We start from the raw sequence: 55,896 nt of genomic DNA on the forward strand, positions 1-55,896 counted from the left end.
GGGGTGTCATTCAGCATTGATGTTGCCTGACCCGCCGCTTTCGCGAGCAAGCCCGCTCCCACATGGGCGGTGCAAGCCTCACAGGCTTCGTGTTTCCAAGGGTATTTCCCATGTCCCAAGACCGTCGCTACAGCTTCGAGTTCTTCCCGACCAAGACCGATGCTGGGCATGAAAAGCTGCTCAACGTTGCCCGTCAGTTGGCAACGTACAATCCCGATTTCTTCTCCTGCACCTATGGCGCTGGTGGTTCGACCCGTGATCGCACCCTCAACACCGTTCTGCAGCTGGAAAGCGAAGTCAAAGTACCGGCCGCACCGCACCTGTCGTGCGTCGGCGACAGCAAGGACGACCTGCGCGGCCTGCTGAACGAATACAAGGCTGCTGGTATCAAGCGCATCGTTGCCCTGCGCGGCGACCTGCCGTCCGGCATGGGCATGACCAGCGGCGAGCTGCGTCACGCCAATGAATTGGTTGAATTCATTCGTGAAGAAACCGGCGATCATTTCCACATCGAAGTTGCCGCTTACCCGGAGATGCATCCGCAAGCGCGCAACTACGAAGACGATCTCGCCAACTTCGTGCGCAAGGCCCGCGCCGGCGCCGACAGCGCGATCACCCAGTACTTCTTCAACGCCGACAGCTACTTCTACTTCGTAGACCGTTTGCAGGCACTGGGCGTGGATATTCCGGTGGTACCGGGGATCATGCCGATCACCAACTACAGCAAACTCGCGCGCTTCTCCGATGCCTGCGGTGCGGAAATTCCGCGCTGGATCCGCAAGCAACTGGAAGCCTACGGCGATGACAGCCAAAGCATTCAGCGCTTCGGCGAGCAAGTCGTCAGCGAAATGTGCGAACGCCTGCTGCAGGGTGGCGCACCGGGGCTGCACTTCTATTCCATGAACCAGGCTGAACCTAGTCTGGCGATCTGGAATAACTTGAAGTTACCGCGCTAAGCACTAAAAGAAAGATCAAAAGATCGCAGCCTTCGGCAGCTCCTACAGGGGTGTCGTCGCTGCGATCTTTTGCTTTTAAATGCCCGAAACAGAGCTTGTGCAGGCACTTTCTGGCTCTTTCGCGTTTCTCGTCGTAATCTCAAGTCATGCCTTTGATCGCGCAACTATTCACGGTACTGGTTTTTGCTTGCCTGAGCTTTGCCGCTCGGGGCGAGAAGTTGCGTATTGTCACCGAGCCGTGGGCCCCTTACGTGTATGAGGAGGACGGCAAGAACCTCGGGCTGGACTACGAAACCACCGCCATCGTGTTCAAGCGTTTGGGAATCGAAGTCGAATGGCAGTTCCTGCCGTGGAAACGCTGCCTGTCGATGCTCGAGACCGGCCAGGCTGACGGCGCGCTGGATATCTTTCACAGCGACGAGCGCGACGCCACCCTGCTCTATCCGAGTGAACCGTTGTCGGACGTCGAGTTCGTGATGTTCTATGCCAACGACCGGCCACACCCCTTCAGCAAGCTCGAAGAACTCAAAGGCCTGACGATCGGCACTTCGCCGGGCTATCTGTACAGCGCCGATTTCAGCCAGTCGCCACTGTTCACCCGCGAGCCGGCACCGACCCACGAGGCCAACTTCGGCAAACTGCTGCGCGGACGCATCGACTTGCTGATCACCGATCGCCGCGTCGGTCAGCATTTGCTCGATCAGCTGAATATCCGCGATCAGATCAGCGAAAACCCGACGATCATCAGCCGTCAGAGCCAATATCTGGCCGTTCGACGCAATGCCGGGATGGATCTGCTGGTGCAGCGCTTTGGCGCTGAACTCAAACGATTCAAGCGTGAACCTGCCTACGCCGAGCTCAGCGCACGCTACGGCGCTGCCCCTACAGGCACGGCGCTGCCGGGCAATGCATCGGCCAGCCATAAAACCGTTGAGCAGCAGGAAAGCAGCGCGCAGTGATTGCTCTGTTATACTCCGGCGTTCCCGCCAGGCTCACGCCCGGACGCCCGGAACCGTAACAGGCCTCTCGACCCGCTACAGCGCAGCTTTCAGCCCGCGCGAGCGCTCCTGACGTGCCTTCGGAACCGCAGCAGGACCGGACGGGATTGCGTCCTCTTAAACGTGATTCGCGCCAGGCAAGACTCCCATTGGGCCAAGCCCTAACTAAAACAGGATTACTCATGTCCTTTGCTTCCCTCGGTCTCTCCGAGGCTTTAGTCCGTGCCATCGAAGATGCGGGCTATACCGAGCCTACTCCGGTGCAACAGCGGGCCATTCCCGCCGTGTTGCAAGGTCGCGACCTGATGGTTGCGGCACAGACAGGTACCGGTAAAACCGGCGGTTTCGCCCTTCCGATCCTGGAGCGGTTGTTCCCCAACGGTCACCCGGACAAATCCCAGCGTCATGGCCCGCGCCAACCGCGCGTTCTGGTCCTGACCCCGACCCGCGAACTCGCGGCCCAGGTACACGAGAGCTTCAAGATCTACGCCCGTGACCTGAAATTCGTCAGCGCCTGCATCTTCGGCGGCGTCGGCATGAACCCGCAAGTCCAGGCCATGTCCCGTGGGGTTGACGTCCTCGTCGCCTGCCCGGGTCGTCTGCTCGACCTCGCAGGCCAGGGCAGCGTCGATCTGTCCCACGTCGAAATCCTCGTCCTCGACGAAGCCGACCGCATGCTCGACATGGGCTTCGTCCACGACGTGAAGAAAGTCCTCGCGCGTCTGCCGGCCAAACGTCAGAACCTGCTGTTCTCGGCGACGTTCTCCAAAGACATCACCGATCTTGCCGGCAAGCTGCTGCACAACCCGGAACGTATCGAAGTGACGCCGCCGAACACCACGGTCGAGCGCATCGAACAACGCGTGTTCCGTCTGCCGGCCAGCCACAAGCGTGCCCTGCTGGCGCACCTGATCACCGCTGGCGCCTGGGAACAGGTACTGGTGTTCACCCGTACCAAGCACGGCGCCAACCGTCTGGCCGAGTACCTGGACAAACACGGCCTGCCAGCTGTGGCGATCCACGGCAACAAGAGCCAGAACGCCCGCACCAAAGCCCTGGCCGACTTCAAGGCCGGTGAAGTGCGCATTCTGGTAGCGACCGACATCGCCGCGCGCGGTCTGGACATCGACCAGTTGCCGCACGTGGTCAACTTCGAACTGCCGAACGTCGATGAAGACTACGTGCACCGTATCGGCCGTACTGGCCGGGCCGGTCGTTCGGGCGAGGCGATCTCGCTGGTGGCCCCGGACGAAGAAAAACTGCTGAAAAGCATCGAACGCATGACCAAGCAGAAAATCGCCGACGGCGACCTGATGGGCTTCGATGCCAGCACCATCGAGGCCGAGAAGCCTGAAGTGCGCGAGCGTCCGGACATGCGCAACCCGCGCAATTCCCGTGGCCCGCGTGGCGACGGTCCGAATGGCGGCGGTGGTGGCGGCGGTCGCAAGGACAAAGGCAAAGACAAGGGCAAGGAAAAGCCCGCCGGCGAACGCGGCGAGCGCCCTGCCCGTCAACAGAAGCCACGTGAAGGCACCCCGGCCCGCGAACAGCGTCCGAGCCAGCCACCACGCGCAGCGGCTGATCGTGCACCGGACGAGTTCCTCGACGACGACATCGATAACTTCGGTAACCGCGTGGATTACGTGCCGAAAGCCGCCCCTGCCGGTGGCCGTGGCCGTCGTCCGGGTGCGCCGGCACAAGGTGCCGGCGCTGGCGCCCCTCGTGGCGGTCAGCCGCAAGGTCGCCAGAACGGTCCGCGCAACAGCAACGGTTCGAGCACGGGCACCCCGCCGGCCAAACGCAACGGCCCGCGCAACGGCGCACCGCGTGATGGCCAGGGCCGTCGTGACGAGTCCTCGTCGCGCAACCGCCGCCCGGCTCGCGACGATCAGCCACGTACCGAGCCAGCCGTGCAGAACCCGCGCAGCAACGGGCCGAAGATCATGCACAAGGAATCGAAAGCCGACCGCTTCCCGACGCCTGAGCAGCTCGATCAACTGCCGACCCGTCCGCGCGGCGAGAAACCAGCACTGCTGACCCGCAATCGCTGAGTTATCGCTGCCATGAAAAATGCCCCGGCTCGCAAGAGCCGGGGCATTTTTTTTGCTCCCACAAATCCCTGCATCACCACAATCCCCCTGTGGGAGCGAGCTTGCTCGCGAAAGCGTCGGATCAGTCGAGACCTCTGGTGAATGACACACCGCATTCGCGAGCAAGCTCGCTCCCACAGTGGATATGCGGTGGTCTCAAGTGATCTGGCGGGCAATAAAAAACGCCCCCGGCCTTGCGACCGGGGGCGTTTTTTGTATGGCGGCGAAAATTACTTCGCTTTCACACCTTCGAACGAGATGTACAGATCGACGTTGTCGGACTGTGGACCCAGATCCATCATCTTGCCGAAATCAGAGCGCTTGATGCTGGTGGTGCCTTCAAAGCCGGCACGGTAGCCGCCCCATGGATCCTTGCCTTCGCCGAGGAACACAGCCTTGACCACGATTGGCTTGGTCACGCCGTGCAGGGTCAGGTCGCCGGTCACGTCAGCAGTGTCTTTGCCCTCGGCGTTCTTGCCGGTGGATTTGACGCTGGTGGAGACGAACTTGGCGTCAGCGTATTTGCCCACGTCCAAGAAGTCTTTGCTGGAGATGTGCTTGTCGCGCTCGGCGTGGTTGGTGAACACGCTGGCGGTTTTCACGTTGAATTCGATTTTGCTGTCTTCAGGCTTGGCGGCGTCAAAGCTGAACTTGCCGTCGATGTCCTTGAAGGTACCGGTGATGTAGCTGTAGCCCAAGTGGCTGATCTTGAAGTCAACGAAGGCGTGCTGGCCTTCCTTGTCGATTTTGTAGTCCGCAGCCATGGCCTGACCAGCCGAGAGCAGTGCAGAACCGATTGCCAGAGCGGCCAGAGTCTTTTTCAACATGCTTTCTTTTCCTTTGAGTCGAGGTTGAATTTCAGGCTTTGCGACCGAGCATTCGTGTCAGGGTCGCATCACGATCGATAAAGTGGTGCTTCAATGCTGCCAACGCATGGAGACCGGAAAAAATTACCAGCGCCCACGCCAGCCAGAGATGAATCACCCCAGCGGTATCTGCCTGATCCGGTAGTCCGGAAACCAGTGCAGGAACTTCAAACAGGCCAAACACCGGGATCCCGACACCGTCTGCGGTGGAAATCAGGTAACCGGCAATCATCACGGCGAACAGCGCGAGGTACAGAAACCCGTGGCCGAACTTGGCGCCGATGCGGGTCATGCGGCTGTAGCTCTGCAGCGTTGGCGGTGGCGGGCTGACAAAGCGCCAGAGCACCCGCAACACCATCACGCCCAGCAACACCAGACCGATGCTCTTGTGCAGATCCGGCGCGTCTTTGCGCCAGCTGCTGTAGTAATCCAGCCCCACCATCCACAGACCCAACGCGAACAGTCCGAAGACCGCCAGCGCCACGCCCCAGTGCATGAAGATGCTGACCCAACCATAGCGAGAAGCAGAGTTACGTAGCTGCATTGCCCAAATCCTGTGAGAACTGCGAACCAAGACTAGCGAGTTATCTATCGAATTAAAGCGGAAAATTTTGCTTTGAAATATCGAGAAATGCGATCAAGAGTCTTGAACAGATGAGTTAAGGAAAGATTAAAGGGGATTCGTTGCTGGCTCTCGAGTGTTTTTTGGCAGGCAATGACAACGCCATCTGCGTCCTCTGTCAGCCCATACAAAGTAGCTCAATCCACACAATGGGTTGTCCCGGCGCGATGCATTGCATAGGCTTGCGCGATTGTTTGCCCGCGCCTGACGCGAGCCGCCTCGAGGAGACTGTAAATGGGCCTGAATAACCAGTGGATGCAACGCGACCTCGCGGTGCTGTGGCATCCCTGCACCCAGATGAAAGACCACGAACAGCTGCCGCTGATCCCGATCAAACGCGGTGAAGGCGTCTGGCTCGAAGATTTCGAAGGCAAGCGCTACCTCGATGCCGTCAGCTCCTGGTGGGTCAACGTGTTCGGCCACGCCAATCCGCGGATCAACCAGCGCATCAAGGATCAGGTCGACCAGCTGGAACACGTGATCCTCGCCGGTTTCAGCCACCAGCCGGTGATCGAGCTGTCCGAGCGTCTGGTGAAGATGACGCCCGAAGGCCTGAACCGGGTGTTCTACGCCGATAACGGTTCGTCCTGCATCGAAGTCGCGCTGAAAATGAGCTTCCACTACTGGCTCAACCGCGGCCAGCCGAACAAGAAACGCTTCGTCACCCTGACCAACAGCTACCACGGTGAAACCATGGCGGCGATGGCGGTCGGCGACGTGCCGCTGTTCACCGAAACCTACAAAGCCCTGCTTATGGACACCATCAAGGTGCCAAGCCCGGATTGCTACCTGCGCCCGCAGGGCATGAGCTGGGAAGAACACTCACGCAACATGTTTGCGGCGATGGAACAGACGCTGGCCGAAAACCATGACAGCGTCGCGGCCGTGATCGTCGAGCCGTTGATTCAGGGCGCCGGCGGCATGCGCATGTACCACCCGGTATACCTCAAGCTGCTGCGCGAAGCCTGCGACCGCTATGGCGTGCACCTGATCCTCGACGAAATCGCCGTCGGTTTCGGCCGTACCGGAACCATGTTTGCCTGTGAACAGGCCGGCATCCGCCCGGACTTCCTCTGCCTGTCCAAGGCCCTGACCGGAGGCTACCTGCCGCTGGCGGCGTGCCTGACCACCGACGAGGTCTACAGCGCGTTCTACGACGACTACCCGACCCTGCGCGCCTTCCTCCACTCGCACAGCTACACCGGCAACCCGCTGGCCTGTGCGGCGGCGCTGGCAACGCTGGATATCTTCGAGCAGGACAACGTCATCGAGAACAACCAGGCCCTGGCCCGGCGCATGGCCTCGGCCACTGCGCATCTGGTCGATCACCCGAACGTCTCGGAAGTGCGCCAGACCGGCATGGTGCTGGCCATTGAGATGGTCAAGGATAAAGCCACGAAAGAGGCCTACCCTTGGCAGGAGCGACGTGGCCTGAAGGTGTTCCAGCATGCGCTGGAGCGCGGCGCACTGCTGCGTCCGCTGGGCAGCGTGGTGTATTTCCTGCCGCCGTACGTGATCACCCCGGAGCAGATCGACTTCCTCGCCGAAGTCGCCAGCGAAGGCATCGACATCGCCACCCGTGACAGCGTCAGCGTGGCCGTGCCGAAGGATTTCCACCCGGGGTTCCGCGATCCGGGCTGATTTGAATTGTTCAAGATTGTGGTGCCTGGGCTGCCGCTTTCGCGAGCAAGCCCGCTCCCACATTTGGAATGCATTTCCCTGTGGGAGCGGGCTTGCTCGCGAATGAAGTCGACACCGTTCCAACTGATTCACATCTTTCCAGAGACCCGAAATGAGACTGTCCCGCTTCTTTATCGACGCCCCCCTGAGCACCGGCGAACACGAACTGCCGGAAGCCCAGGCGCATTACATCAGCCGCGTGCTGCGCATGGCCGAGGGCGATGCGGTGCAGCTGTTCGACGGTTCCGGCCATGAGTTTCGCGGCTCGCTGGTGGAAGTCGGCAAGAAACGCGTCGTCGTGCAGATCGACGAGCAACTGCCCGGCCAGATCGAATCGCCGTTGCAGATCCACCTCGGTCAGGGCCTGTCCCGGGGCGAGCGGATGGACTGGGCGATCCAGAAAGCCACCGAGTTGGGCGTGAGCGAAATCACCCCGATCTTCAGCGACCGCTGCGAAGTGCGCCTGAAGGACGAACGCGCCGACAAGCGCCTGCTGCACTGGCGTCAGGTGGCGATCAGCGCCTGCGAGCAGTGCGGTCGTTCGCGGGTGCCGGTGATTCACCCGCCGTTGCTGCTGGCCGACTGGCTGAAACAGACTCAGGCCGAATTGAAACTGGTGCTGCACCCGGTGGCCGAGCCGCTGGTGAGCCATGCCAAACCGGCGACACTGGCGTTCCTGATCGGGCCGGAGGGTGGCTTGTCGGATGCCGAGGTTGAGCAGGCCAAGGGCAACGGCTTCCACGCGGCACGCCTTGGGCCGCGGGTGTTGCGGACCGAGACCGCGCCGGTGGTGGCGCTGGCGGTGGCCCAGCAGTTGTGGGGTGACTTCTAAGGCCTCTTCGCGAGCAAGCCCGCTCCCACAGTAGTTCTTGGGTGTACACAGCATTTGTGTTCACTGCAAATCCACTGTGGGAGCGGGCTTGCTCGCGAATGCGGTGTGTCATTCAACAAAGATGTTGGCTGATCTGACGCCATCGCGAGCAGGCTCACTCCTACAGGGGGACGGTGGCGTGTCTACAGGACATAAAACAGAATCGCCACAAAGTGCAGCAGACTCCCGGCGATCACAAACAGATGCCAGATCCCGTGCGCATGCCGCAACCGGTGATCGAGGGCAAAAAAGATGATCCCCACGGTGTACAACACCCCGCCCGACGCCAGCCAGGCAAACCCTGTCGTACCCAGCGCCGCGATCAACGGCTTGACCGCCACCAGCACGATCCAGCCCATCACCGCATAGATCACGATCGACAGGATCCGCGCCTCCGAGCGGGGTTTGATCTCCTGCAAGATACCGATCAGCGCCAGCCCCCAGACAATCCCGAACAGCGTCCAGCCCCACGGCCCGCGCAGGGTCACCAGACAAAACGGCGTGTAGCTGCCGGCGATCAACAGGTAAATCGAAAAGTGATCGACCTTCTGCATGATCGCTTTCTTGCGCCCGCGCACGCTGTGGTACACGGTCGAGGCGCTGTAGAGCACCAACAAGGTAAAGGCGTAGATCGCCACGCTGACAATTTTCCACGGACTGCCGTCGAGGCTGGCAATCACCAGCATCCACACGCCGCCGCTAAATGCGGCCACTGCCCCGACCAAGTGCGTCCAGGCGTTGAGTTTTTCTCCGTGATACATGTGTCACTCACCTCGTTATTCGTCACCGCAGCGCGCAAGGCTCGGGCCTTGAGCGTAAAAGCGCAATGTTTCCATTCAACACGCCCTCTGTAGGAGCTGCCGAAGGCTGCGATCTTTGCTTTTCAAGATCAAAAGATCGCAGCCTTCGGCAGCTCCTACAAAGAGCGGCACATACCGGGCACAATCGACGCATTCTAAAAAGAGTCCGCGCCATGCTGATCGACGAAGAATTGACCCTGAAAAAACTCGAGGTGTTCCTCGCCTTCATGCGCACCGGCAATCTGGCCCGCGCTGCTGCCGAGTTGCAGACCAGCAATGTCAGCGTGCACCGGGCGATCCATTCGCTGGAAAGCGCCCTGCGCTGCCCGCTGTTCAAGCACGAGGGCCGCAACCTGACGCCGCTGGAAAGCGCCTACGTGCTCGAAGAGCGCGCGCAGAAGCTGATCCAGGACGTGGTCGAAAGCGTGCGCCTGACCCGCGAGGCTGCCGGATTCTCCGCTGAACGCTTCAAACTCGGCTCGCTGTATTCGCTGACGGTGAAAACCGTACCGCAACTGATCATGGGCCTGAAGATCCGCCGCAGCGAACTCAACATCGACCTGATCCTCGGCTCGAACATCGACCTGCTCTACAAGCTGAAGAACATGGAAGTCGACGCGATCCTGGTGTCGCTGGACGACACGGTCAGCGATCCGGACTGCGAGCAGATCCCGCTGTTCTCCGACGACATTTTCCTCGCCACGCCGGCAGATTCAAGATTCGCCCAGCGTCAGGAGGTCGATCTGGCGGAAGTGCGCGACGAAACCTTCATCACCCTGACCCAGGGCTTCGCCACCCATCAGGACGGCATTCGGGTGTTCAAGCAGGCGGGGTTCGAGCCGAAGGTAGCGATGCAGGTCAACGACATCTTCACCCTGCTGAGCATGGTCAGCTCGGGGGTGGGTTATGCGTTGCTGCCGGGGCGGATTGCGGCGGTGTACGAGAACCGCGTGAAGCTGATTCCGTTGCAGGAGAAGTATCGGTTGCAACAGCACATTGGCGTGGTGTTTCTCAAGGCCAAGGAGCGCGATCCGAATCTGCTGGCGTTGCTGGCGGAGTGTCGGATGTATGCCAATCGCCAGGCTGGGGTTTAGATCAAGATCAAGAGCTACCCCCTCACCCCAACCCTCTCCCCCAAGGGGTAGAGGGGGAAAGGGAGCAGATCTTCATGGGTTTCAAGACCTGAGTTCGCCTCAGGACTTTCAAGTCGGCGTACCTCCAATATCCAACTCGGTCGGTTCCCTCTCCCTCCGGGAGAGGGCTAGGGTGAGGGGCTTTTGATCTTTAACCCACAATCCCGCGAACAATGAAGAACAACAGCGAAGGCCCAAGCAAGCACCCCAGCCCGGTGTGGAACGTAGCGGTCAACGCCCCATAAGGCACCAACCGCCGATCCGTCGCCGCCAGCCCCGCGGTCACCCCGCTCACCGTCCCGGCCAGACCACCGAACACCATCGCCGAACGCGGGTTATCCAGGCCCATCCAGCGCGCTGCGACCGGCGTGCCGACCATCACCAGAATCGCCTTGATCAATCCGGTGGCAATCGACAGCGCCATCACATCCGAGGTCGCGCCAATCGCCGCGCCGGTCACCGGCCCGACGATATAGGTCACCGCGCCCGCGCCGATCGTGGTCATGCTCACCGCATCGCGATACCCGAAGGCCCAGGCCATGCACGCGCCGACAATGAACGGCAGGATCGTACCGAGCAGCAGCGCGATCACGCCGATCAACCCGGCCTTCTTCGCCTCGGTCGCCTGCACTTCGAACGCAGTCGCGACAATTGCGAAATCACGCAGCATCGCCCCGCCCATCAGGCCGATGCCGGAGAACAGCGTCAGATCCGCCAGGCCTTTCTGACCGCCAGTCAGGGTGCCGCCGACCCAGGCCAGCACCAGACCGATGACGATGGCAATCGCCGAGCCGTGAATGCGCCCGAAGGTCAGGCGTTTCGAGAGAATCACCGAGACCCACATGATCACGCCGACGAAGGCGAAGGCAGTGACCAGACCGTTGTGTTCCAGACCATTTTCAATGAGTGCCCACATGTCAGCGACCTCCTACCGGGGTGCCGACCGGAGTGACTTCCACCGGTTCGTCGGGCAACGGTTCGCCTTTATGGGTGCGGCTGATCAAGGCAATCGTGCAACCACACACCACCACCGAACCGATTGCCGCGAGCACCGCCACCGGTCCGCCGTGCAGGGCGGTGACGACGTTCTGTTGCGCAGCCATCGCCACCACTACCGGAATGTACATCGCGCCCCAGAAGCCGACGCCCATTTCGCAATCTTTGGTCATGCCGCCGCGTTTCTGCATCCACAACCGCGCGCAGATCAACAGGATCATGGCGATGCCGACCCCGCCGACGTTGGATTTGACGCCCAGCAACACGCCGAGCATGTCACCCATGATCACCCCTGCCAGCGTACAGATCGCCAGCAGCGCCACACCGTAAATAATCATTGTTGTAGTCCTCAAAGTGCATCGTCGAATGTTGTTTTTGTTGTTCGAAGCCTGAGTCGCGGCGGTTTATGGTCGGCGGCCACCCTCCTCTCGCAAAAGCGCCTGCAAGGTGTCCAGACGCGCACTGTCGAAGGCAGTGACCGTGCCCGATTCAAACACCCGGCGCGCCAGCCCGGTCAGCACCGCACCGGGTGGCAGTTCGATCTGTAGCCGCACGCCGCGCTCGTAGGCGCTTTGCACAGTGCCGCGCCAGTCCACCACGCGGCACATGTTGAAAGCGAGGTCGTCGCGCAGGGCATCAAGCTTGATCAGCGGACGCGCACGGCTGCCACTCAGGTAAGCGATTTTCGGGGTGTTCAGTTCAACGTTGGCGAAGGCTTCGGCGAGGGTTTGCGCCGGCGCGTCCAGCAACGGACAGTGTGACGGCACGCTCACCGCCAGGCGTTTGGCCAAACCGGCGCCACGACTGCGCGCCAGTTCGGCCACCGCTTGCATCGCCGCGTCGCTGCCGGCAATCACCACCTGGTTATCGGCGTTGATGTTGGCCAGGTACACCGGCGACTCCGCGCTGTGCACCTGCGCCAGCAGCGTTTCGACGGTGGAAAATTGCAGACCGATGATTGCGGTCATGCCAAAGCCCTGTGGATAAGCCTGCTGCATCAACTCGCCACGCAGGCTGACCAGATGCAGCGCGTCGCTGAAGCTCAAGGCCCCGGCGGCCACCGCTGCCGGGTACGCACCGATGGACAGGCCGGCGACGTAATCCACTTCCAATTCACCCTGCAGCAATTGTCGTGAGGCAGCGACGCCGGCGATCAGCAGGCACAGCTGAACCGCCCTTGTCGTGCGCAATGCTTCGCCGCAATCCAGCAGCAAGACATCTTCACCGAGCACGTCGCTGGCCTCGGTCAAGGTTTCCCGAGGCAATTGCTGGAGCATGCCCGGTTGCTGGGCGCCCTGGCCGGGAAACACCAACAGACTGCTCACGCTGCCTGCTCCTGCGGGTTCCACGGGTCAGCCACCAAACAGGCCTGATGCTGGTTTTTCAGCATTACCCGGGCCGAACCGCTGGCCCATTCGCGCAGCGCCACAGCACCAAACGGCGTCTGCAATTGCATGTCGACCCGGCACACAGCCTGATCGAAACGCTCGACCAGTTTGCGTGCCTGATTACGGGTGATCAGTTGCGGTGTACGCAGAATCAGATCGAGATCGCTGGCCGCGTGCATCGCAGTAAAACCACTGGCTAACTCGAACCCGACGCTGCCGCTGATACCCCAGACCCAACCGCAGTCATCGAGCATTGGCCGCAGTTGTTTGAGTGCCTGCATCACCGGTAAATCACGCTCGCAATCGACATGACACAGCGCCTCTGGACTGATCCGACGCACTATTGCATCAAGACTCATGAACGCCGCCAGCCGCTGCTCACGAAATACACCGCGAATACCCACCGCGACCCAACCTTCAGCGCTAACAGACCGCCGCACCACCACCGGCTGCCCGGCAGCCAGCGACTCGATTGCCCACTGCGGCGCATCCGCCGGTAGCTGTGCCGGGGTCATGCCCCACAGCAGGTCGTGGGCCAGTGGCATGTTCACCACTGCGCCCTCAGCAGTTCACGCACGCGGCTGGAGGCTTCACGGTTTTTCGCGCCGAGACGGTTGCTCAGGTCAGTGCTGGCGATATCGCCGATGGCCTGTTTCAGGCACTCGGTCACCCGCGCCAGATCCTCCGCCGTCGGCTGCTCGATCTGCTGCACCGACAAGGTTTCCCAGAGCAATCCGAGGCTGGCGTAGCTGTCGATGTCATAGGCCATCGGCGGCACGCTGGCGGCCAGAGCTTCCAGTTCCTCAACACTGCGCAGGGTCACGCGCGCCGCGGAGGCCTTGCCCATCGCATGCACCATCACCCCTGGATCGCGCAGGGCAATCAAACGGTTGGCCTGATAACCGTGGGCGAGAAACGCCCCGGACATGGCCTTGCCCACCAGCAGCGCAATCACCGGATGCCCGGCCAAACGCGCGCGGGCATAGCTGTCCGCCGCACCGGCCAGGGCCTGATGAATGCCGAGGGCTTCTTCGCGACGACCGTAAGCCTGGCTCGGAACATCGACGATGGCGATGATCGGGCGCTTCTGCGCTTCGTCGCGATCTGCCGTGATCACGTCATCCACAGCCTTGGCCAGACCCCAGCCTTCGAGCAAGCCGACTTCACCGTTGCGAGCCCGTGGGAAACGGTTGTCCGGGTCAGCGACCACCGCGATAAACCGCCCAAGTTCGCCGTCGGCGACCTTCAACGATGGCGGCAAACCTTCGACCGCTTTCGCCCCAGCGCTCAGGGCGTTGAACCAGTTCAAACCGCGCACGGAATAACCACTCATGAGCGCTCTCCTTGATACAGATCGCGAACCACCGACGGTTCGATTTGCTTGGCGGTGTCCAAACGGTTCAGGCGTTGCAGGAACCATTCGGCGCGCTGACTGCGCGGCTTAGCGGGCAAACCCTGCTGCAGCAATTCACCGCCCTGCTGACGGATCTGCGCCACATCATCGGCGACATAACGATCCACCAGATCACTGGCAAAACGTTGCTCGCCACCGGTCAGGCTCCAGATGAAGGGCCGGTCGCGGGAGTCGTACTCCTCGATCCCGGCTTCCTGCTCGATCACCTGCGGGCCGTTGAGGCCGAGGCGTGCTTCCTGGGTCACCAGCAAATAGCTGCACAGCGCGGCGGCAATCGACATGCCGCCGAAACAGCCGACGCTGCCCGCGACCACACCGACCACCGGTTGGTACTGCTGCAAATCGACAATCGCCGCGTGAATATCGGCGATCGCCGCCAGCCCGAGGTTGGCTTCCTGCAAACGCACGCCACCGGTTTCCAACAGCAGCACGGCGCGGGTCGGGATGCCTTTGCGGTTGTCTTCGGCGGCCAGTTCCAGCGCGCCGGCAATCTTCGCCCCGCCGACTTCGCCGAGGCTGCCGCCCTGAAACGCGCCTTCGATGGCGGCAATGACCACCGGCAAACCGTCGAGGCTGCCCTTGGCAATCACCACGCCGTCATCGGCCTGCGGCACCACGCCCTGGCGTTCGAGCCATGGCGACATGACCCGTTGAAACGGGTCGAGCAATTCGCGGAAGGTCCCGGCATCGAGCAAAGCTTTCGCCCGTTGCCGCGCGCCGAGTTCGACGAAGCTGTGTTTGTTGAGCAACGCTGCGCTGTCAGTCATGGCCGAGCTCCTCGAAACCTTGTTCCAGACGCAGGCGCACCACACCTGGCGTGGCGCCGAAATCGTGAATATCGATGGCCATCGCCGGTGGTGTGGTGCCGTCGAACATCCGCGCGAACAGATGCTGCCAGCGCTGCTGCGCACCGTTGACCGAGGTCTGCACATTGATCGTCAGTTTGCCGGCCAGCCCCGGTTCAATCAGCACTTCCAGATCACCCGAGCCAACACAACCGACCAGCGCGCGCCCGCGTGGCGGCTGCCCGGCGGGGAATTCAAAGGATAAGGTTTCCATCAAAACGCTCCCTGAAGGATGCCGTCGCGCTCGATACGGTCGAGCAACAGCGTGGCGGCGAGCAAGTCGGCGGCGCCACCGGGCGAGGCATTCAATGCGATGAGTTGTTGATCCAGTTCGTGCAAGCGACGACGCCCGGTGAGGCTGGCGCTGCCGCCAGCGTCGAGCACCGCTTGCGCACCTTGCTGCATAGCGTGCAGGCCCTGTTCACCGGCGCGGTAGAGCACGCAGGTGTCGGCCAGATCGGTCATGATCGCCAGCAGCGCATCGAGCCGGGCGTTCTGTTCGCCGTGGCCGTTGGCGCGGCTGCGCTTGAGCTGCGGTAAGCCGCGTTGCAGCACGGACGGGAAGCCAAGTTGCGCTTCTTCGCGGGCACCGCGTGCGCCGTAGCGCAGGGCGACTTGCGCGCCGTGGCTCAATGGCTTCGGCGCGTGACGGTCATCCAGCAACGCCAGACGCGCAGCGCGCAGGGTCACGGCATTGGCGCTGGAGGATTGCGGTTCCAGTGCAGCCGCCGTCACCAATAATCCCAGCGCCCAAATGGCACCGCGATGGGTGTTCACGCCGTTGGTGGTCGTGAGCATGGCTTGCTCGCCTTCGCGACCAATACGGCCAATCGCTTCGCGCAACGTTGAATCGACTGCGCCGATTTCAACTGCGGCTTCAGCCATTTCCTTGAACGCCGGCCACAACGACAACGCCGAAGCGTGCATCAGGCCCAGGTGCAGATCGGTGTGCGCGCCATTGCCACGCCGGTCGACCAACGCCGGCTTCGGCGACAGATCGGCTTCGTCGATCAGCGCATCCACCGCCAGGTCGGCCAGGCGTTCGCTCAGACTGAGGGGTTTCGCTTGCAGATTGAGTGCGTGCATTACCAGCTCCTGAATTTGGCGGGCGGGTTGTACAAACCGCCGGACCACTCGACCAGATCGGCCACGCTTTTCGCCGCCAGCAGTTCGCGGGTGGCGTCGGTGCGGCGGATGCCGAGGTCTTCGGGCAAAGCAATCAGGCCTTCACGGCGCATGCGTTCGGTGTCTTTCGGGTTGTGGCGCAGGCCGATGGCGCTCACACCCGCAACCGCGGCGATCATCGCCTGACGCTCTTCCAGCGAGCGCGCCTTGTACAGGTAGGCGATGCCCTCTTCGGTGAGCAGGTGGGTGACGTCGTCGCCGTAGATCATGATCGGCGCCAGCGGCATACCGCTTTTCTTCGCCACTTCCACTGCGTCGAGGGTTTCGACGAAGGTCGGTTTGCCACCCTCCTGGAAGGTCTCGACCATTTGCACCACAAGTTTCTTGCCGCGTTCGAGCATCGGTTGCTGCGCGTCGTCGTGGCGCATGTCGAGCCACGCCGGGGTGCCGTGACGCCGACCGCGCGGGTCGTGGCCCATGTTCGGCGCGCCGCCGAAACCGGCGAGGCGGCCACGGGTCACGGTCGAGGAATGGCCGTCGCCATCGACCTGCAATGTTGCGCCGATAAACAGATCCACCGCGTACTGCCCGGCGAGTTGGCAGAACATCCGGTTGGAACGCAGCGAGCCGTCGCGCCCGGTGAAGAACACGTCCGGGCGTGCGGCGATGTAGTTTTCCATGCCCAGCTCGGTGCCGAAGCAATGCACGCTTTCGACCCAGCCGCTCTCGATCGCCGGGATCAGCGTCGGGTGCGGATTGAGCGTCCAGTTGCGGCAGATCTTGCCTTTGAGGCCGAGGGATTCACCGTAGGTCGGCAGGATCAGCTCAATGGCGGCGGTGTTGAAACCGATGCCGTGGTTCAGCGACTGCACGTTGTGTTTTTCGTAGATCCCACGGATCGCCATCATCGCCATCAACACGTGCACCGGTTTGATGTGCCGTGGGTCGCGGGTGAACAGCGGCTCGATGTAGAACGGCTTGTCGGCCACCACCACGAAATCGACCCATGACGCCGGGATGTCGACGCGCGGCAGTTCGCTGACGTCATCGACCAATTGGTTGACCTGGACAATGACGATGCCGTCGCTGAACGCGGCCGGCTCAATCAGTGCCGGGGTGTCTTCGGTGCTGGGGCCGGTGTAGATGTTGCCGGCGCGGTCGGCCATGAACCCGGCCGAGAGCACGACGTTGGGGATCAGGTCCACCACCAGCCGCGCGTAGAGTTCGATGTAGGTGTGGATCGCGCCGATTTCCAGCAGGCCGTCTTCGAGCAACTGGCTGATGCGCAGGCTCTGGGTGCCGGCGAAGGAGAAATCGAGCTTGCGGGCGATGCCGCGTTCGAACAGATCAAGGTGCTCGGAGCGACCGACGCTGGGCATGATCATGTGCAGATCATGCAGCTTGGCCGGATCGGCTTTGGCCAGCGAACGGGAAAGGAAATCCGCCTGCTTCTGGTTGTTGCCCTCCAGCACCACCCGGTCGCCGGGATGGATCAACGCTTCGAGTGCGGCGACGATCTTGTCGCTTGGCAGTACCACACCGTCGGCCAGCCCGCGCACCTTGTCGAGACGCCGCTGCTTCTCGTCACGCCGCCGCGTCCAGCGCGAGTCGGGGGAAATTGTTGTTGTCATGCTCACTCCACGGGGTTCGCTGTCGTGGAGCCAAGGTAGGCGTGTGAGCGGGGCGCATCAATCAAGCGCGGTGGTGAATCATTACGCTCAGCGTAACGTTCACTGACGCATTCGCGAGCACGCCCGCTCCCACAGGGGGATCTTTGTCGTACACAACATTTGCATCCACTGGAGATCCCCCTGTGGGAGCGGGCTTGCTCGCGAAGAGGCCAGTGCTATCACCGCATGACTCAGCCAGTTGGCAACAGCTTATCCAACACCCGATTCACCGCCATTTCCGCCACCATCACTACCTGAGCAATGCCCTGCAGCGTTTTGCGGTGAGTGCCTTGCACCAGCGCCGCATGGTTGTTGAGCATGACCGTGGCCGAGCCGAGTGATTCGCTGGCGTCGGCCAGCAGGGATTCGCTGTCGGCGTCGGGGTTGACCATGTACAGCGTGTTGGGGGTGTAGGGCGTGGCCATGAGGTCGGGTTTTGGCGGGCCGAGGTAATGGTCGAGGGCGCGTTCGGCGGCTTCGTGGAATTTCTTTGATTCGGGGGCTTCGTAGGGGGATGCCGTGTCTGTGGACGGCGGACTTGGTGTTGGTTTAATCATTTTCAGGTTCCGAAATAAAGCTGGAACCACTTCCCTGCTAAAGGAAGGGGTGGCAGCTGAACGCAGGTTAGCAGACCGGGGAACCTAAGGAAGCCGGCGCGCCGAAGCGCCCTGCGCACAGCCGCCATCGAATGCAGGCACTGAGCCTGACGATGATGTATGTGCACCCTTAGATTAACCACGGGCTGCTAAACCCGATCACTGGGAATCAGTGACGGGATCAAGTTACGCAGCCTGCCCAAGGCGCACAAGCCGGCGGATTCTGGTGCATGCGTAGGCAGCGGCGCAAGGATTTGTAGGCGGATTAGGCGTAACACTGAGTGTCTTTAAACAGCTGTGCTGAATGGTGTTTATTGCGCTGTAGAAATTGAGGGCTTGTCTGTCGGATCAGAGTGAAGCGACTGGCGCCTTCGCGAGCAAGCTCGCTCCCACAGGGGATCTGTGTCGTGTCCAAAATCTGTGTTCACTGAAGTTCCAATGTGGGAGCGAGCTTGCTCGCGAAGAGGCCAGCAAGATCACCGCAAATTCTGGATCAGTGGACCAGCCCCGCCTCCACCAACAACTGCTCCAACCCCAACAAATCCGGCACCTTCGCCACCTGTTCCCCGACCTGCACCGCTGCCTGCTCCAGCGCACACAACGGCACATCGACATAACTCAACTGACTGTCGAGCTTGTACGAACGCGGGATCCCCTGCACCAGCAACGCAATGAATTTCAGCTGTGGCAAGCCGCCAAGGGCGTTGAGGATGACGATCCGCGCGCGTTCGCCGATGACGATTTTCTGCCCGCAGGCCGACTCGAAACTCAGCAGCGGAATCTGCCGTTCGCGCCAGCTCACCCGCCCCAGATACCACGGCGGGGTGTCGAGGTCGAAGGCGCTGGCCTGGTAGTCGATCAGTTCGGCGACGGCAACGTTGGGCAGGATCAGGTTGCGATCGGCCAGTGGCAGCAGCAGGCCGGTGAGTTGGCTGGTGCGCGCGTTGTGGCGGCGCTCATGCATGTTTCTTGCTCCAGTGGGCAATGCTTTCGAGCAGCACCGATTCCTGATACGGCTTGCCGAGGTAGTCGTTGACGCCGATGGCCATCGCGCGGTCGCGGTGTTTCTGCCCGGTGCGCGAGGTGATCATGATGATCGGCAGGTGTTGCAGGCGTTCGTCATTGCGTACCTGGGTGGCGACTTCGAAGCCGTCCATGCGCGGCATTTCGATGTCGAGCAGCATCAGGTCGGGCATGTGCTCTTCGAGCAGCAACATGGCGTCGACACCGTCCTTGGCGGTCAGCACGTTCATGCCGTGGCGTTCGAGCAAACGGCTGGTGACCTTGCGCACGGTCACCGAGTCGTCGACCACCAGTACCAGCAACGGCTTCTGCGGTTCGCTGTCGATTTCCGCCTGCGCCGGACGCTGTGCAACCCGCGCCTGCATCGCGCGGATCGGTGCGAGCAAATCAAGAATCAGCACCACCCGGCCATCGCCGAGAATCGTCGCCCCGGACACGCCCTGCACCGCCGCGAACTGCGGACCGAGGCTCTTGACCACGATCTCGCGGGTGCCAGCCATCGCATCGACCTGCACCGCGATGTGCCGGTCATTGCACTGCACCAGCAGCACCGGCAACGGCAGGCTCTGGCCGAGCAGTTTCGGCCGTGGCGCGGTTTTCAGCAGCTCGCCCAGATAGCACAATTCGTAGCGCTGACCGGCGTAGTGATAGCTCGGCGGATCGTTGCGGTAATGCCCTTCCAGATCATTCGGCAACACGCGGACGATGCCTTCGATGGTGTTCAGCGGAATCGCGTATTGATCCTCGCCGCATTGCACCATCAGCGCGCGGTTGACCGACACGGTGAACGGCAGACGAATGCGGAAGTGCACGCCCTGCCCCGGCACCGAATCGATGCTCATGGTGCCGCCGAGCTGGCGGACTTCCTCATGAACCACGTCCATGCCAACGCCGCGCCCGGAAATCTGGGTGATCTTTTCCGCCGTGGAGAAGCCCGGCTGCAGGATGAACTGCAGCACGTCGCGGTCGCTGAGTTCGGCGTCCGGTGCCAGCAGGCCGCGCTTGATCGCCTTGCGCCGCACCGCTTCCAGCGGCACCCCGGCACCATCGTCACGAATATCGAAAACGATGTCGCCGCCCTCGCGGGTCAGGTCCAGGGTAATCGTACCCTGCGCCGGTTTGCCCGCCGCCAGCCGCACTTCGGCCGACTCCAGACCATGGTCGACGGCGTTGCGCAGCATGTGCTCCAGCGGCGCGGCCATGCGCTCCAGCACATTGCGATCCATCTCGCCTTCGGCGTTGCCGATGATGAACGCGACATCTTTGTTCAGCTCTTCGGCGACCTGACGCACGATGCGTTTCAGGCGCGGCAGCATGCGTTCGAACGGCACCATGCGCGTACGCATCAGGCCTTCCTGCAACTCGGTGTTGATCCGCCCCTGTTGCTGCAACAGGTTCTCGGCGTCGTGATTGCGGCGGTCGAGGGTTTCCTTGAGATCGAGCAAGTCGGAGGCGGATTCGAACAGCGCCCGCGACAGTTGCTGCAACTGTGAATGACGGTCCATTTCCAGAGGATCGAATTCTTCATAACCGAGGCGTTCGGCATCGACTTGCTGACGGCTGAGAATCCGCCCCTGGGTTTCGGTGTCGAGCCGGCGAAGCTGATCGCGCATGCGCTCGATGGTGGTTTCCATCTCGTTCAGCGCGGTTTGCGCATCGCTGACTTGCTGCTCGATACGCCCACGGAAAATCGAGGTTTCCCCGGCCAGGTTGACCAGCTCATCGAGCAGTTCGGCGGAGACCTTGACCATGTCCGCGCCGGCATCAGCGGCGGGTGCCGCAGGCTCGGTCTTGGTCGGAATCGGCAGCAGCGGCGGCGTGTCAGGGGTCGCCGGGTGGCTGAAATTCTGGATCGCGTTGATCAGCCGATCCGCCGGTGGGCATGGCTGCCCGGCGCGCACGCCGTCGAGCATCTGCGCCAGCCGATCATGCCCGCGCTGCACCAGCGCGAACAGTTCGGCGGAGGGTTGTAGCACGCCGGTGGCGAGGCTTTCGTAAAGGTATTCGAGCTCATGGGCGAGGTCACCGATCGGGCCGATCTCAACCATCCGCGCGCCGCCCTTGAGGGTGTGCAGATCGCGCAGCAGGGTTTCCACTTCCTGGCGATTGCCGGGTTCGGCCTGCCAGCGAAGCAACGCCGCGCCGGAGCTTTCGATGATGTCGAAGCCTTCTTCGAGGAAGATTTCCAGCAGTTCCGGATCATGCGCGGCGCTGTCGGGCTCAGCCGTCGGCTGCGCCGTTTCGGGACTGCCGGCCTGGCCCTGGCGGAACTGGCGGATCGCTTCGATCAGGTCTTGCGCCGGGGTCAGCGCCTGATGGTTCTGCAACTGTTCGAGCAACTGCGCCAAGCGGTCGTGACTTTTGTGCAGCAAGCGCCCGAGCAGCTCGCTGTAACTGTGGCGACGATCCACCAGACCTTCATAAAGACTTTCCAGCTCATGGGCCAGATCGCCGATGGCGTCAACTTCGGCCATCCGCGCGCCGCCCTTGAGGGTATGCAAATCGCGCTGCAACGACGACAGCGGCGCAGCGTTGTCCGGGTCGCTCACCCAACGCTGCAAGGCCTGACCGGCACTGTCGAGAATATCCACCGCTTCTTCGAGGAAGATTTCAACGATCTCGTCGTCCGGCGCGGTCTCGGCACTGGTGTGGACGAGTTCGGCGGTCGCGGCGCCCAGTTCGCTGATGCTCAAGGTGCGGCTGCCGTCGCTGCGAATCAGCCCCATCGCCGTCGGATCGAGGCTTTCATCGAGCAGTTCGTGCAAGGCGCGGACGCGCTGCGGCTGTGGGGTGATTTCCTGGCCTGCAGCCAGTTCGTCGAGCATGTTGATCAACGCTTCGTGGGCGTTCTGCGCCTCCTGGAAAAACCTGTCGCTGACCGCCAGGCTGCTTTCTTCGACGGCGCCATAGAGGTCGAGCAAGGCTTCGCACAACACGTCCACCGGCAGCAGATCGGCGAGGTGCGCGCCTTCGCCAAGGGTGGTCAGTTCGTCCAGCAGCGCGCTGAGTTCCTGGCGCTCGCCGGGGTGTTGCTGCCAGCGTTGCAACAGGCTTTCGGCGTCGAGCAGGATGTCCATGCCCTGGGCGAGGAAGTTGTTGATCAGTTGCGCATCGCGCTTGATCCGCAGACCGGTGTTCGGCGCGTTGAGGATCGCTTCCAGGCGCTCGGCCAGCAGCGCTTCGGTGCGTTTGATCAGCGACTGTGCGCCGACAATCGGCGCCAGCGGATCGTGCTTGAGCTGGCGCAGACCGACGCGGAACAGGCCTTCGGCTTCGAGGAGCAATTCCACTTCATCGAGATCCAGCGGCAACTGGTGCGCCTTGAACTCGCGCGCCAGCTTATCCAGCGGCGCCGCCAGTTCGGCAATCGGCAACACGCCAGCCATCGACGCACTGCCCTTGAGCGTGTGCAAGGCGCGCTGCAATTCGTCGCTGGCCGGCAGCGGCACATGCTCGGCAGCCTGATCGAGGAAGCGGTTGAGGCTGGCGAGGTGGGTCTCGGCTTCGTTGCGAAAGATCTCCAGCAACAGCGGGTCGAGGGCCGCCACGTCGTCGACGTCTTCGGCTGCCAGCGGCTCGACACCTTTGGCCAGCGCATGCGCACGGGCCGCCAGTTGATCGACATCGCTGCGCTGACGCTGGCGGTGCGTGGCGAATTCGCTGATCAGCTCCGGCAGCAGCAACACTGTGTCAGTGAGCAACTGCTGCACCTGCGCGCCGGGCTCGACACTGTGCTCCAGCACGCGGTTGAGCAGGTTTTCCACGGCCCACGCCAGCTCGCCAAGGATCAATGCGCGAACCATGCGCCCGCTGCCCTTCAAGGTATGAAAGGCCCGACGCAATTCAGTCAGTGCGGCGCGGTCATGGGTGTCGGCCGACCAGCGCGGCAGGTATTCGTGCAGAACCTCAAGCACCTCGTCGGTCTCTTCGAGGAACACTTCACGCAGTTCATCGTCCACCGGTTCTTCGTCGGCGGGCGGCGGCATCAGGTTGCCGGGGGTGATCAAGGCCGGCGGGTTGACCGCCGACACCGGGCTGGCCAGCACCTCGGCCAGCGACTTCACGGTCTCGGGGTCATCCAGTGCCTGCAGGTCCTGCATCACCAGCGCTTCGCTGGGGCTGAGTACATCGTCGAGCAGCGGCACGTGCTGCTCATGTGGAAAGAACCCCAGGCTGGCGAGGCTTTTCTGTGCAACATCCAGCAGTTGTTCATTCGGCGCTTGCGGGTCGTCGCTCAGGCGTTCGAGGTAATACTCGAGGCTGCTGATGACGTCGGCGAGATGATCCAGTTGCTGCCAGCCCGGCTCGTGCGGATCCAGCAGCAGGTGTTCGCGAATAAAGCTGTTGCAGGCCTCGACCAGACTCGCCGCGCGGCTCAGCGGAATCATCGCCAGCGCGCCGCGCACCTGGGTGAGCAGTTCCGGCAGCGGTTGCAGTTGCTGGCGATCCCAGTCGGCGTCGATGTAGTCGACGATCATGTCCTTGGCCTGTTGCAGGCAGATGCGTGCTTCCTTGATCACGATCTGATGGATCTGCGTCAGATCAGTGGTCGGCAGGCGCGCGTCTTCGGGGCTTTCCGGCTCTACGGTGCCGACCATTCCGGCGAGGTTGGCTTCGACGTAGAGCAGCGCGCCGGCAACGTCCATCAGGGTCGCGTCGTTCGGTTCGCGCTGGCCCTGAACGAGGCCGAGTACCACCGCCAGTTGATCGATGATGACTTTGCGCGGCTGGCCGAAACCGAGCACCGCGAGGGTGTCGGCGATCTGCCGCAGCGGCGCCAGCAGACTCTCCAGATCGGAGGTGTGCTGACGGTCGCTGCGCACGAACAGGTCGAGGCGCTCCTTGACCCGCACCAGTTCTTCGCACAATGCCGCCAGCACCGAGCGCATCGCATCGCGGTCGGGACCGGCCAGACGCGCGCGTTCTTCGTCGACCATCGCGCTGTCGGGCAACGCGTCGTCCAGGGAGTAGCGATCTTTCATGGTCAGCATCTGCCCGGTGGGATGTTCGGCTTTGGCAATATAGAACAGCAGGCTTTTCAGCAGCTCCGGCGGGGGCGGCTGATTGAGGCCGCGCATGCCCTGTTCGAGCAGGCGCTTGAGCTCCTTGTCGGCGTCCTTGAACAGGCTGCGCAACGCCGGACTGTTGGCGATGGCGCCTTCGCGCATGCCTTCGACCAGGGCTGAAGCGACCTGCCACAGCGGACTCAACGGCGCGTCAAAGCTCAGCGCTTCGAGGCGCTGGAAGACTTTCGCCAGGTATTCGAGGTGGGTCTGGTCATCCTGCTCGCGCAGCAAACCGACCAGCGCCATTTGCAGCATCTGGCGCAATTTGCGCAGCACATTGGGCAGGTCGGGAGGCTCCAGCGCGGCCAAGGCTTGTGCGCTCAACGGCGGCAAGTCCGGCAAGGGCGGGCTGAACAGGCTGGTTTCCGAAAGCAGGCTGTCGCCGCGCGCACTGCGCAGATCGTTGATCAGCGGCAGCACCACCAGCGGCAGGTCGCGGCGGGCGCTCTGCACGCGATCGAGGTAGATCGGCAATTGCCCGAGGGCTTGCAGCAGCAGGTGCAGGGCTTCGTCACGATGGCTGACGCGCTCCTGCTGCAAGGCTTCGACCAGATGCTCCATCTCTTCGGCGAGCAAAGCGGCGCCGTAGAACTCGACCATCTGCAGGCTGCCGTGCACCTGATGAATATACGTCAGACACTCGTCCAGCCCCGGTGAGGCCTGCGGGTCATCGAGCACGGCTTCAATCGCCTGATGCGCCTGCCTCAGCGTTTCGGCAATTTCACCCTTGACCCATTCGAGGGCCACGTAGTCGTGCCGGTCACCCATAACCACTCCACTCACGCCTTGTCCGTCGCGGACGCCGACGGCAAGGTGAAACCGGATACCGAACGACGCAGCTGACTGGCCATCTTCGCCAGATTGCCGATGCTCTCGGCGGTGGCGGTCGAGCCGGATGACGTCTGCGTGGTGATCTGCTGGATCACGTTCATCGTCATGGAAATCTGCCCGGCCGACGAGGTCTGCTGCTGCGCCGCATTGGAGATGCTTTGAATCAGCGCGGCAAGGGTCTTCGATACGCCTTCGATTTCTTCCAGCGCCACTCCGGCATCCTGCGCCAGTCGCGCGCCGCGCACCACTTCGGTGGTGGTCTGCTCCATGGAAATCACCGCTTCGTTGGTGTCAGCCTGAATCGCCCGCACCAGCGTTTCGATCTGCCGGGTGGCCGCGGACGAGCGCTCGGCCAGCCGCTGCACTTCGTCGGCGACCACAGCAAAACCGCGTCCGGCATCTCCGGCCATCGAGGCCTGAATCGCCGCGTTGAGCGCGAGGATGTTGGTCTGGTCGGCAATGTCGTCGATCAGGCTGACGATGTCGCCGATTTCCTGCGACGACTCGCCCAGGCGCTTGATGCGCTTGGCGGTGTCCTGGATCTGCTCGCGGATGTTGTCCATGCCGTGGATGGTGTTGTGCACCACCTCGTTGCCCTTGTTGGCGATTTCCACCGAGCGCTCGGCCACCGCCGACGACTCGGCGGCGTTGGCCGAGACCTGATCGATTGACTGGGCCATGTCGCTGATCGCGGTCGAGGCTTCGGAGATCTGCTGCGCCTGATGCTCCGAGGCCTGGGCCAGGTGCATGGCGGTGGCCTGGGTTTCCTGCACAGCGGCCGCGACCTGTCCGGCGGTGAGGTTGATGGTCGCGACCAGATCGCGCAGTTGATCGACCGAGTAGTTGATCGAATCGGCGATGGTCCCGGTGAAGTCTTCGGTCACCGAGGCGGTCACGGTCAGGTCGCCGTCGGCGAGGTCTTCGATCTCGTCGAGCAGGCGCATGATCGCGTTCTGGTTGCGCTCGTTTTTCTCGGCGGTCTCGCGCAACTGGCGATTGGTTTCACGGACCATGACCATGCCGATCAGGATGATCGAGGCCAGCGCCAGCAAACCCAGCACGTAGCCGCCGATGGTGTCGGTGTTGCGCCCGCCGGCAAGGTTTTCGAAACCGGTAGCGAGGTGCGAGGCTTCGTCGAGCAGGGTCTGCGACAGGCTGAAAATGTTGCTCGCCGACTCCCGGACCTTGAACAGCTCCGGTGAGGTTTCGAGGATTTCATCCACGGAACCGGAGACGAACTGGAACAGCTCGGAAATTTCACTCAGCCGCGCACGGGCATCACGGTCTTCAACCTGGCTGATTTTCAGGGTCGGGTTGCCCTGCAACATGCCGTTGAGGACTTGGCCGAAACGGGTGGCATCGCGGCCAAAAGCGTCGGCAGCCTGCTGCGAGTTTTCGTCGCCGGCCAGCACGGTGTTGACCGCGCCGAGAATGCGTTCAGCGAGCAGCGACTGGCGCTGGGCCATTGCCACTTGCGCTGCCGGGGCGCCGCGTTGCAGAAGGATCTCGACGACTTTTTCGTATTCGATCTGCAACTGCGGCACGGTTTCGGCCAGCGTCGCGGCGACTTGATGCAGCGAGAGCACGGTCTGTTCGCTGGAGAGAATCGCGTCGGTGTTTTTCAGCAGGCGTTCCCAGTCCAACTGCACCGCGCGCATTTCCGGGCGCACGCTGGCCGGCGCGGGTGGCAGGCCGGTGGCCGGATCGCCCTTCTTCAGGTAACCCCAGCGCTGGGCGAAATCGTTGCGCGCATCGCTCAGCAACTTGAACGCGGCAGCCTTGCCGGCGGCGGCTTCAGTGGCGTTCTTGGCAATCCGCTGCGACAGCACGCGCAGCTCACCGGCGTGGCCGATGTACTGCTTGTCGTAGTTGGCCTGGGTGTTGAGGTAGGCGAAGTTGGCGAACAGCAGCATGATGAACACGATCAGTGCGATGAACAGCACAATGATCTGCGAACGACTGCGCGACCCTTCCGCCGATTTGCCTGTTTTTGCTTTTGTCATCGGTCCTCGCCTATGAAACCTGCCACGGTCCACTGTGGGATTTGTGGTGAGGGGATTTATCCCCGATGGGTCGCGCAGCGGCCCCAAAACTGAGTTGTATCTGGCACATCGCGAATGCAGGTTTTGGGTTGGCTTCGCCAACCATCGGGGATAAATCCCCTCGCCACAGACCCCCACCCCATAGATTTATGGTGCTTCGGTTATATCGCAACGCTCATGAACACCGGCGATTTGGCCAGTGCAAACAGGCTGAACACCCGCCAGTTCTGCTCGCGCCGGAAATAGCCTTTGACGAACTCCGCCTTGGAACCCTGGCGCTTGCTGATCGAGATCGGCTCGAAGCTGTCCTGCTCGAAGTGCTGCAAACCGAACACCTCATCCACCAGCAACCCGGCGAACACGTCGTTGTGCTCCACCACCAATACCCGCCGCTGTTTGCGCAGCGGCGACAGCTCATGGCCGAAGAAGCCGCACAGGTCCATGATCGGCAGCAAGCGCCCACGCAGGTTAGCCACCCCTTTGACCCACGGCTTGACCCCGGGCAACTGAGTGCAGCGCGGTTCGTGCAGCACTTCGCTGACCTCGCCCATTGGCGTCACGTACCAGTGCTCGCCGAGGCGAAAGCCGATGCCGCTCCAGCGATCCTGACGGCCGGGCTGCGACGGCAGGTCCGCCGCCAGCAGGCGGCAGCGCTGGTCGATCTGCCACAGCAGCTCGAACGCGGTCAGCGACTGGTTCATGGCGGCGCGATCAACCGGCCAGCACGTTGTTCAGGGTCTTGATCAGGGTGTCTTCTTCGACCGGTTTGGTCAGGTAATCCTTCGCGCCCTGGCGCGTACCCCAGACCTTGTCGGTTTCCTGATCCTTGGTGGTGATGATGATCACCGGAATATGGCTGGTCTCGGCATCCTTGGTCAGTTGCCGGGTGGCCTGGAAGCCATTGAGGCCGGGCATGACGATGTCCATCAAGACCGCGTCGGGCTTTTCCTGACGGGCCAGGGCCACGCCGTCGGCGCCGTTTTCGGCCTTGAGCACTTCATGGCCGTGCTTTTCGAGCATGCCGGTGAGTTTGTACATTTCAGTCGGCGAATCATCGACGATCAGGATACGTGCCATGGTCTTCCCCATTTTTCTTGTCGACATCCGGCCCGCTGGCCGAGCGTCACTGTACGTGTCTTACTGCGGCAAAACGGCGGCAAAGCCCGGAACGTGGGCCTGAATCGCGTCGAGCAGTTCTTCCTTGCTGAAAGGCTTGGTCAAAAATTGATCAGAACCGACAATCCGCCCCTTGGCCTTGTCGAACAGCCCGTCACGCGACGACAGCATGATCACCGGCGTGGCCTTGAACGCACTGTTGTTCTTGATTAAAGCGCAGGTCTGATAACCATCCAGACGCGGCATCATGATGTCGACAAAAATGATCCCGGGGTGGTGGTCGGCGATCTTCGCCAAAGCGTCAAAACCATCAATCGCCGTGATGACTTCGCAGCCCACATTTTTCAACAGTGTTTCGGCGGTGCGACGAATCGTTTTCGAGTCATCGATCACCATGACCTTCAAGGCGCTGGACTGCTGTTCCATAAGGGGGCTCTACCGTCGCCTTTGCGAATCAAATTGTCCGTTTTGCAATGAGTAATGGCTGGAAACCCTTGATGCTCAAGGGCCAGCACGATATGCCAGCCTTTTTAGCACAGTCTCCAGAAGCAATCTATCGACGGGTTTTTCCTTGACCGAAAACCCGCCCGGCGCCACTCTGGCGGCACTTTTTCAATACCGATCCGGTAGCCAATTTTCGAGGAAAACCCAATGAGCGTTCGCGTCGGGATTGTCATGGACCCTATCGCCAGCATTTCCTATAAAAAGGATAGCTCGCTGGCCATGCTGCTGGCCGCGCAGAAACGTGGCTGGGAACTGTTCTACATGGAACAGCGCGACCTGTATCAGGCCGAAGGTCAGGCCCGGGCGCGCATGAAGCCGCTGAAAGTCTTCGCCAACCCGGAAAAATGGTTCGAACTGGACGCCGAGCAGGACAACCTGCTGAGCGATCTGGACGTGATCCTGATGCGCAAGGATCCACCGTTCGACATGGAGTTCGTCTACTCCACCTACCTGCTGGAACAGGCCGAAACCGCCGGCGTGCTGGTGGTCAACAAGCCGCAGAGCCTGCGCGACTGCAACGAAAAACTGTTCGCCACGCTGTTCCCGCAGTGCACCCCGCCAACCGTGGTCAGCCGCCGCGCCGATGTGCTGCGCGAATTCGCCGCCAAGCACGGTGACGTGATCCTCAAGCCGCTGGACGGCATGGGTGGCACTTCGATTTTCCGCCACCGCGCAGGCGATCCGAACCTGTCGGTGATCCTCGAAACCCTGACCGCCCTCGGCAACCAGCAGATCATGGGCCAGGCCTACCTGCCGGCGATCAAGGACGGCGACAAGCGCATCCTGATGATCGACGGTGAGCCGGTGGATTACTGCCTGGCGCGGATTCCGGCCCAAGGCGAAACCCGTGGCAACCTCGCGGCCGGTGGTCGTGGCGAAGCGCGGCCGCTGACCGACAAGGATCGCTGGATCGCCGCCCAGGTCGGCCCGACTCTGCGCGAGAAAGGCCTGCTGTTCGTCGGTCTGGACGTGATCGGTGAAAACCTCACCGAAATCAACGTCACCAGCCCGACCTGCATCCGCGAAATCGACAACGCTTTCGGTACCGACATCGGCGGCCTGCTGATGGACGCGATCGACAAGAAGCTGCAAGCCGCCGGCAAAAAGCCGCAAGCTTGACGTGTGTCACATGCAGCTTGTCGCTTGAAGCGTGAAGCCCAAGGCGTGAAACCAACATTGCGTTATCATGCGCAGCCTCTGAAAAACGCGATGTTGGTTTTCTTGTCATGACCCTCCCGTCCGATCTGCCCGCAGAACTCGCCCATCGTGGCGTGCGCCCGGCCGATCGCCTCGGATTTACCCTGTTTCTCGCGGCGCTGATTCATTTGGCGCTGCTGCTCGGTGTCGGCTTTACCATGGTCGAGCCCAAGCAGATCAGTAAAACCCTGGAAATCACCCTTGCCACCTTCAAGAGCGAAACCAAGCCGAAAAAGGCTGATTTCCTCGCTCAGGAAAACCAGGAAGGCAGCGGCACCCTCGACAAGAAGGCGATCCCCAAGACCACCGAGGTCGCGCCGTTCCAGGACAATCAGGTCAAGAAAGTCACCCCGCCCCCGGCCGCCAAACCGGAAGTGCGCGAAGCCGCGCCCAAGGCTGCAGTGACCACGGTGGCGCCGAAACAGCAAAAGGCGCCGACCAAAAAAGAAGAAACCAGGACCGAGACCAAACCTGCGGTCAACGCGCCGACGTTCGACAGCTCGCAGCTGTCCAGCGACATCGCCAGCCTCGAAGCGGAACTGGCCAACGAACAGCAGCTGTACGCCAAGCGCCCGCGCATTCACCGTTTGAGCGCCGCCTCGACCATGCGCGACAAGGGTGCCTGGTATAAGGACGACTGGCGCAAGAAGGTCGAGCGCATCGGCAACCTCAATTACCCGGAAGAAGCGCGGCGCAAGCAGATCTACGGCAACCTGCGGCTGATGGTCTCGATCAACCGCGACGGCTCGCTGTATGAAGTGCTGGTGCTCGAATCCTCCGGCCAGCCGCTGCTGGATCAGGCGGCGCAGCGCATCGTCCGACTGGCGGCACCGTTCGCGCCGTTTACCGGCGATCTGTCGGATATCGACCGACTGGAAATCATCCGCACCTGGAAATTTGCCCGGGGCGACAAGCTTTCCAGCAACTGACCGCCTGCATAAGGGCTTTTGTGGCGAGGGAGCTTGCTCCCGCTGGGCTGCGAAGCGGCCCCCTGCATTTATCAGATACACCGAGATATCAGTTTTTACGACTGCTGCGCAGCCGAGCGGGAGCAAGCTCCCTCGCCACAGTGGGCGGGAAGACCATTCGCAACGCATCCCCAGCTTGTCAGTTCGCCCCTTGAACGCCACACTATCGCTCATGAAAAACGTCAGCCCCAGCTACCTCAAGCATCACTTCCTGATCGCCATGCCACACATGGCCGACCCGAACTTTGCCCACACCTTGACCTACATCGTCGAGCACACGGCCAATGGCGCCATGGGGCTGGTGGTCAATCGACCGCAAGAGCTGAATCTGGCTGACATCCTCGAGCAATTGCGCCCGGACATCGACCCGCCAGCGCTGTGCCAGCATGTGCCGATCTTCATTGGTGGCCCGGTGCAGACCGATCGCGGCTTTGTCCTGCACCCGGCGGGCAAGACCTTTCAGGCCACCGTCGAGCTGGACGGTGATCTGGCGCTGTCCACGTCCCAGGATGTGCTGTTCGCCATCGCCGACGGTGTGGGCCCGGCGAAAAGCCTGATCGCCCTCGGCTATGCCGGTTGGGAAGCCGGGCAACTGGAGGCCGAACTGGCCGACAACGCCTGGCTGACCTGCCCGTACGACGCCGACATCCTGTTCAACACCAGCAGCGAGCTGCGTCTGGAAGCGGCGGCACGGCATCTGGGGATCAACCTCAGCCTGCTGACCAGTCAGGCGGGGCACGCCTGATGGCCCTGCGCCTGATTCTCGGCTTCGACTACGGCACCAAACAGATTGGCGTTGCGGTCGGCCAGGTGATTACCGGCCAGGCCCGCGAGCTGTGCACCTTGAAAGCGCAGAACGGCGTGCCCGACTGGAATCAGGTCGAAGCGCTGTTCAAGGAATGGAAACCCGACGCTGTGGTGGTCGGCCTGCCGCTGAACATGGACGGCACGCCGAGCGAGATGTGCCTGCGCGCGGAGAAATTCGCCCGGCGCCTCAATGGCCGCTTCAATGTGCCCTTCTATACCCACGACGAACGCCTGACCACCTTTGAAGCCAAGGGTGAGCGACTGGTGCGTGGCGGGCAGAAAGGCAGTTACCGCGACAACCCGGTGGACGCCATCGCCGCCGCCCTGCTGCTGCAAGGCTGGCTCGACGAAAACACTGCATTGTTTGAATCCTGACAAGCGCTTCGGCGCTTTTCTTTTGAGCTACGACCCGAGCCGCGTCCAAGGACCCGGCTCGGCCCCAAGAAGGAGCAACCATGAGCCTGCCCAATCCCGCCGATCTGATCAGCCAGATGGCGATCCGCCTCAAGGCGCACCTGGCACAGCGTGATATCCGCGAACCGCGTTACATCGGCATCCGCACCGGTGGCATCTGGGTCGCGCAGGCCCTGCTCAAGGAATTGGCCAGCGACGCGCCGCTGGGCACGCTGGATGTTTCCTTCTACCGCGACGACTTCAGCCAGAACGGCCTGCACCCGCAAGTGCGCCCGTCGGCCCTGCCCTTCGAGATCGAAGGCCAGCATCTGGTGCTGATCGATGACGTACTGATGAGCGGCCGGACCATCCGCGCCGCCATGAACGAATTGTTCGACTACGGCCGCCCGGCCAGCGTGACCCTGGTCTGCCTGCTCGACCTGGACGCTGGCGAACTGCCGATCCGCCCGAACGTGGTCGGCGCGACCCTGTCGCTGGCCGCCAACGAGCGCGTCAAGCTGTCCGGCCCGGAGCCGCTGACGCTCGAACTGCAAGACCTGAATCCTTAACCCGCCCTTATTGAGAGTCCCCCTCGCGATGACGCCTCTAGATACCAAGCGCCCGCTGCAGCTCAATGATCAGGGCCAGCTGCGCCACTTCCTCTCGCTCGACGGCCTGCGCCGCGAGTTGCTGACGGAAATCCTCGACACTGCCGACTCGTTCCTCGAAGTCGGTGCCCGGGCGGTGAAGAAGGTCCCGTTGCTGCGCGGCAAGACCGTGTGCAACGTGTTCTTCGAAAACTCCACCCGCACCCGCACCACCTTCGAACTGGCGGCCCAGCGGCTGTCGGCGGACGTGATCACGCTGAACGTGTCGACCTCCTCGGCCAGCAAAGGTGAAACCCTGCTCGACACCCTGCGCAACCTCGAAGCGATGGCTGCCGACATGTTCGTCGTGCGCCACGGTGACTCCGGCGCCGCGCACTTCATCGCCGAGCACGTCTGCCCGCAGGTGGCGATCATCAACGGCGGCGACGGCCGCCACGCGCACCCGACCCAGGGCATGCTCGACATGCTCACCATCCGTCGGCACAAGGGCGGTTTCGAAAACCTCTCGGTGGCGATCGTCGGCGACATCCTGCACTCGCGAGTGGCGCGTTCGAACATGCTCGCCCTGAAGACCCTCGGCTGCCCGGACATCCGCGTGATCGCGCCGAAGACTCTGCTGCCGATCGGCATCGAGCAGTACGGCGTCAAGGTCTACACCGACATGAACGAAGGCCTGAAGGACGTCGACGTGGTGATCATGCTGCGCCTGCAGCGTGAGCGCATGACCGGCGGCCTGCTGCCGAGCGAAGGCGAGTTCTACCGCCTGTTCGGCCTGACCACCGCGCGTCTGGCCGGGGCCAAACCCGATTGCATCGTCATGCACCCGGGGCCGATCAACCGTGGGGTAGAGATCGAGTCCGCAGTGGCCGACGGCCCGCACTCGGTGATCCTCAATCAAGTCACCTACGGCATCGCCATCCGCATGGCCGTGCTGTCGATGGCCATGAGCGGGCAAACAGCGCAACGTCAATTCGAGCAGGAGAACGCCCAGTGAAGCTCAGCATTCTCGGCGCCCGCGTCATCGATCCAAGCAGCGGCCTGGATCAAATCACCGACATCCACGTTGAAGCCTGCAAGATCGTCGCCCTCGGCGCCGCACCGGCCGGTTTCACCGCAGTAGAAACCATCGACGCCAGCGGGCTGGTCGCCGCACCGGGCCTGGTCGACCTGAACGTGGCCCTGCGCGAACCGGGTTACAGCCGCAAAGGCAGCATCGCCAGCGAAACCCGCGCGGCTGCGGCCGGCGGCGTGACCAGCCTGTGCTGCCCACCGAAGACCAAACCGGTGCTCGACACTTCGGCCGTGGCCGAACTGATCCTCGACCGCGCCCGCGAGGCCGGCAACACCAAGGTGTTCCCGATTGGCGCGCTGAGCAAAGGTCTGGACGGCGAGCAACTGGCCGAACTGGTGGCGCTGCGCGACGCCGGTTGTGTGGCGTTCGGCAACGGTCTGGAGAGTTTCCGCAACACCCGCACCCTGTGCCGGGCGCTGGAGTACGCAGCCACCTTCGACCTGACGGTGATTTTCAATTCGCAGGATCACGATCTGGCGGATGGCGGTCTGGCCCATGAAGGCCCGGTCGCCAGTTTCCTCGGTCTGCCGGGGATTCCGGAAACCGCGGAAACCGTGGCCCTCGCTCGCGATCTGCTGCTGGTCGAGCAGACCGGCGTGCGCGCGCACTTCAGCCAACTGACCAGCGCGCGCGGCGTGGCCCTGATCGCCCAGGCGCAGGCCCGTGGCTTGAAGGTCACGGCGGATGTCGCCCTGTATCAGTTGATCCTCACCGACGAAGCGCTGATCGACTTCAGCAGCCTGTATCACGTGCAACCGCCGCTGCGCACCCGCGCCGACCGCGACGGCCTGCGCGAAGCGGTGAAATCCGGGGTGATTTCGGCGATTTCCAGCCATCACCAACCGCATGAGCGCGACGCCAAACTGGCACCGTTCGGCGCGACCGAGCCGGGCATCAGCAGTGTTGAATTGCTGCTGCCGCTGGCGATGACGCTGGTTGAGGATGGCTTGCTGGATCTGGCGACCCTGCTGGCGCGCCTGAGTGCCGGCCCTGCGGATGCGCTGCGTCTGCCGGCGGGCAAACTGGCGGTGGGCGGTGCGGCGGATATCGTACTGTTCGACCCGAAGGCGTCCACCGTGGCCGGCGAAGGCTGGCTGTCGAAGGGCGAGAACTGCCCGTTCCTTGGGCATAGTTTGCCAGGTGTGGTGCGCTACACCTTGGTGGATGGGCGGATCAGCCACCAGGCGTAACTCTGTGGCGAGGGAGCTTGCTCCCGCCGGGCTGCGCAGCAGACCTTCTTTTGGATCAAGAGAGGGGCCGCTTCGCGGCCCAGCGGGAGCAAGCTCCCTCGCCACAATTACTGGAAGGCGCCTCTGTTCTGCGCGTTACGCACCGAAACCTGATCATTCAGGGTCCAGAAGTCATACAACACGCCGACAAAGAACAACCCGCCGGTCAGCAGATACAGCAAGCCGCTGATCCACTTGCCCTGGTACATCCGGTGCACGCCGAATACGCCCAGGAACGTCAGCAGAATCCACGCCACGTTGTATTCGATCGGCCCTGCGGTGAAACGCAGATCCGCCTCGCGATCCATCGCCGGGATCAGGAACACGTCGATCAGCCAGCCAATACCCAGCAGACCGAAGGTGAAGAACCAGATCGTCCCGGTCACCGGCTTGCCGTAATAGAAGCGGTGCGCGCCGGTGAAACCAAAAATCCACAGCAGATACCCGATGATTTTGCTGTGCGTATCCTGCGGTGCAGCAACCTGCTGATAGCGGTTCATGAAGACCTCGATTCACCCAATAGATAAATTTTCTTTAATTCTTTGTGACTTTTTTACATGTGGCCGACGTACGGCAAATGTTACCGTGTCGTCCGTCAAAGCCTTATAGCACCGGACTTCTGTCCGACAATTGCGTCCATTTGCCGCTTGTTTGGTTCCGTTGCCCTCAGATGGAATCGACCAACGGCCTCGGAAGGGACGAAAAAGCTGTTATAAAGTTGCGCGCTACCACATAAGAGCCACGCCTAATGCGACCATTTTTCAAGACATGGCTAACTATTTGCCTATTAATGCCACTGGCCGCCCACGCCACCAATCGTGAGCAACGTCTTCCCAACGTTAACGGTTTCACCCCTAAATCCCACGCTTCGGCTCCTTCGAGCAAGAGCAGCAAACAAACGAAACACACCACGCTCGCCAGCAAGAACCACGGCAAGCTGGTGCCACCGATGGCAAATAAGGAAAGCAGCAACGTCCTGAGCCGTGCGGTGAACGTCCTTGGTACTCCTTATCGTTGGGGCGGCAGCAGCCCAAGTAAAGGGTTCGATTGCAGTGGTCTGGTGAAATATGCGTTCAACGACGCGACCTTCGACCTGCCACGTACGTCCAACGCGATGGCCAGCGGTCATGGCGAGAAAGTCGAACGCAAGGATCTGAAACCGGGCGACCTGATTTTCTTCAACATCAAGAGCCGTCGGGTCAACCACGTTGCCATCTACCTGGGCAACGACCGCTTCATCCACGCCCCACGTCGTGGCAAAGCGGTGAGCATCGATACGCTGAACAAGCCGTACTGGGAACAGCATTACGTGGTTGCCAAGCGTGTGTTGCCGAAAGAACCGGCTAGCAAGCAGATGCGTGTGGTTCAGCGCTGAGTTGACTGATCCAGAATCTGTTCAAGCAGTACTGACCCCTTCGCGAGCAAGCCCGCTCCCACATGGAAATGCATTCCAATGTGGGAGCGGGCTTGCTCGCGAAGAGGCCAGTGAAAGCAACACAAGCCTCTCTCAGAAATTATCCGGCGTACGCGCCTTCTCCCGCGCATGCTCGCGGCTGATCAGGCCCTTGGTCACCAGCTCCTTCAGGCACATGTCGAGTGTCTGCATCCCCAACGACCCGCCGGTCTGAATCGCCGAATACATCTGCGCCACCTTGTCCTCGCGGATCAGGTTCCGGATCGCCGACGTTCCCAGCATGATCTCGTGCGCCGCCACCCGTCCGCCGCCGATCTTCTTGATCAGGGTCTGCGACACCACCGCCAGCAATGACTCGGACAGCATCGAACGCACCATGGACTTCTCGTCGCCCGGGAACACATCGACAATACGGTCGATGGTCTTGGCGGCTGACGTCGTGTGCAGCGTGCCGAACACCAGATGCCCGGTCTCGGCAGCGGTCAGGGCCAGGCGAATGGTTTCCAGGTCGCGCATCTCGCCCACCAGAATCACATCCGGGTCTTCGCGCAGCGCCGAGCGCAACGCCGTGGCGAAGCTGCGGGTATCGCGATGGACTTCGCGCTGATTGATCAGGCATTTGCGCGATTCGTGGACGAACTCGATCGGGTCTTCGATGGTGAGGATGTGGTGGTGACGATGGGTGTTGAGGTAGTCGATCATCGCCGCCAACGTGGTGGATTTGCCGGACCCGGTCGGCCCGGTCACCAGCACCAGCCCGCGCGGGGCATCGGTGATCTTGCGAAAGACGTCGCCCATGCCGAGGTCTTCCATGCTCAGCACTTTCGAGGGAATGGTGCGAAACACCGCGCCAGCGCCACGGTTCTGATTGAACGCATTGACCCGAAAGCGCGCGACGCCGGGGACTTCGAACGAGAAATCCGTTTCCAGGTGTTTCTCGAAGTCGACCCGCTGGGTGTCATTCATGATGTCGTAGATCAATTCGTGCACTTGTTTGTGATCCAGCGCCGGCAGATTGATCCGCCGCACATCGCCATCGACGCGGATCATCGGCGGCAGACCGGCCGACAGGTGCAGGTCGGAAGCGCCCTGTTTGGCGCTGAACGCCAGCAGTTCAGTGATATCCATAGCGTCCCTCAATTCCAGTAGAATGCCGCGAACCTTCAGACCGCCGGCGCCTCTTGATGTCCACGATAGCAGACAACATTCTTCAGGTTAGTTCGCGTATCCAGGCAGCGGCCAAAGCTGCAAACCGCGATGAACACAGCATCCAGTTGCTGGCCGTGAGCAAGACCAAACCGGCGCAGGACCTGCGTGAAGCCTACGCCGCCGGCCTGCGTGACTTTGGCGAGAACTATCTGCAGGAAGCCCTGGGCAAACAGCTCGAGCTGGCCGACCTGCCCTTGATCTGGCACTTCATCGGCCCCATTCAATCGAACAAGACTCGCGCCATCGCCGAGCATTTCGACTGGGTGCACTCCGTGGATCGTCTGAAAATCGCCCAACGCCTGTCCGAACAGCGCCCGGCCGAGCTGCCGCCGCTGAACATCTGCATTCAGGTCAACGTCAGCGGTGAAGCCAGCAAGTCCGGCTGCACCCCGGCCGACCTGCCGGCGCTGGCCGAGGCCATCAGCGCCCTGCCCCGGCTGAAACTGCGCGGGCTGATGGCGATTCCCGAGCCGACCGAAGATCGCGCCGAACAGGATGCCGCTTTTGCTGCCGTGCAACGTTTGCAGGCCAGCCTGAATCTGCCGCTCGACACACTTTCCATGGGCATGAGCCACGACCTCGAGTCGGCCATCGCCCAAGGCGCCACGTGGGTGCGGATCGGTACCGCGCTGTTTGGCGCCAGAGATTACGGTCAGCAATGACCGACAGCCATCTGAAAAAGGACCTGACATGAGCAACACACGCATTGCCTTTATCGGTGCCGGCAACATGGCCGCCAGCCTGATCGGCGGCCTGCGGGCCAAGGGTCTGCAAGCCAGCCAGATTCGCGCCAGCGATCCGGGCGAAGAAACCCGCCAACGCGTCAGCGCCGAACACGGCATCGAAACCTTCGCCGACAACGCTCAGGCCATCGATGGCGTCGACGTGATCGTGCTGGCGGTCAAGCCACAGGCGATGAAAGCCGTGTGCGAAGCCATCCGCCCAAGCCTGAAACCGCAGCAACTGGTGGTGTCGATCGCCGCCGGCATCACTTGCGCGAGCATGACCGCATGGCTCGGCGAGCAGCCGATGGTGCGCTGCATGCCCAACACCCCGGCGCTGCTACGTCAGGGCGTCAGCGGCCTGTACGCCACCAGCGAAGTGACCGCCGAGCAGCGTCAGCAGGCTGAGGAGCTGCTGTCCGCCGTGGGCATCGCGCTGTGGTTGAACGAAGAGCAGCAACTCGATGCGGTGACCGCCGTCTCCGGTTCCGGCCCGGCGTACTTCTTCCTGCTGATCGAAGCGATGACCGCCGCTGGCGTCAAACTCGGCCTGCCAAAGGAAATCGCCGAGCAACTGACCCTGCAAACGGCTCTGGGCGCCGCGCACATGGCGGTATCCAGCGATGTCGACGCTGCCGAACTGCGCCGCCGCGTGACCTCGCCAAACGGCACCACAGAGGCCGCGATCAAATCATTCCAGGCTAACGGCTTCGAAGCCCTGGTAGAAAAAGCACTCGGCGCCGCCGCGCACCGCTCGGCCGAAATGGCCGAACAACTGGGCAAATAAGGAGCCTTACATGATTGGATTGAACACTGCAGCGGTTTACGTGCTGCAAACCCTCGGCAGTCTGTACCTGCTGATCGTGCTGCTGCGCTTCGTCCTGCAACTGGTGCGCGCGAACTTCTACAACCCGCTGTGCCAATTCGTGGTCAAGGCTACCCAGCCGCTGCTCAAGCCACTGCGCCGGGTCATCCCGAGCATCTTCGGCCTCGACATGTCCTCGCTGGTGCTGGCGATTCTGGTGCAGTTGGCGCTGATGGCCCTGACGCTGCTGCTGACCTACGGCACCACCGGCAACCCGCTGCAACTGTTTATCTGGTCGATCATCGGCGTCACCGCGCTGTTCCTGAAGATCTTCTTCTTCGCCCTGATCATCAGCGTGATCCTGTCGTGGGTCGCCCCGGGAAGCCACAACCCGGGCGCTGAACTGGTGAACCAGATCTGCGAGCCGGCGCTGGCACCGTTCCGCCGCATCCTGCCGAACCTCGGCGGTCTCGACCTGTCGCCGATCTTCGCCTTTCTGGCGCTGAAGCTGATCGACATGCTGGTGATCAACAATCTGGCGGCAATGACCATGATGCCGGACATCCTGCGCCTGCTGATGTGAGCTGGTTTCGCTGGGATGGGGACGATCTGATCCTCGAATGTCACCTGCAACCGGCAGCCCGTAGCGATGATTTCGCCGGGCTGCACGGTGACCGCCTGAAGATCCGCCTCACCGCGCCGCCGGTCGAGGGCAAGGCCAATGCGTATCTGATGGGCTTTCTGGCCAAGGCGTTTGGGGTTTCCAAGAGCCAGGTCAGCTTGCTCAGCGGCGAGTTGAACCGGCAGAAACGGGTGAAGATCTGTGCGCCGAAGAAGCTGCCGGAGTTGGCGGGATTGGTGCGTCCAGCCTGATCCACCGAGTAGCCCCATTCGCGAGCAAGCCCGCTCCCACACTGGTTCTGTGATCGACACAAATCCAATGTGGGAGCGGGCTTGCTCGCGAATGGCCGCGCCTCGGTCCAAAGCGAACAAACAGGCCCGATCGTTGCTTGCCGCTAACCCCCATGCTCTTTAGACTTACGCCTCATTTCAACGAGAGCAGGGTCGATGCCAGCTGCCTTTCCCCCCGATTCTGTTGGTCTGGTGACGCCGCAAACGGCGCACTTCAGTGAACCTCTGGCTCTGGCCTGTGGCCGTTCGCTGCCTGCCTACGACCTGATCTACGAAACCTACGGCACGCTGAACGCACAGGCGAGCAACGCCGTGCTGATCTGCCACGCCTTGTCTGGTCACCATCACGCTGCCGGCTATCACAGCCTCGACGACCGCAAGCCCGGTTGGTGGGACAGCTGCATCGGCCCGGGCAAACCGATCGACACCAATAAGTTCTTCGTGGTCAGCCTGAACAATCTGGGCGGCTGCAACGGCTCCACCGGCCCGAGCAGTATCAACCCGGAAACCGGCAAGCCGTTCGGCGCCGATTTCCCGGTGCTCACCGTCGAAGACTGGGTGCACAGTCAGGCGCGTCTGGCTGACTTGCTCGGCATTCGTCAGTTTGCCGCAGTGATCGGCGGCAGCCTGGGCGGCATGCAGGCGCTGCAGTGGACCATCACCTACCCGGATCGCGTGCGCCACTGCCTGGCCATCGCCTCGGCCCCCAAGCTGTCGGCGCAGAACATCGCCTTCAACGAAGTGGCGCGCCAGGCAATCCTTACCGACCCGGAGTTCCACGGCGGTTCGTTCCAGGAAGCGGGCGTGATCCCCAAGCGCGGGCTGATGCTGGCGCGGATGGTCGGGCACATCACCTACCTGTCCGACGACTCGATGGGCGAGAAATTCGGCCGCGGCCTGAAGAGCGAAAAGCTCAACTACGACTTCCACAGCGTCGAGTTCCAGGTCGAAAGCTACCTGCGCTATCAGGGTGAAGAATTCTCCGGGCGTTTCGATGCCAACACTTACCTGTTGATGACCAAGGCACTGGACTACTTCGATCCGGCGGCGAACTTCGACGATAACCTGGCGAAAACTTTCGAAAACGCCACCGCCAAGTTCTGCGTGATGTCGTTCACCACCGACTGGCGTTTCTCCCCGGCCCGTTCGCGGGAGCTGGTGGACGCGCTGATGGCGGCACGCAAAGACGTCAGCTACCTGGAAATCGACGCGCCACAGGGCCACGACGCCTTCCTGATTCCGATCCCGCGCTATCTGCAGGCGTTCGGCAATTACATGAACCGAATTACGGTGTGAACAAGCCATGAGAGCTGATCTGGAAATCATCCAGGAATGGATCCCCGCCGGCAGCCGCGTGCTCGACCTCGGTTGCGGCGACGGCGAGCTGCTGACCTGGCTGCGCGACAACAAGAACGTCACCGGTTATGGCTTGGAAAACGACGCCGACAACATCGCCGAGTGCGTGGCCAAGGGCATCAACGTCATCGAGCAGGACCTGGACAAGGGGCTGGGCAACTTCGCCAGCAACAGTTTCGACATCGTCGTCATGACCCAGGCCCTGCAAGCCGTGCATTACCCGGACAAGATCCTCGACGAAATGCTGCGGGTCGGTCGTCAGTGCATCATCACCTTCCCCAACTTCGGTCACTGGCGCTGCCGCTGGTATCTGGCAAGCAAGGGCCGGATGCCGGTGTCGGAATTTCTGCCGTACACCTGGTACAACACGCCGAACATTCACTTCTGCACCTTCGAAGACTTTGAAGAACTTTGTCGCGAACGTGATGCGAAGGTCATTGATCGGCTTGCCGTGGATCAACAGCACCGTCACGGGTGGGCCAGTAAGCTATGGCCTAATCTGTTAGGTGAGATTGGTATCTACCGCGTCAGCAGCCCGGTGCTTGCAGATCATCGGGTCGCGGTCTAAACCACGACATTTCGAGGAGAACGATCATGGGTCGTCTAGCCCTGTTGTTACTGACCGCCTGCCTGAGCGCCAGCGCCATGGCAGCGGACATCATCAAAAGCGAGCGCCAGGAAACCTTCGGCGACGTGACGGTGCACTACAACACCTTCAACTCCACCTACCTGCAGCCGGACATCGCCAAAGCGGCCGAACTGATCCGCAGCAAGACCCAGGGTGTGATCAACGTCTCGCTGATCAAGGACGGCAAACCGCTGAGCGCCAACGTCACCGGCACGGTCAAGGACCTGACCAGCCAAAGCGTGCCACTGAACTTCCGCCAGGTCACCGAACAGGGCGCGATCTACTACATCGCCCAGTACCCGGTGGAACAACAGGAAACCCGCACCTTTGAAATCAAGGTGCAGACGGGCGACAAGATCAACACCATCAATTTCAACCAAGAACTCTTTCCCGGCGAATGATGAACATCAAGCAGCTCGTACTGGCCAGCCATAACGCCGGCAAACTCAAGGAACTCCAGGCCATGCTCGGCGACTCGGTGCAACTGCGCTCGATCGGCGAATGGAGCAAGGTCGAACCGGAGGAAACCGGTCTGTCGTTCGTCGAGAACGCGATCCTCAAGGCGCGCAATGCCGCGCGCATCTCCGGCCTGCCGGCGCTGGCCGATGATTCCGGTCTGGCGGTGGATTTCCTCGGCGGTGCACCGGGCATCTACTCGGCGCGGTATGCCGACGGCAAGGGCGATGCGGCGAACAACGCCAAACTGCTCGACGCCCTCAAAGATGTGCCGGAAGCCGAGCGCGGCGCGCAGTTCGTCTGCGTGCTGGCACTGGTGCGTCACGCCGATGATCCATTGCCGATTCTCTGCGAAGGTCTGTGGCACGGACGCATCCTGACCGCCGCCAGCGGCGAGCACGGTTTCGGCTACGACCCGCTGTTCTGGGTGCCGGAGCGTGACCTGTCCAGCGCCGAGCTGAGCCCGGCAGACAAGAACCGGATCAGCCACCGCGCCCGTGCAATGGATCTGCTGCGCCAGCGTCTGGGCCTGAAATGACCGATACCCCCTCCGCGTCGTCGCTGATCATCGGCGGCGCCGCCTCTTCGCCGCGGGCGCCGCTGCCAACGCTGCCGCCCCTGGCGCTGTACATCCACATCCCGTGGTGTGTGCGCAAATGTCCGTATTGCGATTTCAACTCGCACACCGCCAGCCCAGTGCTGCCGGAACAGGAATACGTCGACGCGTTGCTGGCCGATCTCGATCAGGCTCTGCACGCGGTGTACGGCCGTGAAATCAGTTCGATCTTCTTCGGTGGCGGTACGCCGAGTCTGTTCAGCGCCGAAGCGCTCGGGCGCTTGCTCAAAGGCGTCGAGCAGCGCATCCCGTTCGCCCACGACATCGAGATCACCCTGGAAGCCAATCCCGGCACCTTCGAGCAAGAGAAGTTCGTTGCGTATCGCAAGCTGGGGATCAATCGCCTGTCGATCGGCATCCAGAGCTTCCAGCAGCAGAAACTCGAAGCCCTCGGACGTATCCACAACGGTGACGAAGCGGTACGCGCGGCGGGTATGGCGCGCCAGGCCGGCTTCGATAACTTCAACCTCGACTTGATGCACGGCTTGCCGGATCAGTCGCTGGACGATGCCTTGAGCGACCTGCGCCAGGCCATCGAACTGAAACCGACGCACATCTCCTGGTATCAGCTGACACTGGAGCCGAACACGGTGTTCTGGAACCAGCCGCCGGTGCTGCCGGAAGACGACACGCTGTGGGACATTCAGGAAGCCGGGCAAGCGCTGCTGGCCGCGCACGGTTACGCGCAATACGAAGTCTCGGCCTACGCGCAGCCTGGGCGCCCGGCGCGGCATAACCTCAATTACTGGAGTTTCGGCGACTTCATCGGCATCGGTGCCGGCGCCCACGGCAAGCTCAGCCACCCGGACGGGCGCATCGTCCGCACCTGGAAGACACGCCTGCCGAAGGACTATCTCAACCCGGCCAAAAGTTTCCAGGCCGGCGAGAAAGCCCTGAGCAATGACGAGATGCCGTTCGAGTTCCTGATGAACGCTTTGCGCCTGACTGCAGGGGTGGAATCACACCTGTATCCCGAGCGCACCGGCCTGCCGCTGGAAAGTCTCGCCGAACACCGCCGCGAGGCCGAACAAAGTGGCCTGATGCAGGTCGAACCGTCACGTCTGGCGGCCACCGAGCGCGGACAACTGTTTCTCAACGACTTGCTGCAGAAATTTCTGAGCTGAGCCCCACGGCCGCCCTAAGGAAAACCGCATGGATTTGATACTCGATCTGCTCGCCACCGTGTCCCGCTGGAGCCGCAGCAATCTTTCGGAAATCGCCCTGGCGCTGGTGGGCTGCCTGCTGGTGCTGTTCGGCGCCGACTTCAAAGGCTGGGTCGAGCAGCGTTTGGGCAGCATCGCTGGCGCCCTGCGCGTGCCACTGATGGCCCTGCTGTGCGTGATCGGCAGCGGCGCCGCACTGATCTACGCCACACCGTGGGTGGTCAAGGGCCTGAGCCAGTTCAACAACTACAGCCTGGCGCCGGTGCTGCTGGTGGTCCTCGTCCTTATCGGCGTAGTCGCCGACCGCCGCTGAATCCAATACCCCCCCAAAACAACTGTGGGACGAGACAAGCAAATTTCTCAGCTTCGTGTTGCGCCATGAACCTCAGGCGGTTGGTCTGACGCTGGATTCTGAAGGCTGGGCGAATATCGACGCACTGATCAGCGGCGCTATGGGTGACGGTCGTAAACTGGATCGCGACCTGATTGAAGCAGTCGTTACAAGTAGCGACAAAAAGCGCTTCTCGATTTCCGAGGACGGCCAACTGATTCGTGCGGTTCAGGGCCATTCAACGAAAAGCGTGGATCTGCAGTTTGAGCAGAAACAGCCCCCGCAAATGCTGTATCACGGCACGGCGACGCGCTTTCTTGAGTCAATCAAAGAACAAGGCCTGATCCCGGGATCACGCCATCACGTGCACCTTTCCCAAGACATCGACACCGCTAAGGCGGTCGGGCAGCGCTACGGTACCGTGGTGATTTTGAAAGTCGCCGCACGACAAATGGAAGAACAGGGTTTGAAGTTCTATCAGGCCGAAAACGGCGTTTGGCTGACAGAGCATGTACCGGTGCGCTTCATCTCTACCCTGTAATTTCTCGAACACCCAAAACAACTGTGGGAGCGAGCTTGCTCGCGAAGGCGTAGTGTCAGTCAACTCAGCGTTGAATGATCCATCGCATTCGCGAGCAAGCTCGCTCCCACAGTTTTTATTGCGTGATGCTTAGGAGATTTTCTCGAACTTCAGATCCCACACGCCATGCCCAAGACGTTCGCCGCGGCGTTCGAACTTGGTGATCGGCCGTTCGGCCGGGCGTGGTACGCACTTGCCGTCTTCGGCGAGGTTGCGGTAGCCCGGGGCGACGTTCATCACTTCCAGCATGTACTCGGCGTACGGCTCCCAGTCGGTGGCCATGTGCAGGATGCCGCCTACCTTCAGCTTGCTGCGCACCAGTTCGGCGAAGGACGCCTGAACGATACGACGCTTGTGGTGACGGCTCTTGTGCCATGGATCCGGGAAGAACAGCATCAGGCGATCGAGGCTGTTGTCGGCGATGCAGCGGTTGAGCACTTCGATCGCATCGCAATCGTAGACCCGCAGGTTGGTCAGGCCCTGAGTCAGCACGCCGTTGAGCAGCGCGCCGACACCCGGACGGTGCACTTCCACACCGATGAAGTCCTGATCCGGCGCCGCCGCGGCCATTTCCAGCAGCGAGTGGCCCATGCCGAAACCGATCTCCAGCGAGCGCGGCGCCGAGCGGCCGAACACCTGATCGTAATCCACCGGCGCGTCGGCCAGCGGCAGCACGTACAGCGGCGCGCCCTGATCCAGACCACGTTGCTGGCCTTCGGTCATGCGCCCGGCGCGCATCACGAAACTCTTGATGCGGCGGTGTTGGCGCTCGTCGCCCTCTTCCGTCTGGATAGGCGTGTCGTTCGATTCAGTCATCAATGGCTCTTACTTGATCAGACCATCCAGCGGCGAAGAGGCGCTGGCATAGAGTTTTTTCGGCATGCGGCCGGCGAGGTAGGCCAGGCGGCCCGCGACGATCGCGTGTTGCATGGCTTGGGCCATCATCACCGGGTGCTGGGCGTGGGCGATGGCCGAGTTCATCAGCACGGCGTCACAGCCCAGTTCCATGGCGATGGTGGCGTCGGAAGCGGTACCGACACCGGCATCCACCAGCACCGGAATTTTCGCTTCTTCGAGGATGATCTGCAGGTTGTACGGGTTGCAGATCCCCAGACCGGAACCGATCAGACCGGCCAGCGGCATGACCGCGATGCAGCCGATTTCCGCCAGTTGCCGGGCGATGATCGGGTCATCACTGGTGTAAACCATCACGTCGAAGCCTTCCTTGACCAGCGTTTCTGCGGCCTTGAGGGTTTCGATCACGTTGGGGAACAGGGTTTTCTGGTCGGCCAGCACTTCCAACTTCACCAGGTTGTGACCATCGAGCAGCTCACGGGCCAGGCGGCAGGTGCGCACGGCTTCGATAGCGTCGTAGCAACCGGCGGTGTTCGGCAGGAAGGTGTAGCGATCCGGCGACAGCACGTCGAGCAGGTTCGGCTCGCCTTCGATCTGGCCCAGATTAGTGCGGCGCACGGCGAAGGTGACGATCTCGGCACCCGAGGCTTCGATGGCCTGACGGGTTTCTTCCATGTCACGGTACTTGCCGGTACCGACCAGCAAACGCGACTGGTAAGTACGACCGGCCAGAACGAAAGGCTTGTCGCTACGAACGATGCTCATGGGGAATCCTCTTAAAGGGTGAGGGTCTTGCAGAATTCTGTGCCCTTGCGGACCCGGCGGCTAGCCGCCGCCGATGGCGTGCACCACTTCGACGTTGTCGCCGTCGTTGAGCACGGTGTCGGCATGCTGGCTGCGTGGAACGATGTCCAGATTGAGTTCGACTGCTACCCGGCGTCCGGTCAGTTCCAGGCGGGTGATCAGGGCCGCAACGGTTTCACCATCGGGCAGTTCAAGGGATTCACCGTTCAACTGAATGCGCATGCGCCAGGCCGCCATCATTTTTAGGGGGTGGCATTCTAGCCCGATCATGACCTAAAGGTCAGCACCAAGCGTCAAGCGGTTACTGCAGGCGCCAGGCGGCCAGTCCAAGGCACAGCCAGCCGAGCAGAAACGCCAGACCGCCGAACGGGGTAATGATGCCGAGCTTGCTGATGCCGGTGGTGGTCAGCACATACAGACTGCCCGAGAACAACAGGATGCCGACGGCGAACGAAATACCGGCCCAGGTCACCAGACGTCCCTGAATCTGCGTGGCGAGCAGCGCAACGCCGAGCAGCGCCAGGGTGTGCACCAGTTGATAGGTCACGCCGGTGTGGAAAATCGCCAGATACTCGGGGGTCAGGCGGCTCTTCAGGCCATGAGCGGCGAAGGCGCCCAGGCCCACACCGGTAAAACCAAAGAAAGCGGCCAGCATCAGAAAGCCACGCAGCATGTGGAACTCCAGTCAGACTCGTTCGGCAGGGTCTGTATAATGGCCCGCTCTATCGGTTCGGCCAAGCCATCTCTATGCTGCGTTCACTTTTGCGTCGTCTCACGAAGGCCCTGCTCTGGTTCGCGGGCGGCAGTGTATTGCTGGTGTTGCTGTTTCGCTTCGTGCCACCGCCGGGCACGGCGCTGATGGTCGAGCGCAAGATCGAATCCTGGGTCGACGGCGAGCCGATTGACCTGCAGCGCACCTGGAAGCCGTGGGACGAGATCTCCGACGACCTCAAGGTCGCGGTCATGGCCGGCGAAGACCAGAAATTTCCCGAGCACTGGGGTTTTGACTTCGGCGCGATCCAGGCTGCATTGGCCCACAACGAGCTCGGCGGTTCGATTCGCGGCGCCAGCACCTTGAGCCAGCAAGTCTCCAAGAACCTGTTTTTGTGGTCGGGCCGCAGTTATCTGCGCAAAGGCCTGGAGGCGTGGTTTACCGCGCTGATCGAGGTGTTCTGGCCCAAGCAGCGGATTCTTGAGGTTTATCTGAACAGCGTCGAGTGGGACGACGGGGTGTTTGGTGCCGAAGCGGCGGCACGCCATCACTTTGGCGTGAGCGCCAAGTCGTTATCGCGGCAGCAGGCGAGTTATCTGGCGGCGGTGCTGCCCAATCCGCGAGTGTGGAGCGCCAGCCATCCTACGGCTTATGTGTCACGCCGGGCCGGGTGGATTCGGCAGCAGATGAGCCAGTTGGGCGGGACCAGCTATCTGCTGGGGCTCAACGATTCGCGCCGGGCGCCTTGGGCCGAATAACCACATTCAATTATTCAGACACCATCAATCACTGTGGGAGCGGGCTTGCTCGCGAAAGCGGTGTGTCAGCTTGCATTGATGTCACTGATAAACCGCATTCGCGAGCAGGCTCACTCCTACAGGAATTTGTGTTGAAACAGAAATGAAAACGCCCCGATCATTGCTGATCGGGGCGTTTTTTATTGCCTGAGCGCCGGTTATGCGGCGATCGACAACTTGAGCTTGTTCATCGCGCTCTTCTCGAGCTGACGGATTCGCTCGGCCGACACGTTGTACTTCTGCGCCAGGTCGTGCAGCGTGGCTTTCTCTTCTGCCAGCCAGCGCTGGTAGAGGATGTCGCGGCTACGTTCGTCCAGCACTTCCAGCGCTTCGTGCAGGTTGTGGTTGGAGTTGTCGCTCCAGTCGGCATCTTCCAGTTGACGCGCCGGGTCGTACCGGTGGTCTTCCAGGTAGTTGGCCGGCGACTGGAAAGCACTGTCGTCATCGGCTTCAGCAGCCGGATCGAAGGCCATGTCATGACCGGTCAGACGACTTTCCATCTCGCGCACTTCACGTGGTTCGACGCCGAGGCTTTCCGCCACACGGTGGACTTCCTCGTTGTTCAGCCACGCCAGACGTTTCTTCTGGCTGCGCAGGTTGAAGAACAGCTTGCGCTGGGCCTTGGTGGTCGCGACTTTCACAATGCGCCAGTTGCGCAGGATGAACTCGTGAATTTCCGCCTTGATCCAGTGCACGGCGAACGACACCAGACGCACACCCATTTCCGGGTTGAAGCGCTTCACGGCCTTCATCAGGCCGACGTTGCCTTCCTGGATCAGGTCAGCCTGAGCCAGACCGTAGCCGGAATAGCTACGGGCAATGTGTACGACAAAACGCAGGTGGGCGAGCACCATCTGCCGAGCCGCCCCCAAATCCTGCTCATAGTAGAGACTCTCGGCCAGTTCACGCTCCTGCTCCGGCGTCAGCAATGGAATGCTGTTGACGGTGTGCACATAGGCTTCCAGGTTCGCACCCGGAACCAACGCATACGCAGGTTGCAAAGAATTGGTCATGCGAAAAAACCTCCCACTTACATACTCGTGCCTCTCGGCACTGCGAAAAATTGACCGGGAATTCAAGTACAAGTTCCCAAAAAAACCGCAAGGTCAATCACGCGCAAAAAAGATTCTACTTCGGCGCCAGCTCCCTGAGATGACGTGCGACTGCAATCCATGCACCGATATAACCCAACAGCACCGCGCCAAGCAAGAGCGACAGACCGTCGGCAACTGGCACTCCGGCCAGCGCGAAATCACTGCCGTACAAACCGGCCAGTCCAACCACCGCGTCGTTCAGCCAGTTGAGGCCGAACGCCAGCACTCCCCAGGACAGAACACCCGCACCGAAGCCATACAACGCGCCCATATAAAGAAAGGGACGACGTACATAGCTGTCAGTGCCGCCGACGAGTTTAATCACTTCTATCTCTGTGCGGCGGTTTTCAATATGAAGACGAATGGTATTGCCTATCACCAAAAGTAATGCAGAAACCAGCAGCACTGTCAGACCGAAGACAAAACGATCACCGAGCTTGAGGATAGCGGCCAGACGCTCGACCCAGACTAGATCAAGTTGCGCCTGTTGTACCTTGGGCAGCTCGGAAAGTTTTTGTCTTAATGCTTCCAGAGTCGGCTTGTCGACCTCGTTCGGGGTCACCAGCACCACGCCCGGCAGCGGGTTCTCCGGCAGCTCGCGCAGGGCTTCGCCCAGACCGGACTGCTGCTGAAACTCTTCCAGCGCCTGATCACGACCGACATATTCGGCATCAGCAACGCCGGGCATGCCTTTGATCTGCTCGCGCAACGCCTCACCCTGCGCCGGTGTGGCATCCAGCTGCAGGTACAGCGAAATCTGCGCCGCACGCTGCCACGAACCGCCGAGACGCTCGACGTTGTTGATCAGCAGCGACAGGCCCATCGGCAGGCTCAACGCCACGGCCATCACCATGCAGGTGAAAAAGCTGCCGATCGGCTGCTTGCCGAGGCGACGCAGGCTGTCGAGCAGGCTGGCACGATGACTTTCGATCCACGAACGCAACAGCGTGGAAAAGTCCGGGCCGTCGTCATCGTCGTGTTTTTTCTTCTTCGGCGGCTGCGGATCGGCGGCTTTCGGGGCCACGCGCTCGGAAACCTTCGGACTGCGTGTCGCACTCATACGCCGGCCTCCCCGTCGCCGATCAATCGGCCGCGCTGCAAGGTCAGCATGCGGTGGCGCATACGCGCAATCAGGGCCAGGTCGTGACTGGCGATCAGCACGCTGGTGCCCAGCCTATTGATGTCTTCGAACACGCCCATGATCTCGGCCGCCAGACGCGGGTCGAGGTTACCGGTCGGTTCGTCCGCCAGCAGCAGGGCCGGACGGTGCACGATGGCGCGGGCGATGCCGACGCGCTGTTGCTGACCGGTGGACAGGTCGCCCGGGTACAAATCGGTTTTATCCGACAACGCCACGCGCTCCAGCGCCGAATCGACGCGCTTGGCGATTTCGGCCTTGGACAAGCCGAGAATCTGCAGCGGCAGCGCGACGTTGTTGAACACCGTGCGATCGAACAGCAACTGGTGATTCTGGAACACCACACCAATCTGCCGACGCAGGAACGGAATCTGCGCGTTGCTGATGGTGCTCAGATCCTGCCCGGCCAGCAGCAGTTTGCCGCTGGTCGGACGCTCCATCGCCAGCAACAGGCGCAACAACGTGGACTTACCGGCACCGGAGTGACCGGTGACAAACAGAAACTCGCCACGACGGACTCGAAAGCTCAGCTCATGCAAGCCGACGTGACCGTTCGGGTAGCGTTTACCGACCTGTTCGAAACGAATCATGAACGCTCCCGCTCGGCAAACAGTGCCTGGACAAAGGGTTCGGCTTCAAAGGTACGCAGATCGTCGATGCCTTCACCGACGCCGATGTAGCGGATCGGCAGGCCAAACTGCTTGGCCAGGGCGAAAATCACCCCGCCCTTGGCGGTACCGTCCAGTTTGGTCAGCGCCAGGCCAGTCAGTTCGACGGTCTGGTTGAATTGCTTGGCCTGGTTGATCGCGTTCTGACCGGTGCCGGCGTCGAGCACCAGCAGCACTTCGTGCGGCGCGTCGGCGTCGAGCTTGCCGATCACCCGGCGAACTTTCTTCAGCTCTTCCATCAGGTTGTCTTTGGTGTGCAGACGACCGGCGGTGTCGGCGATCAGCACGTCGATGCCACGGGCCTTGGCGGCCTGCACGGCGTCGAAGATCACCGAAGCAGAGTCGGCGCCGGTGTGCTGGGCGATCACCGGGATCTTGTTGCGCTCGCCCCAGACCTGCAGCTGCTCAACGGCAGCGGCGCGGAAGGTGTCACCGGCGGCGAGCATGACTTTCTTGCCTTCCAGTTGCAGCTTCTTCGCCAGTTTGCCGATGGTGGTGGTCTTGCCAGCGCCATTGACGCCGACCACCAGAATCACGAACGGCTTGTTCTGCGAGGCAATTTTCAGCGGCTGCTCGACCGGCTTGAGCATCGCCGCCAGCTCGGCCTGCAACGACTTGTACAGCGCATCGGCGTCGGCCAGCTCTTTACGTGCGACCTTCTGGGTCAGGCGCTGGATGATCTGGGTGGTGGCTTCGACACCGACATCGGCGGTCAGCAGGCGGGTTTCCAGCTCATCGAGCAGGTCGTCATCGATGGTTTTACGGCCGAGAAACAGGCTGGCCATGCCCTCGCCGATGCTGGCGCTGGTTTTCGACAGGCCTTGCTTGAGGCGGGTGAAGAAGCCGACTTTGGTTTCTTCGCTGCGCGGGGCTTCGACTGGCGTTTCAGCAACCACTTCCAGCGGCACAACCGGAGCAGCGACGACCGGTGCAGGTGAGGGTGCAGGCTCGGGCTCGGGCTGCTGAACGACCGGCGAAACAGGGGCAACGAACACCGGGGCCGCCGGCTCGGCAACAACCGGCGCAGGCTCGACAACCGGCTCAACCACTGGCGCCGGAGCGACCTCAGGGACGAACGCGGCAGGCGCCGGAATCGGCGGCGTCACATGCGGCGCGGCCTCTTCGACCAAGGCCACCGGCTCTTCGGCCACCGGCAAGGTCAGCCACGGCTCGGCCGCCGGGGTCAGTGGCAGCTCGGCCGCCACCGGGGTTTCAGGTTCTGGCTCGGGCTCAACCGGTTGCAGCACCGGCTCGGCAATCGGCAGCACGATCGGCGCCGGCTCTTCTTCTATAGCAGGCGCTGGCGTCGGAGCCGGCTCAGGAATCACGGGCGGCTGTTCGACGACGGGTTCCTGCGGTTTCTTACGCAGCCATCCGAACAGGCTTTTCTTCTCGCCAGCCGCAGCTGGGGTCTTCTTGTCGTCGTTGGAACCAAACATGGAGGACGGCTATCTCACGGTAGCGACGCGCCATAAGGGCGCCCCGGCAAATAAATATTCGATGCAGAACAGACTGTGTTTCATCCAGCTTGTTCACGCGCAACATTTTGTCGAGGCGCCAGCGGCACCTCAAAGAATCGTATAAACGAAGGACTAAACCGGCAAAATCGGCGAAAAAGCGAAGTCTAGTCGATAAACCGCAGCTTTCTGCCGCAAACCCATACAGCCGGTTCAGGCCTGAAAACCTGATAGGCGTGGTCGCCGGTAAAACGGATCAGTATCCTAGCACCCTCTCGCCCGCCGACGCTAAGACCAAGCGGGCAGCCCAACAGGTTAAAAAACGAATGAATGCTCTAGCCCGCCGCGCTGCAGGCCTGCTGTTCAGCACAGTCTGCCTGCCCCTTTCGGCCCTGGCGGCCGACCCGCAACCGACCCACGAATTCACCCTCGACAACGGCCTGAAGGTCGTCGTGCGCGAAGACCATCGCGCGCCGGTGGTGGTGTCGCAGGTCTGGTACAAGGTCGGCTCCAGCTACGAAACCCCGGGCCAGACCGGCCTGTCCCACGCGCTTGAGCACATGATGTTCAAGGGCAGCGAGAAAGTCGGCCCCGGCGAAGCCTCGTTGATCCTGCGCGATCTGGGCGCCGAAGAAAACGCCTTCACCAGCGACGATTTCACAGCGTATTACCAGGTGCTGGCCCGCGACCGTCTGGGCGTAGCGTTTGAACTGGAAGCCGACCGCATGGCCAATCTGCGCCTGCCGGCTGACGAGTTCGCCAAGGAAATCGAAGTCATCAAGGAGGAGCGTCGCCTGCGCACCGATGACAAGCCGATGTCCAAAGCCTACGAGCGCTACAAGGCGATGGCTTACCCGGCCAGTGGCTACCACACGCCGACCATCGGCTGGATGGCGGACCTGGACCGGATGAAAGTCGAAGAGCTGCGCCACTGGTATCAGTCCTGGTATGTGCCGAACAACGCCACGCTGGTAGTGGTCGGTGACGTCACCCCTGATGAGGTGAAGACCCTCGCCCAGCGCTATTTCGGGCCGATTGCCAAGCGCGAGGTGCCGCCAGCGAAGAAACCACTGGAACTGGCCGAGCCGGGTGAGCGCCAGATCACCCTGCATGTGCAGACTCAACTGCCCAGCCTTATGCTCGGTTTCAACGTGCCCAGCATCGCCACCGCTGAAGACAAGCGCTCGGTCAACGCCCTGCGCCTGATCTCGGCGCTGCTCGACGGCGGCTACAGCGGGCGTATCCCGACGCAACTGGAGCGCGGCGAAGAGCTGGTCTCCGGCGGTTCGTCGAGCTACGACGCCTACACCCGTGGCGACAGCCTGTTCACCCTGTCGGCGACGCCGAACACGCAGAAGAACAAGACCATGGCGCAAGCTGAAGCCGGTCTGTGGAAACTGCTGGAACAGCTGAAAACCACCGCACCGTCCGCCGAAGAACTGGAGCGCGTGCGTGCGCAAGTGATCGCCGGTCTGGTGTTCGAACGTGACTCGATCACCAGCCAGGCCACCGCCATCGGCCAGCTGGAAACGGTCGGTCTGTCGTGGAAGTTGATGGACACCGAACTCGCCGATCTGGAAAGCGTGACCCCGCAAGACATCCAGAACGCCGCCAAGCTGTATTTCACCCGCGAACGTCTCAGCGTCGCCCATGTCCTGCCACTGGAGACGACTCATGAGTGAGCGTAAATCCCCACGCCTGTTGCTTGGTCTGATCGCTGTGGCGGTCATCGGCTCCGCCGCGTTCTATCTGATGCCCGGTGTCAAAACCGACGCCAGCGAAGCACTGGACAACGCCAAGTCCAGCCAGAAGCTCCAATCGCTGGCCGAACTCGACAGCAAGGCCCCGGCCAGCCGCAAGCTCGACGTGCAGACCTGGAACACCGCCGAAGGCGCCAAGGTGCTGTTCGTCGAAGCCCATGAGCTGCCGATGTTCGACATGCGCCTGATCTTCGCCGCGGGCAGCAGCCAGGACGGCAATGCGCCGGGCCTGGCAATCCTGACCAACGCCATGCTCAACGAGGGCGTGGCGGGCAAGGACGTTGGCGCCATCGCCCAGGGCTTCGAAAGCCTCGGGGCGGATTTCGGCAACGGCGCCTACAAGGACATGGCGCTGGCTTCGCTGCGCAGTCTGAGTGCCGCCGACAAGCGCGAGCCGGCGCTGAAGCTGTTCTCCGAAGTGGTCGGCAAACCGACCTTCCCGGCCGATTCCTTCGCGCGCATCAAGAACCAGATGCTCGCCGGTTTCGAATACCAGAAACAGAACCCCGGCAAACTCGCCAGCCTCGAGCTGATGAAGCGTTTGTACGGCGACCACCCGTATGCGCATTCCAGCGACGGCAACGCGCAGAGCGTGCCGAAGATCACTCTGGCGCAACTGCGTGAGTTCCACGCCAAGGCCTACGCGGCCGGCAACGTGGTGATCGCGCTGGTCGGTGACTTGTCTCGCGCCGAGGCCGAGGCGATTGCCAATCAGGTCTCCTCTGCCCTGCCGAAAGGCCCGGCACTGGCGAAGATCGCCCAGCCGCAGGAACCGAAAGCCAGCATCAATCACATCGAGTTTCCGTCGAAGCAGACCAACCTGTTGCTCGCGCAACTGGGCATCGACCGTGACGACCCGGATTACGCGGCGCTGTCGATGGGCAACCAGATCCTCGGTGGCGGCGGTTTCGGTACCCGTCTGATGAGCGAAGTGCGCGAGAAGCGCGGCCTGACCTACGGCGTGTATTCCGGGTTCAGCCCGATGCAGGCTCGCGGCCCGTTCATGATCAACCTGCAGACCCGCGCGGAAATGAGCGAAGGCACCCTGAAACTGGTGCAGGACGTGCTCGCCGATTACCTGAAGACCGGCCCGACCCAGAAAGAACTCGACGACGCCAAACGCGAACTGGCCGGCAGCTTCCCGTTGTCCACCGCGAGCAACGCCGATATCGTCGGCCAGCTGGGCGCCATGGGTTTCTATAATCTGCCGCTGAGCTATCTGGATGACTTCATGCGTCAGTCCCAGAGCCTGACCGTCGAACAGGTCAAAGATGCGATGAACAAACACCTGAGCACGGACAAACTGGTCATCGTCAGCGCTGGCCCGACCTTGCCGCAAAAGCCGTTACCGGCCCCATCTGATAAACCTGCCGAGCAACCGCTCGGGGTTCCGGAGCATTAATGGCTACTCGCCCTAAAAAACCTGCGCAGAACGTCCACAACGGTGTGAACCAGCTGCGCATCATCGGCGGCGAATGGCGCAGCCGCAAACTGAGCTTCCCTGATGCCCCCG

58 protein-coding genes (1 of these 58 only partly in view) are annotated in these 55,896 nt (G+C 61.8%); 29 read left to right on the forward strand and 29 right to left on the reverse strand.

Translation table 11 applies throughout. The features are described from left to right. The first annotated feature begins 110 nt into the window (after positions 1-110). The 3 genes from metF (at position 111) to rhlE2 (ending at position 4,005) form a co-directional block, all read left to right on the forward strand. Positions 111-956 (forward strand): methylenetetrahydrofolate reductase [NAD(P)H], encoded by an 846-nt coding sequence (gene metF / locus AC27VU_RS14120; protein ID WP_003229047.1) that lies wholly within the window; start codon positions 111-113, stop codon positions 954-956. Between the two features lie 146 nt (positions 957-1,102). Then, entirely contained in the window at positions 1,103-1,915 is an 813-nt protein-coding gene (locus AC27VU_RS14125) for a substrate-binding periplasmic protein (protein ID WP_103522056.1), read from the forward strand. 221 nt (positions 1,916-2,136) lie between these two features. Continuing rightward, a complete protein-coding gene (rhlE2, locus tag AC27VU_RS14130) occupies positions 2,137-4,005 on the forward strand; it encodes an RNA helicase RhlE2 (RefSeq protein ID WP_139055210.1) in 1,869 nt (622 codons plus the stop codon). 269 nt (positions 4,006-4,274) lie between these two features. On the opposite strand, the gene AC27VU_RS14135 is transcribed toward rhlE2, so the two are convergent. Both AC27VU_RS14135 and AC27VU_RS14140 read right to left on the reverse strand, forming a co-directional pair. Then, positions 4,275-4,871 (reverse strand): YceI family protein, encoded by a 597-nt coding sequence (locus tag AC27VU_RS14135; protein WP_488724294.1) that lies wholly within the window; start codon positions 4,869-4,871, stop codon positions 4,275-4,277. Between the two features lie 31 nt (positions 4,872-4,902). Then, positions 4,903-5,454, reverse strand: coding sequence for a cytochrome b (locus AC27VU_RS14140; RefSeq protein WP_103485193.1), 552 nt, complete (start codon positions 5,452-5,454; stop codon positions 4,903-4,905). A 312-nt stretch (positions 5,455-5,766) separates the two neighbouring features. Here AC27VU_RS14140 and AC27VU_RS14145 point away from each other — a divergent pair, with 312 nt between their 5' ends. Both AC27VU_RS14145 and AC27VU_RS14150 read left to right on the forward strand, forming a co-directional pair. After that, positions 5,767-7,173 carry an adenosylmethionine--8-amino-7-oxononanoate transaminase gene (locus AC27VU_RS14145; RefSeq protein ID WP_003229058.1) on the forward strand — a complete coding sequence of 469 codons (1,407 nt, stop codon included), beginning with the start codon at positions 5,767-5,769 and terminating at the stop codon, positions 7,171-7,173. A gap of 151 nt (positions 7,174-7,324) precedes the next feature. Further along, on the forward strand, positions 7,325-8,044 hold the full coding sequence (locus tag AC27VU_RS14150; RefSeq protein WP_103522459.1) for a 16S rRNA (uracil(1498)-N(3))-methyltransferase: 720 nt from the start codon (positions 7,325-7,327) through the stop codon (positions 8,042-8,044). A gap of 182 nt (positions 8,045-8,226) precedes the next feature. Here the strand turns inward: AC27VU_RS14150 and trhA are convergent, their stop codons facing one another. Beyond that, positions 8,227-8,844 (reverse strand): PAQR family membrane homeostasis protein TrhA, encoded by a 618-nt coding sequence (gene trhA, locus AC27VU_RS14155; protein ID WP_488724295.1) that lies wholly within the window; start codon positions 8,842-8,844, stop codon positions 8,227-8,229. A 212-nt stretch (positions 8,845-9,056) separates the two neighbouring features. Between trhA and AC27VU_RS14160 the strand changes: the two genes are divergently transcribed. Beyond that, positions 9,057-9,977, forward strand: a complete 921-nt coding sequence (locus AC27VU_RS14160; RefSeq protein ID WP_045122660.1) for a LysR family transcriptional regulator — start codon at positions 9,057-9,059, stop codon at positions 9,975-9,977. A 190-nt stretch (positions 9,978-10,167) separates the two neighbouring features. On the opposite strand, the gene madM is transcribed toward AC27VU_RS14160, so the two are convergent. From madM to pilG, 16 genes are all read right to left on the reverse strand, one after another. After that, positions 10,168-10,932: a malonate transporter subunit MadM gene (gene madM / locus AC27VU_RS14165; protein ID WP_135296751.1), complete on the reverse strand. Its 765-nt coding sequence runs from the start codon at positions 10,930-10,932 to the stop codon at positions 10,168-10,170. A 1-nt stretch (position 10,933) separates the two neighbouring features. Continuing rightward, complete coding sequence (madL, locus tag AC27VU_RS14170; protein ID WP_003229065.1) at positions 10,934-11,350, reverse strand: malonate transporter subunit MadL; 417 nt, start codon at positions 11,348-11,350, stop codon at positions 10,934-10,936. A gap of 66 nt (positions 11,351-11,416) precedes the next feature. Further along, positions 11,417-12,337: a malonate decarboxylase subunit epsilon gene (gene mdcH, locus AC27VU_RS14175; protein WP_488724296.1), complete on the reverse strand. Its 921-nt coding sequence runs from the start codon at positions 12,335-12,337 to the stop codon at positions 11,417-11,419. Then, complete coding sequence (locus tag AC27VU_RS14180) at positions 12,334-12,954, reverse strand: malonate decarboxylase holo-ACP synthase (RefSeq protein ID WP_488724297.1); 621 nt, start codon at positions 12,952-12,954, stop codon at positions 12,334-12,336. The genes mdcH and AC27VU_RS14180 overlap by 4 nt, the downstream gene beginning before the upstream one ends. Further along, on the reverse strand, positions 12,948-13,733 hold the full coding sequence (gene mdcE / locus AC27VU_RS14185) for a biotin-independent malonate decarboxylase subunit gamma (RefSeq protein ID WP_262142497.1): 786 nt from the start codon (positions 13,731-13,733) through the stop codon (positions 12,948-12,950). Before mdcE ends, AC27VU_RS14180 begins: the two co-directional genes overlap by 7 nt. Beyond that, positions 13,730-14,581, reverse strand: coding sequence for a biotin-independent malonate decarboxylase subunit beta (locus AC27VU_RS14190; RefSeq protein WP_488724298.1), 852 nt, complete (start codon positions 14,579-14,581; stop codon positions 13,730-13,732). The genes mdcE and AC27VU_RS14190 overlap by 4 nt, the downstream gene beginning before the upstream one ends. Next, positions 14,574-14,873, reverse strand: coding sequence for a malonate decarboxylase subunit delta (locus tag AC27VU_RS14195; RefSeq protein WP_103522464.1), 300 nt, complete (start codon positions 14,871-14,873; stop codon positions 14,574-14,576). Before AC27VU_RS14195 ends, AC27VU_RS14190 begins: the two co-directional genes overlap by 8 nt. After that, entirely contained in the window at positions 14,873-15,745 is an 873-nt protein-coding gene (locus tag AC27VU_RS14200) for a triphosphoribosyl-dephospho-CoA synthase (RefSeq protein ID WP_488724299.1), read from the reverse strand. Before AC27VU_RS14200 ends, AC27VU_RS14195 begins: the two co-directional genes overlap by 1 nt. Then, positions 15,745-17,415, reverse strand: coding sequence for a malonate decarboxylase subunit alpha (gene mdcA, locus AC27VU_RS14205; protein ID WP_488724300.1), 1,671 nt, complete (start codon positions 17,413-17,415; stop codon positions 15,745-15,747). Before mdcA ends, AC27VU_RS14200 begins: the two co-directional genes overlap by 1 nt. A gap of 230 nt (positions 17,416-17,645) precedes the next feature. Continuing rightward, positions 17,646-18,011 carry a DUF6124 family protein gene (locus AC27VU_RS14210; RefSeq protein ID WP_488724301.1) on the reverse strand — a complete coding sequence of 122 codons (366 nt, stop codon included), beginning with the start codon at positions 18,009-18,011 and terminating at the stop codon, positions 17,646-17,648. A 532-nt stretch (positions 18,012-18,543) separates the two neighbouring features. Continuing rightward, positions 18,544-19,014, reverse strand: a complete 471-nt coding sequence (locus AC27VU_RS14215; RefSeq protein ID WP_027610587.1) for a chemotaxis protein CheW — start codon at positions 19,012-19,014, stop codon at positions 18,544-18,546. Next, entirely contained in the window at positions 19,007-24,907 is a 5,901-nt protein-coding gene (locus tag AC27VU_RS14220; protein WP_488724302.1) for a hybrid sensor histidine kinase/response regulator, read from the reverse strand. Before AC27VU_RS14220 ends, AC27VU_RS14215 begins: the two co-directional genes overlap by 8 nt. A gap of 11 nt (positions 24,908-24,918) precedes the next feature. Further along, entirely contained in the window at positions 24,919-26,973 is a 2,055-nt protein-coding gene (locus AC27VU_RS14225; RefSeq protein ID WP_473018364.1) for a methyl-accepting chemotaxis protein, read from the reverse strand. A gap of 200 nt (positions 26,974-27,173) precedes the next feature. Beyond that, positions 27,174-27,713, reverse strand: a complete 540-nt coding sequence (locus tag AC27VU_RS14230) for a chemotaxis protein CheW (protein ID WP_007964098.1) — start codon at positions 27,711-27,713, stop codon at positions 27,174-27,176. A 10-nt stretch (positions 27,714-27,723) separates the two neighbouring features. Continuing rightward, positions 27,724-28,089 carry a twitching motility response regulator PilH gene (gene pilH / locus AC27VU_RS14235; RefSeq protein WP_003229091.1) on the reverse strand — a complete coding sequence of 122 codons (366 nt, stop codon included), beginning with the start codon at positions 28,087-28,089 and terminating at the stop codon, positions 27,724-27,726. 60 nt (positions 28,090-28,149) lie between these two features. Then, positions 28,150-28,554 carry a twitching motility response regulator PilG gene (pilG, locus tag AC27VU_RS14240; protein WP_003229093.1) on the reverse strand — a complete coding sequence of 135 codons (405 nt, stop codon included), beginning with the start codon at positions 28,552-28,554 and terminating at the stop codon, positions 28,150-28,152. A gap of 225 nt (positions 28,555-28,779) precedes the next feature. Between pilG and gshB the strand changes: the two genes are divergently transcribed. From gshB to AC27VU_RS14275, 7 genes are all read left to right on the forward strand, one after another. Next, positions 28,780-29,751: a glutathione synthase gene (gshB, locus tag AC27VU_RS14245; protein WP_003229095.1), complete on the forward strand. Its 972-nt coding sequence runs from the start codon at positions 28,780-28,782 to the stop codon at positions 29,749-29,751. 107 nt (positions 29,752-29,858) lie between these two features. After that, entirely contained in the window at positions 29,859-30,758 is a 900-nt protein-coding gene (locus AC27VU_RS14250; RefSeq protein WP_003229097.1) for an energy transducer TonB, read from the forward strand. Positions 30,759-30,969: 211 nt separating this feature from the next. Further along, on the forward strand, positions 30,970-31,542 hold the full coding sequence (locus AC27VU_RS14255; RefSeq protein ID WP_401064725.1) for a YqgE/AlgH family protein: 573 nt from the start codon (positions 30,970-30,972) through the stop codon (positions 31,540-31,542). Continuing rightward, positions 31,542-31,979 (forward strand): Holliday junction resolvase RuvX, encoded by a 438-nt coding sequence (ruvX, locus tag AC27VU_RS14260; protein WP_003229101.1) that lies wholly within the window; start codon positions 31,542-31,544, stop codon positions 31,977-31,979. The genes AC27VU_RS14255 and ruvX overlap by 1 nt, the downstream gene beginning before the upstream one ends. 80 nt (positions 31,980-32,059) lie before the next feature. Further along, positions 32,060-32,566 (forward strand): bifunctional pyr operon transcriptional regulator/uracil phosphoribosyltransferase PyrR, encoded by a 507-nt coding sequence (gene pyrR / locus AC27VU_RS14265; RefSeq protein ID WP_003229104.1) that lies wholly within the window; start codon positions 32,060-32,062, stop codon positions 32,564-32,566. Positions 32,567-32,594: 28 nt separating this feature from the next. Further along, positions 32,595-33,599, forward strand: a complete 1,005-nt coding sequence (locus AC27VU_RS14270) for an aspartate carbamoyltransferase catalytic subunit (protein ID WP_003229107.1) — start codon at positions 32,595-32,597, stop codon at positions 33,597-33,599. After that, positions 33,596-34,867 carry a dihydroorotase gene (locus AC27VU_RS14275; protein ID WP_488724303.1) on the forward strand — a complete coding sequence of 424 codons (1,272 nt, stop codon included), beginning with the start codon at positions 33,596-33,598 and terminating at the stop codon, positions 34,865-34,867. Before AC27VU_RS14270 ends, AC27VU_RS14275 begins: the two co-directional genes overlap by 4 nt. Before the next feature lie 107 nt (positions 34,868-34,974). Here the strand turns inward: AC27VU_RS14275 and AC27VU_RS14280 are convergent, their stop codons facing one another. After that, positions 34,975-35,406 carry an NINE protein gene (locus AC27VU_RS14280; RefSeq protein WP_041063521.1) on the reverse strand — a complete coding sequence of 144 codons (432 nt, stop codon included), beginning with the start codon at positions 35,404-35,406 and terminating at the stop codon, positions 34,975-34,977. Between the two features lie 248 nt (positions 35,407-35,654). Between AC27VU_RS14280 and AC27VU_RS14285 the strand changes: the two genes are divergently transcribed. Beyond that, positions 35,655-36,281, forward strand: coding sequence for a C40 family peptidase (locus AC27VU_RS14285; RefSeq protein WP_488724304.1), 627 nt, complete (start codon positions 35,655-35,657; stop codon positions 36,279-36,281). Positions 36,282-36,413: 132 nt separating this feature from the next. Here AC27VU_RS14285 and AC27VU_RS14290 read toward each other — a convergent pair whose 3' ends face one another. Continuing rightward, positions 36,414-37,448, reverse strand: coding sequence for a type IV pilus twitching motility protein PilT (locus tag AC27VU_RS14290; protein ID WP_103485177.1), 1,035 nt, complete (start codon positions 37,446-37,448; stop codon positions 36,414-36,416). A 56-nt stretch (positions 37,449-37,504) separates the two neighbouring features. Between AC27VU_RS14290 and AC27VU_RS14295 the strand changes: the two genes are divergently transcribed. The 11 genes from AC27VU_RS14295 to AC27VU_RS14345 all read left to right on the forward strand — a co-directional run bounded on the left by AC27VU_RS14295 (position 37,505) and on the right by AC27VU_RS14345 (position 45,059). Then, positions 37,505-38,191, forward strand: a complete 687-nt coding sequence (locus AC27VU_RS14295) for a YggS family pyridoxal phosphate-dependent enzyme (RefSeq protein ID WP_003229116.1) — start codon at positions 37,505-37,507, stop codon at positions 38,189-38,191. Positions 38,192-38,219: 28 nt separating this feature from the next. Beyond that, positions 38,220-39,038, forward strand: coding sequence for a pyrroline-5-carboxylate reductase (gene proC, locus AC27VU_RS14300; protein ID WP_488724305.1), 819 nt, complete (start codon positions 38,220-38,222; stop codon positions 39,036-39,038). Between the two features lie 10 nt (positions 39,039-39,048). After that, positions 39,049-39,639 (forward strand): YggT family protein, encoded by a 591-nt coding sequence (locus AC27VU_RS14305; RefSeq protein ID WP_488724306.1) that lies wholly within the window; start codon positions 39,049-39,051, stop codon positions 39,637-39,639. Continuing rightward, positions 39,636-39,929, forward strand: a complete 294-nt coding sequence (locus tag AC27VU_RS14310; protein ID WP_262142936.1) for a DUF167 domain-containing protein — start codon at positions 39,636-39,638, stop codon at positions 39,927-39,929. Before AC27VU_RS14305 ends, AC27VU_RS14310 begins: the two co-directional genes overlap by 4 nt. A 195-nt stretch (positions 39,930-40,124) precedes the next feature. Then, positions 40,125-41,264: a homoserine O-succinyltransferase MetX gene (gene metX, locus AC27VU_RS14315; protein ID WP_488724307.1), complete on the forward strand. Its 1,140-nt coding sequence runs from the start codon at positions 40,125-40,127 to the stop codon at positions 41,262-41,264. A gap of 7 nt (positions 41,265-41,271) precedes the next feature. Beyond that, positions 41,272-41,892 (forward strand): methionine biosynthesis protein MetW, encoded by a 621-nt coding sequence (gene metW, locus AC27VU_RS14320; RefSeq protein ID WP_003229126.1) that lies wholly within the window; start codon positions 41,272-41,274, stop codon positions 41,890-41,892. Between the two features lie 26 nt (positions 41,893-41,918). Beyond that, positions 41,919-42,353, forward strand: coding sequence for a DUF4426 domain-containing protein (locus tag AC27VU_RS14325; protein WP_103521229.1), 435 nt, complete (start codon positions 41,919-41,921; stop codon positions 42,351-42,353). Continuing rightward, positions 42,350-42,946 carry an RdgB/HAM1 family non-canonical purine NTP pyrophosphatase gene (rdgB, locus tag AC27VU_RS14330; RefSeq protein ID WP_003229130.1) on the forward strand — a complete coding sequence of 199 codons (597 nt, stop codon included), beginning with the start codon at positions 42,350-42,352 and terminating at the stop codon, positions 42,944-42,946. Before AC27VU_RS14325 ends, rdgB begins: the two co-directional genes overlap by 4 nt. Beyond that, positions 42,943-44,148, forward strand: a complete 1,206-nt coding sequence (hemW, locus tag AC27VU_RS14335) for a radical SAM family heme chaperone HemW (RefSeq protein WP_488724308.1) — start codon at positions 42,943-42,945, stop codon at positions 44,146-44,148. The genes rdgB and hemW overlap by 4 nt, the downstream gene beginning before the upstream one ends. A gap of 28 nt (positions 44,149-44,176) precedes the next feature. Next, positions 44,177-44,500 (forward strand): DUF3392 domain-containing protein, encoded by a 324-nt coding sequence (locus AC27VU_RS14340; protein WP_003229134.1) that lies wholly within the window; start codon positions 44,177-44,179, stop codon positions 44,498-44,500. 22 nt (positions 44,501-44,522) lie between these two features. Next, the gene (locus AC27VU_RS14345) at positions 44,523-45,059 is read left to right on the forward strand and encodes an RNA 2'-phosphotransferase (RefSeq protein WP_488724336.1); all 537 of its coding nucleotides are present in this window, start codon (positions 44,523-44,525) and stop codon (positions 45,057-45,059) included. 129 nt (positions 45,060-45,188) lie between these two features. Here AC27VU_RS14345 and trmB read toward each other — a convergent pair whose 3' ends face one another. The 4 genes from trmB to AC27VU_RS14365 all read right to left on the reverse strand — a co-directional run bounded on the left by trmB (position 45,189) and on the right by AC27VU_RS14365 (position 47,430). Then, on the reverse strand, positions 45,189-45,914 hold the full coding sequence (gene trmB, locus AC27VU_RS14350; protein ID WP_047297147.1) for a tRNA (guanosine(46)-N7)-methyltransferase TrmB: 726 nt from the start codon (positions 45,912-45,914) through the stop codon (positions 45,189-45,191). Positions 45,915-45,923: 9 nt separating this feature from the next. Next, positions 45,924-46,718: a thiazole synthase gene (locus AC27VU_RS14355; protein ID WP_488724309.1), complete on the reverse strand. Its 795-nt coding sequence runs from the start codon at positions 46,716-46,718 to the stop codon at positions 45,924-45,926. A gap of 60 nt (positions 46,719-46,778) precedes the next feature. After that, positions 46,779-46,979, reverse strand: coding sequence for a sulfur carrier protein ThiS (gene thiS / locus AC27VU_RS14360; protein WP_338800236.1), 201 nt, complete (start codon positions 46,977-46,979; stop codon positions 46,779-46,781). A 79-nt stretch (positions 46,980-47,058) separates the two neighbouring features. Then, on the reverse strand, positions 47,059-47,430 hold the full coding sequence (locus AC27VU_RS14365) for a DUF423 domain-containing protein (protein WP_103521232.1): 372 nt from the start codon (positions 47,428-47,430) through the stop codon (positions 47,059-47,061). A 74-nt stretch (positions 47,431-47,504) separates the two neighbouring features. On the opposite strand from AC27VU_RS14365, the gene mtgA reads away from it, so the two are divergent. Beyond that, positions 47,505-48,227 carry a monofunctional biosynthetic peptidoglycan transglycosylase gene (mtgA, locus tag AC27VU_RS14370; RefSeq protein WP_003229145.1) on the forward strand — a complete coding sequence of 241 codons (723 nt, stop codon included), beginning with the start codon at positions 47,505-47,507 and terminating at the stop codon, positions 48,225-48,227. Between the two features lie 197 nt (positions 48,228-48,424). On the opposite strand, the gene rpoH is transcribed toward mtgA, so the two are convergent. From rpoH to ftsY, 4 genes are all read right to left on the reverse strand, one after another. Continuing rightward, positions 48,425-49,279 (reverse strand): RNA polymerase sigma factor RpoH, encoded by an 855-nt coding sequence (gene rpoH, locus AC27VU_RS14375; protein WP_003229146.1) that lies wholly within the window; start codon positions 49,277-49,279, stop codon positions 48,425-48,427. Between the two features lie 115 nt (positions 49,280-49,394). Further along, the gene (gene ftsX, locus AC27VU_RS14380) at positions 49,395-50,420 is read right to left on the reverse strand and encodes a permease-like cell division protein FtsX (protein ID WP_103521233.1); all 1,026 of its coding nucleotides are present in this window, start codon (positions 50,418-50,420) and stop codon (positions 49,395-49,397) included. Next, the gene (gene ftsE, locus AC27VU_RS14385) at positions 50,417-51,088 is read right to left on the reverse strand and encodes a cell division ATP-binding protein FtsE (protein WP_003229148.1); all 672 of its coding nucleotides are present in this window, start codon (positions 51,086-51,088) and stop codon (positions 50,417-50,419) included. Before ftsE ends, ftsX begins: the two co-directional genes overlap by 4 nt. Continuing rightward, positions 51,085-52,605, reverse strand: coding sequence for a signal recognition particle-docking protein FtsY (gene ftsY, locus AC27VU_RS14390; protein WP_488724310.1), 1,521 nt, complete (start codon positions 52,603-52,605; stop codon positions 51,085-51,087). Before ftsY ends, ftsE begins: the two co-directional genes overlap by 4 nt. Positions 52,606-52,949: 344 nt before the next feature. Between ftsY and AC27VU_RS14395 the strand changes: the two genes are divergently transcribed. The 3 genes in view from AC27VU_RS14395 to rsmD are tightly spaced (each overlapping or abutting the next) and all read left to right on the forward strand, a layout consistent with a single transcriptional unit that may run on beyond the window. Beyond that, the gene (locus AC27VU_RS14395; RefSeq protein WP_045122661.1) at positions 52,950-54,305 is read left to right on the forward strand and encodes a M16 family metallopeptidase; all 1,356 of its coding nucleotides are present in this window, start codon (positions 52,950-52,952) and stop codon (positions 54,303-54,305) included. After that, positions 54,298-55,785 carry a M16 family metallopeptidase gene (locus AC27VU_RS14400; protein WP_488724311.1) on the forward strand — a complete coding sequence of 496 codons (1,488 nt, stop codon included), beginning with the start codon at positions 54,298-54,300 and terminating at the stop codon, positions 55,783-55,785. Before AC27VU_RS14395 ends, AC27VU_RS14400 begins: the two co-directional genes overlap by 8 nt. Beyond that, on the forward strand, positions 55,785-55,896 hold the 5' portion of the coding sequence (rsmD, locus tag AC27VU_RS14405) for a 16S rRNA (guanine(966)-N(2))-methyltransferase RsmD (protein ID WP_083367657.1). The gene runs 494 nt beyond the window's last position; only the first 112 of its 606 coding nucleotides appear in the window; it begins with the start codon at positions 55,785-55,787; the stop codon falls past the right edge of the window. The genes AC27VU_RS14400 and rsmD overlap by 1 nt, the downstream gene beginning before the upstream one ends.

Source organism: Pseudomonas sp. 14P5.3.2 (genome assembly GCF_057799175.1).

Coding starts and splice junctions, on each gene's coding strand:
- metF (WP_003229047.1), top strand. CDS start 111: ATGTCCCAAGACCGTCGCTACAGCTTCGAGTTCTTCCCGACCAAGACC.
- AC27VU_RS14125 (WP_103522056.1), top strand. CDS start 1,103: ATGCCTTTGATCGCGCAACTATTCACGGTACTGGTTTTTGCTTGCCTG.
- rhlE2 (WP_139055210.1), top strand. CDS start 2,137: ATGTCCTTTGCTTCCCTCGGTCTCTCCGAGGCTTTAGTCCGTGCCATC.
- AC27VU_RS14135 (WP_488724294.1), bottom strand. CDS start 4,871: ATGTTGAAAAAGACTCTGGCCGCTCTGGCAATCGGTTCTGCACTGCTC.
- AC27VU_RS14140 (WP_103485193.1), bottom strand. CDS start 5,454: ATGCAGCTACGTAACTCTGCTTCTCGCTATGGTTGGGTCAGCATCTTC.
- AC27VU_RS14145 (WP_003229058.1), top strand. CDS start 5,767: ATGGGCCTGAATAACCAGTGGATGCAACGCGACCTCGCGGTGCTGTGG.
- AC27VU_RS14150 (WP_103522459.1), top strand. CDS start 7,325: ATGAGACTGTCCCGCTTCTTTATCGACGCCCCCCTGAGCACCGGCGAA.
- trhA (WP_488724295.1), bottom strand. CDS start 8,844: ATGTATCACGGAGAAAAACTCAACGCCTGGACGCACTTGGTCGGGGCA.
- AC27VU_RS14160 (WP_045122660.1), top strand. CDS start 9,057: ATGCTGATCGACGAAGAATTGACCCTGAAAAAACTCGAGGTGTTCCTC.
- madM (WP_135296751.1), bottom strand. CDS start 10,932: ATGTGGGCACTCATTGAAAATGGTCTGGAACACAACGGTCTGGTCACT.
- madL (WP_003229065.1), bottom strand. CDS start 11,350: ATGATTATTTACGGTGTGGCGCTGCTGGCGATCTGTACGCTGGCAGGG.
- mdcE (WP_262142497.1), bottom strand. CDS start 13,733: ATGAGTGGTTATTCCGTGCGCGGTTTGAACTGGTTCAACGCCCTGAGC.
- AC27VU_RS14190 (WP_488724298.1), bottom strand. CDS start 14,581: ATGACTGACAGCGCAGCGTTGCTCAACAAACACAGCTTCGTCGAACTC.
- AC27VU_RS14195 (WP_103522464.1), bottom strand. CDS start 14,873: ATGGAAACCTTATCCTTTGAATTCCCCGCCGGGCAGCCGCCACGCGGG.
- AC27VU_RS14200 (WP_488724299.1), bottom strand. CDS start 15,745: ATGCACGCACTCAATCTGCAAGCGAAACCCCTCAGTCTGAGCGAACGC.
- mdcA (WP_488724300.1), bottom strand. CDS start 17,415: ATGACAACAACAATTTCCCCCGACTCGCGCTGGACGCGGCGGCGTGAC.
- AC27VU_RS14210 (WP_488724301.1), bottom strand. CDS start 18,011: ATGATTAAACCAACACCAAGTCCGCCGTCCACAGACACGGCATCCCCC.
- AC27VU_RS14215 (WP_027610587.1), bottom strand. CDS start 19,014: ATGCATGAGCGCCGCCACAACGCGCGCACCAGCCAACTCACCGGCCTG.
- AC27VU_RS14220 (WP_488724302.1), bottom strand. CDS start 24,907: ATGGGTGACCGGCACGACTACGTGGCCCTCGAATGGGTCAAGGGTGAA.
- AC27VU_RS14225 (WP_473018364.1), bottom strand. CDS start 26,973: ATGACAAAAGCAAAAACAGGCAAATCGGCGGAAGGGTCGCGCAGTCGT.
- AC27VU_RS14230 (WP_007964098.1), bottom strand. CDS start 27,713: ATGAACCAGTCGCTGACCGCGTTCGAGCTGCTGTGGCAGATCGACCAG.
- pilH (WP_003229091.1), bottom strand. CDS start 28,089: ATGGCACGTATCCTGATCGTCGATGATTCGCCGACTGAAATGTACAAA.
- pilG (WP_003229093.1), bottom strand. CDS start 28,554: ATGGAACAGCAGTCCAGCGCCTTGAAGGTCATGGTGATCGATGACTCG.
- gshB (WP_003229095.1), top strand. CDS start 28,780: ATGAGCGTTCGCGTCGGGATTGTCATGGACCCTATCGCCAGCATTTCC.
- AC27VU_RS14250 (WP_003229097.1), top strand. CDS start 29,859: ATGACCCTCCCGTCCGATCTGCCCGCAGAACTCGCCCATCGTGGCGTG.
- AC27VU_RS14255 (WP_401064725.1), top strand. CDS start 30,970: ATGAAAAACGTCAGCCCCAGCTACCTCAAGCATCACTTCCTGATCGCC.
- ruvX (WP_003229101.1), top strand. CDS start 31,542: ATGGCCCTGCGCCTGATTCTCGGCTTCGACTACGGCACCAAACAGATT.
- pyrR (WP_003229104.1), top strand. CDS start 32,060: ATGAGCCTGCCCAATCCCGCCGATCTGATCAGCCAGATGGCGATCCGC.
- AC27VU_RS14270 (WP_003229107.1), top strand. CDS start 32,595: ATGACGCCTCTAGATACCAAGCGCCCGCTGCAGCTCAATGATCAGGGC.
- AC27VU_RS14280 (WP_041063521.1), bottom strand. CDS start 35,406: ATGAACCGCTATCAGCAGGTTGCTGCACCGCAGGATACGCACAGCAAA.
- AC27VU_RS14285 (WP_488724304.1), top strand. CDS start 35,655: ATGCGACCATTTTTCAAGACATGGCTAACTATTTGCCTATTAATGCCA.
- AC27VU_RS14290 (WP_103485177.1), bottom strand. CDS start 37,448: ATGGATATCACTGAACTGCTGGCGTTCAGCGCCAAACAGGGCGCTTCC.
- AC27VU_RS14295 (WP_003229116.1), top strand. CDS start 37,505: ATGTCCACGATAGCAGACAACATTCTTCAGGTTAGTTCGCGTATCCAG.
- proC (WP_488724305.1), top strand. CDS start 38,220: ATGAGCAACACACGCATTGCCTTTATCGGTGCCGGCAACATGGCCGCC.
- AC27VU_RS14305 (WP_488724306.1), top strand. CDS start 39,049: ATGATTGGATTGAACACTGCAGCGGTTTACGTGCTGCAAACCCTCGGC.
- metX (WP_488724307.1), top strand. CDS start 40,125: ATGCCAGCTGCCTTTCCCCCCGATTCTGTTGGTCTGGTGACGCCGCAA.
- metW (WP_003229126.1), top strand. CDS start 41,272: ATGAGAGCTGATCTGGAAATCATCCAGGAATGGATCCCCGCCGGCAGC.
- AC27VU_RS14325 (WP_103521229.1), top strand. CDS start 41,919: ATGGGTCGTCTAGCCCTGTTGTTACTGACCGCCTGCCTGAGCGCCAGC.
- rdgB (WP_003229130.1), top strand. CDS start 42,350: ATGATGAACATCAAGCAGCTCGTACTGGCCAGCCATAACGCCGGCAAA.
- hemW (WP_488724308.1), top strand. CDS start 42,943: ATGACCGATACCCCCTCCGCGTCGTCGCTGATCATCGGCGGCGCCGCC.
- AC27VU_RS14340 (WP_003229134.1), top strand. CDS start 44,177: ATGGATTTGATACTCGATCTGCTCGCCACCGTGTCCCGCTGGAGCCGC.
- trmB (WP_047297147.1), bottom strand. CDS start 45,914: ATGACTGAATCGAACGACACGCCTATCCAGACGGAAGAGGGCGACGAG.
- AC27VU_RS14355 (WP_488724309.1), bottom strand. CDS start 46,718: ATGAGCATCGTTCGTAGCGACAAGCCTTTCGTTCTGGCCGGTCGTACT.
- thiS (WP_338800236.1), bottom strand. CDS start 46,979: ATGCGCATTCAGTTGAACGGTGAATCCCTTGAACTGCCCGATGGTGAA.
- AC27VU_RS14365 (WP_103521232.1), bottom strand. CDS start 47,430: ATGCTGCGTGGCTTTCTGATGCTGGCCGCTTTCTTTGGTTTTACCGGT.
- mtgA (WP_003229145.1), top strand. CDS start 47,505: ATGCTGCGTTCACTTTTGCGTCGTCTCACGAAGGCCCTGCTCTGGTTC.
- rpoH (WP_003229146.1), bottom strand. CDS start 49,279: ATGACCAATTCTTTGCAACCTGCGTATGCGTTGGTTCCGGGTGCGAAC.
- ftsX (WP_103521233.1), bottom strand. CDS start 50,420: ATGAGTGCGACACGCAGTCCGAAGGTTTCCGAGCGCGTGGCCCCGAAA.
- ftsE (WP_003229148.1), bottom strand. CDS start 51,088: ATGATTCGTTTCGAACAGGTCGGTAAACGCTACCCGAACGGTCACGTC.
- ftsY (WP_488724310.1), bottom strand. CDS start 52,605: ATGTTTGGTTCCAACGACGACAAGAAGACCCCAGCTGCGGCTGGCGAG.
- AC27VU_RS14395 (WP_045122661.1), top strand. CDS start 52,950: ATGAATGCTCTAGCCCGCCGCGCTGCAGGCCTGCTGTTCAGCACAGTC.
- AC27VU_RS14400 (WP_488724311.1), top strand. CDS start 54,298: ATGAGTGAGCGTAAATCCCCACGCCTGTTGCTTGGTCTGATCGCTGTG.